Source organism: Phytopseudomonas dryadis, from assembly GCF_004327355.1.
Taxonomy (GTDB): domain Bacteria; phylum Pseudomonadota; class Gammaproteobacteria; order Pseudomonadales; family Pseudomonadaceae; genus Aquipseudomonas; species Aquipseudomonas dryadis.
In genome coordinates this window covers 1-55800 of record NZ_QJUM01000009.1, presented here as the reverse complement: position 1 = coordinate 55800, position 55800 = coordinate 1, and the positions used below count along the sequence as shown (strand labels likewise).

54 protein-coding genes (1 of these 54 only partly in view) are annotated in these 55800 nt (G+C 65.7%); 28 read left to right on the top strand and 26 right to left on the bottom strand.

Going from position 1 to position 55800, the window contains the following annotated elements; translation table 11 throughout:
• Nucleotides 1-1032: the 3' portion of a M48 family metallopeptidase gene (locus tag DNK34_RS09455; protein ID WP_131173829.1), read on the top strand. It extends 870 nt beyond the left edge of the window; 1032 of the gene's 1902 nt are visible here — the last part of the coding sequence; its start codon lies off the left edge, out of view; its stop codon occupies nt 1030-1032.
• Nucleotides 1033-1105: 73 nt separating this feature from the next.
• Here DNK34_RS09455 and DNK34_RS09450 read toward each other — a convergent pair whose 3' ends face one another.
• Entirely contained in the window at nt 1106-1825 is a 720-nt protein-coding gene (locus DNK34_RS09450; protein ID WP_131173830.1) for a UTRA domain-containing protein, read from the bottom strand.
• 314 nt (nt 1826-2139) lie between these two features.
• Between DNK34_RS09450 and DNK34_RS09445 the strand changes: the two genes are divergently transcribed.
• The 10 genes from DNK34_RS09445 (at nt 2140) to DNK34_RS09400 (ending at nt 9522) form a co-directional block, all read left to right on the top strand.
• Entirely contained in the window at nt 2140-3198 is a 1059-nt protein-coding gene (locus DNK34_RS09445) for an ABC transporter substrate-binding protein (RefSeq protein ID WP_131173831.1), read from the top strand.
• 149 nt (nt 3199-3347) lie between these two features.
• The gene (locus DNK34_RS09440) at nt 3348-4154 is read left to right on the top strand and encodes an alkaline phosphatase family protein (RefSeq protein WP_131173832.1); all 807 of its coding nucleotides are present in this window, start codon (nt 3348-3350) and stop codon (nt 4152-4154) included.
• Nucleotides 4151-4999, top strand: a complete 849-nt coding sequence (locus DNK34_RS09435) for an ABC transporter permease (RefSeq protein ID WP_131173833.1) — start codon at nt 4151-4153, stop codon at nt 4997-4999. Before DNK34_RS09440 ends, DNK34_RS09435 begins: the two co-directional genes overlap by 4 nt.
• On the top strand, nt 4986-5783 hold the full coding sequence (locus tag DNK34_RS09430; protein WP_131173834.1) for an ABC transporter permease: 798 nt from the start codon (nt 4986-4988) through the stop codon (nt 5781-5783). The genes DNK34_RS09435 and DNK34_RS09430 overlap by 14 nt, the downstream gene beginning before the upstream one ends.
• The gene (locus tag DNK34_RS09425; RefSeq protein WP_131173835.1) at nt 5780-6766 is read left to right on the top strand and encodes an ABC transporter ATP-binding protein; all 987 of its coding nucleotides are present in this window, start codon (nt 5780-5782) and stop codon (nt 6764-6766) included. The genes DNK34_RS09430 and DNK34_RS09425 overlap by 4 nt, the downstream gene beginning before the upstream one ends.
• Nucleotides 6766-7419, top strand: a complete 654-nt coding sequence (locus DNK34_RS09420; RefSeq protein WP_131173836.1) for an HAD family hydrolase — start codon at nt 6766-6768, stop codon at nt 7417-7419. Before DNK34_RS09425 ends, DNK34_RS09420 begins: the two co-directional genes overlap by 1 nt.
• A 239-nt stretch (nt 7420-7658) precedes the next feature.
• Nucleotides 7659-7937, top strand: a complete 279-nt coding sequence (locus DNK34_RS09415) for a DUF2845 domain-containing protein (protein ID WP_131173837.1) — start codon at nt 7659-7661, stop codon at nt 7935-7937.
• 300 nt (nt 7938-8237) lie between these two features.
• Nucleotides 8238-8687 carry a DUF2846 domain-containing protein gene (locus DNK34_RS09410; protein WP_207390775.1) on the top strand — a complete coding sequence of 150 codons (450 nt, stop codon included), beginning with the start codon at nt 8238-8240 and terminating at the stop codon, nt 8685-8687.
• A gap of 27 nt (nt 8688-8714) precedes the next feature.
• Entirely contained in the window at nt 8715-9209 is a 495-nt protein-coding gene (locus DNK34_RS09405; RefSeq protein ID WP_131173838.1) for a hypothetical protein, read from the top strand.
• Between the two features lie 52 nt (nt 9210-9261).
• A complete protein-coding gene (locus tag DNK34_RS09400; protein ID WP_131173839.1) occupies nt 9262-9522 on the top strand; it encodes a hypothetical protein in 261 nt (86 codons plus the stop codon).
• Between the two features lie 55 nt (nt 9523-9577).
• On the opposite strand, the gene DNK34_RS09395 is transcribed toward DNK34_RS09400, so the two are convergent.
• Nucleotides 9578-9979, bottom strand: a complete 402-nt coding sequence (locus tag DNK34_RS09395) for a hypothetical protein (protein WP_131173840.1) — start codon at nt 9977-9979, stop codon at nt 9578-9580.
• Between the two features lie 29 nt (nt 9980-10008).
• Nucleotides 10009-10884: a pyridoxal kinase PdxY gene (gene pdxY, locus DNK34_RS09390; protein WP_131173841.1), complete on the bottom strand. Its 876-nt coding sequence runs from the start codon at nt 10882-10884 to the stop codon at nt 10009-10011.
• A gap of 325 nt (nt 10885-11209) precedes the next feature.
• On the opposite strand from pdxY, the gene DNK34_RS09385 reads away from it, so the two are divergent.
• Complete coding sequence (locus tag DNK34_RS09385; RefSeq protein ID WP_131173842.1) at nt 11210-12043, top strand: oxidoreductase; 834 nt, start codon at nt 11210-11212, stop codon at nt 12041-12043.
• A gap of 20 nt (nt 12044-12063) precedes the next feature.
• The gene (locus tag DNK34_RS09380; RefSeq protein ID WP_131173843.1) at nt 12064-13002 is read left to right on the top strand and encodes an AraC family transcriptional regulator; all 939 of its coding nucleotides are present in this window, start codon (nt 12064-12066) and stop codon (nt 13000-13002) included.
• A 154-nt stretch (nt 13003-13156) separates the two neighbouring features.
• Here the strand turns inward: DNK34_RS09380 and DNK34_RS09375 are convergent, their stop codons facing one another.
• A complete protein-coding gene (locus tag DNK34_RS09375; RefSeq protein WP_131173844.1) occupies nt 13157-13555 on the bottom strand; it encodes a nuclear transport factor 2 family protein in 399 nt (132 codons plus the stop codon).
• Nucleotides 13556-13742: 187 nt separating this feature from the next.
• Here DNK34_RS09375 and DNK34_RS09370 point away from each other — a divergent pair, with 187 nt between their 5' ends.
• The 4 genes from DNK34_RS09370 to DNK34_RS09355 are packed head-to-tail and all read left to right on the top strand — an operon-like array spanning nt 13743 to nt 19571.
• A complete protein-coding gene (locus DNK34_RS09370; RefSeq protein WP_131173845.1) occupies nt 13743-14927 on the top strand; it encodes an ABC transporter substrate-binding protein in 1185 nt (394 codons plus the stop codon).
• Between the two features lie 47 nt (nt 14928-14974).
• Nucleotides 14975-15844: a branched-chain amino acid ABC transporter permease gene (locus DNK34_RS09365; RefSeq protein WP_131173846.1), complete on the top strand. Its 870-nt coding sequence runs from the start codon at nt 14975-14977 to the stop codon at nt 15842-15844.
• Nucleotides 15841-18336: a branched-chain amino acid ABC transporter ATP-binding protein/permease gene (locus DNK34_RS09360; protein ID WP_131173847.1), complete on the top strand. Its 2496-nt coding sequence runs from the start codon at nt 15841-15843 to the stop codon at nt 18334-18336. The genes DNK34_RS09365 and DNK34_RS09360 overlap by 4 nt, the downstream gene beginning before the upstream one ends.
• The gene (locus DNK34_RS09355) at nt 18333-19571 is read left to right on the top strand and encodes an amidohydrolase family protein (protein WP_131173848.1); all 1239 of its coding nucleotides are present in this window, start codon (nt 18333-18335) and stop codon (nt 19569-19571) included. The genes DNK34_RS09360 and DNK34_RS09355 overlap by 4 nt, the downstream gene beginning before the upstream one ends.
• On the opposite strand, the gene DNK34_RS09350 is transcribed toward DNK34_RS09355, so the two are convergent.
• The gene (locus DNK34_RS09350) at nt 19549-19860 is read right to left on the bottom strand and encodes a putative quinol monooxygenase (RefSeq protein ID WP_131173849.1); all 312 of its coding nucleotides are present in this window, start codon (nt 19858-19860) and stop codon (nt 19549-19551) included. The two genes, DNK34_RS09355 and DNK34_RS09350, sit on opposite strands and share 23 nt — an antisense overlap.
• A gap of 175 nt (nt 19861-20035) precedes the next feature.
• Here DNK34_RS09350 and mdaB point away from each other — a divergent pair, with 175 nt between their 5' ends.
• Nucleotides 20036-20626 carry an NADPH:quinone oxidoreductase MdaB gene (gene mdaB / locus DNK34_RS09345; protein ID WP_131173850.1) on the top strand — a complete coding sequence of 197 codons (591 nt, stop codon included), beginning with the start codon at nt 20036-20038 and terminating at the stop codon, nt 20624-20626.
• Between the two features lie 236 nt (nt 20627-20862).
• Here mdaB and DNK34_RS09340 read toward each other — a convergent pair whose 3' ends face one another.
• On the bottom strand, nt 20863-21558 hold the full coding sequence (locus DNK34_RS09340) for a GntR family transcriptional regulator (RefSeq protein WP_131173851.1): 696 nt from the start codon (nt 21556-21558) through the stop codon (nt 20863-20865).
• Between the two features lie 90 nt (nt 21559-21648).
• Nucleotides 21649-23220 carry a gamma-glutamyltransferase family protein gene (locus DNK34_RS09335; RefSeq protein WP_131173852.1) on the bottom strand — a complete coding sequence of 524 codons (1572 nt, stop codon included), beginning with the start codon at nt 23218-23220 and terminating at the stop codon, nt 21649-21651.
• 559 nt (nt 23221-23779) lie between these two features.
• Between DNK34_RS09335 and DNK34_RS09330 the strand changes: the two genes are divergently transcribed.
• On the top strand, nt 23780-24298 hold the full coding sequence (locus DNK34_RS09330) for an O-acetyl-ADP-ribose deacetylase (protein WP_131173853.1): 519 nt from the start codon (nt 23780-23782) through the stop codon (nt 24296-24298).
• A gap of 2 nt (nt 24299-24300) precedes the next feature.
• Here the strand turns inward: DNK34_RS09330 and DNK34_RS09325 are convergent, their stop codons facing one another.
• Entirely contained in the window at nt 24301-25272 is a 972-nt protein-coding gene (locus DNK34_RS09325) for an aldo/keto reductase (RefSeq protein WP_131173854.1), read from the bottom strand.
• 239 nt (nt 25273-25511) lie between these two features.
• Between DNK34_RS09325 and DNK34_RS09320 the strand changes: the two genes are divergently transcribed.
• A complete protein-coding gene (locus tag DNK34_RS09320) occupies nt 25512-26306 on the top strand; it encodes a hypothetical protein (RefSeq protein WP_131173855.1) in 795 nt (264 codons plus the stop codon).
• A gap of 116 nt (nt 26307-26422) precedes the next feature.
• On the opposite strand, the gene DNK34_RS09315 is transcribed toward DNK34_RS09320, so the two are convergent.
• Nucleotides 26423-26854, bottom strand: coding sequence for an acetyltransferase (locus tag DNK34_RS09315; RefSeq protein ID WP_131173856.1), 432 nt, complete (start codon nt 26852-26854; stop codon nt 26423-26425).
• A 162-nt stretch (nt 26855-27016) separates the two neighbouring features.
• Between DNK34_RS09315 and DNK34_RS09310 the strand changes: the two genes are divergently transcribed.
• Nucleotides 27017-27568, top strand: a complete 552-nt coding sequence (locus DNK34_RS09310) for a flavin reductase family protein (protein ID WP_131173857.1) — start codon at nt 27017-27019, stop codon at nt 27566-27568.
• On the opposite strand, the gene DNK34_RS09305 is transcribed toward DNK34_RS09310, so the two are convergent.
• On the bottom strand, nt 27549-28070 hold the full coding sequence (locus DNK34_RS09305) for a GNAT family N-acetyltransferase (protein ID WP_131173858.1): 522 nt from the start codon (nt 28068-28070) through the stop codon (nt 27549-27551). The two genes, DNK34_RS09310 and DNK34_RS09305, sit on opposite strands and share 20 nt — an antisense overlap.
• A 133-nt stretch (nt 28071-28203) precedes the next feature.
• Between DNK34_RS09305 and DNK34_RS09300 the strand changes: the two genes are divergently transcribed.
• The 3 genes from DNK34_RS09300 to zapE are packed head-to-tail and all read left to right on the top strand — an operon-like array spanning nt 28204 to nt 29899.
• Entirely contained in the window at nt 28204-28578 is a 375-nt protein-coding gene (locus DNK34_RS09300) for a hypothetical protein (protein WP_131173859.1), read from the top strand.
• Entirely contained in the window at nt 28575-28769 is a 195-nt protein-coding gene (locus DNK34_RS09295) for a helix-turn-helix transcriptional regulator (protein WP_131173860.1), read from the top strand. Before DNK34_RS09300 ends, DNK34_RS09295 begins: the two co-directional genes overlap by 4 nt.
• Nucleotides 28770-28771: 2 nt before the next feature.
• Nucleotides 28772-29899, top strand: coding sequence for a cell division protein ZapE (zapE, locus tag DNK34_RS09290; protein ID WP_131173861.1), 1128 nt, complete (start codon nt 28772-28774; stop codon nt 29897-29899).
• Between the two features lie 27 nt (nt 29900-29926).
• Here the strand turns inward: zapE and DNK34_RS09285 are convergent, their stop codons facing one another.
• The 7 genes from DNK34_RS09285 to DNK34_RS09255 all read right to left on the bottom strand — a co-directional run bounded on the left by DNK34_RS09285 (nt 29927) and on the right by DNK34_RS09255 (nt 37030).
• Nucleotides 29927-30487 carry a flavin reductase family protein gene (locus tag DNK34_RS09285; protein ID WP_131173862.1) on the bottom strand — a complete coding sequence of 187 codons (561 nt, stop codon included), beginning with the start codon at nt 30485-30487 and terminating at the stop codon, nt 29927-29929.
• A gap of 380 nt (nt 30488-30867) precedes the next feature.
• Nucleotides 30868-31638, bottom strand: a complete 771-nt coding sequence (locus DNK34_RS09280) for an ABC transporter ATP-binding protein (protein ID WP_131173863.1) — start codon at nt 31636-31638, stop codon at nt 30868-30870.
• 88 nt (nt 31639-31726) lie between these two features.
• Nucleotides 31727-33052 (bottom strand): ABC transporter substrate-binding protein, encoded by a 1326-nt coding sequence (locus DNK34_RS09275; RefSeq protein WP_131173864.1) that lies wholly within the window; start codon nt 33050-33052, stop codon nt 31727-31729.
• A 29-nt stretch (nt 33053-33081) separates the two neighbouring features.
• Nucleotides 33082-34149, bottom strand: a complete 1068-nt coding sequence (locus DNK34_RS09270) for a branched-chain amino acid ABC transporter permease (RefSeq protein WP_131173865.1) — start codon at nt 34147-34149, stop codon at nt 33082-33084.
• A 12-nt stretch (nt 34150-34161) separates the two neighbouring features.
• Nucleotides 34162-35043: a branched-chain amino acid ABC transporter permease gene (locus DNK34_RS09265; protein WP_131173866.1), complete on the bottom strand. Its 882-nt coding sequence runs from the start codon at nt 35041-35043 to the stop codon at nt 34162-34164.
• A gap of 69 nt (nt 35044-35112) precedes the next feature.
• Nucleotides 35113-35892 (bottom strand): ABC transporter ATP-binding protein, encoded by a 780-nt coding sequence (locus DNK34_RS09260; protein ID WP_131173867.1) that lies wholly within the window; start codon nt 35890-35892, stop codon nt 35113-35115.
• A gap of 10 nt (nt 35893-35902) precedes the next feature.
• The gene (locus tag DNK34_RS09255; RefSeq protein WP_131173868.1) at nt 35903-37030 is read right to left on the bottom strand and encodes an AMP-binding protein; all 1128 of its coding nucleotides are present in this window, start codon (nt 37028-37030) and stop codon (nt 35903-35905) included.
• A gap of 466 nt (nt 37031-37496) precedes the next feature.
• On the opposite strand from DNK34_RS09255, the gene DNK34_RS09250 reads away from it, so the two are divergent.
• Both DNK34_RS09250 and DNK34_RS09245 read left to right on the top strand, forming a co-directional pair.
• Nucleotides 37497-38924 (top strand): LLM class flavin-dependent oxidoreductase, encoded by a 1428-nt coding sequence (locus DNK34_RS09250; protein ID WP_131173869.1) that lies wholly within the window; start codon nt 37497-37499, stop codon nt 38922-38924.
• Nucleotides 38925-38943: 19 nt separating this feature from the next.
• Complete coding sequence (locus tag DNK34_RS09245; protein ID WP_131173870.1) at nt 38944-40182, top strand: acyl-CoA dehydrogenase family protein; 1239 nt, start codon at nt 38944-38946, stop codon at nt 40180-40182.
• Nucleotides 40183-40997: 815 nt separating this feature from the next.
• Here DNK34_RS09245 and treS read toward each other — a convergent pair.
• The 4 genes from treS to DNK34_RS09225 form a co-directional block, all read right to left on the bottom strand.
• Nucleotides 40998-43064: a maltose alpha-D-glucosyltransferase gene (treS, locus tag DNK34_RS09240; RefSeq protein ID WP_131173871.1), complete on the bottom strand. Its 2067-nt coding sequence runs from the start codon at nt 43062-43064 to the stop codon at nt 40998-41000.
• A 133-nt stretch (nt 43065-43197) separates the two neighbouring features.
• A complete protein-coding gene (locus DNK34_RS09235) occupies nt 43198-43629 on the bottom strand; it encodes a c-type cytochrome (RefSeq protein ID WP_131173872.1) in 432 nt (143 codons plus the stop codon).
• Between the two features lie 285 nt (nt 43630-43914).
• The gene (locus tag DNK34_RS09230; RefSeq protein WP_131173873.1) at nt 43915-44316 is read right to left on the bottom strand and encodes a hypothetical protein; all 402 of its coding nucleotides are present in this window, start codon (nt 44314-44316) and stop codon (nt 43915-43917) included.
• A gap of 96 nt (nt 44317-44412) precedes the next feature.
• The gene (locus DNK34_RS09225; protein WP_131173874.1) at nt 44413-46044 is read right to left on the bottom strand and encodes a methyl-accepting chemotaxis protein; all 1632 of its coding nucleotides are present in this window, start codon (nt 46042-46044) and stop codon (nt 44413-44415) included.
• A gap of 743 nt (nt 46045-46787) precedes the next feature.
• Between DNK34_RS09225 and pgm the strand changes: the two genes are divergently transcribed.
• Nucleotides 46788-48452 carry a phosphoglucomutase (alpha-D-glucose-1,6-bisphosphate-dependent) gene (gene pgm, locus DNK34_RS09220; RefSeq protein ID WP_131173875.1) on the top strand — a complete coding sequence of 555 codons (1665 nt, stop codon included), beginning with the start codon at nt 46788-46790 and terminating at the stop codon, nt 48450-48452.
• 305 nt (nt 48453-48757) lie between these two features.
• Here pgm and DNK34_RS09215 read toward each other — a convergent pair whose 3' ends face one another.
• On the bottom strand, nt 48758-49114 hold the full coding sequence (locus DNK34_RS09215) for a DUF1937 family protein (protein ID WP_131173876.1): 357 nt from the start codon (nt 49112-49114) through the stop codon (nt 48758-48760).
• A 57-nt stretch (nt 49115-49171) separates the two neighbouring features.
• Complete coding sequence (gene eutH, locus DNK34_RS09210; protein ID WP_131173877.1) at nt 49172-50407, bottom strand: ethanolamine utilization protein EutH; 1236 nt, start codon at nt 50405-50407, stop codon at nt 49172-49174.
• 593 nt (nt 50408-51000) lie between these two features.
• Here eutH and DNK34_RS09205 point away from each other — a divergent pair.
• Nucleotides 51001-51774 carry a DeoR/GlpR family DNA-binding transcription regulator gene (locus DNK34_RS09205; RefSeq protein WP_131173878.1) on the top strand — a complete coding sequence of 258 codons (774 nt, stop codon included), beginning with the start codon at nt 51001-51003 and terminating at the stop codon, nt 51772-51774.
• Nucleotides 51775-51780: 6 nt separating this feature from the next.
• On the opposite strand, the gene DNK34_RS09200 is transcribed toward DNK34_RS09205, so the two are convergent.
• The 3 genes from DNK34_RS09200 to DNK34_RS09190 form a co-directional block, all read right to left on the bottom strand.
• On the bottom strand, nt 51781-53196 hold the full coding sequence (locus DNK34_RS09200) for a glycerol kinase (protein ID WP_131173879.1): 1416 nt from the start codon (nt 53194-53196) through the stop codon (nt 51781-51783).
• A 29-nt stretch (nt 53197-53225) separates the two neighbouring features.
• Nucleotides 53226-54464 carry an NAD(P)/FAD-dependent oxidoreductase gene (locus tag DNK34_RS09195; protein WP_131173880.1) on the bottom strand — a complete coding sequence of 413 codons (1239 nt, stop codon included), beginning with the start codon at nt 54462-54464 and terminating at the stop codon, nt 53226-53228.
• The coding region (locus tag DNK34_RS09190) for an NAD(P)/FAD-dependent oxidoreductase (protein ID WP_242675301.1) at nt 54451-55800 on the bottom strand (1350 nt) is incomplete at its 5' end. The genes DNK34_RS09195 and DNK34_RS09190, both read right to left, overlap by 14 nt.

Here is a 55800-nt window from a genome sequence, read left to right as displayed (position 1 = left end):
CATATCGAAGCCAGCCACGCCGCCGAGTACAGCCACATGTACTTCGGCCAGGGCATGGCCCTGAGCCGCATGATGGCCACTCACCCGCCGCTGGAGGAACGCATTCGCCGCATCGACCCCAGCTGGGATGGCGTGGTCATGGGCGGCGAGGTCTTCGAGCGGCCGACGCCGGACCATGCGCCCGCCAGCGCCGCACAGGAGGCGGTTTCCGGCTTCAGCGCCGGTGCGGCCAGCGCCGCCATCGCCAGCATCGGCGACCCGCAGCCGCAGCACCTGAGCGAAGCCCGCGAAAGCCTGGCGCAGATCGACGACAGCCTGCGCCAGGCCGCCCACGAGCCCCATGGCGCCCTGGCCATCCTCTACGGCCTGCTGCTCGGTCGCGACCCGGCCACCCGCCAGCAACGCATGGCCTGGATGCAGGCGAACCTGGCGCCACTGCTGTCCGACAAGCTGCTGGAACTGGCTGCGGCGCTGGAACGCCTGCCCGCAGGTCGCCGCCTGCCGCTGCTGGAAATAGCCATTCCGGCACTCAAGCAACTGCCGCCCCAGGACTTCGTCACCCTCAAGCAGAACATCGGCACCCTGCTGGTCGGCACGGGCCAGCTCGACCTGATCGAATGGGCCCTGCTGCGTATCGTCGAGCGCAACCTCGGCATGCAGCGCATGCCGCAGGGCCGCCTGCCGCTGGCCGCCCTGGGCACGGAAAGCACGCTGCTGCTGGTGGCCCTGGCACGCGCCGGCAACACCTCCGAGGAAGCCGCCGCCCAGGCCTTCGAGGCGGCCTGGAGCACCCTGCCCTTCACCCCGCGGGTTTTCGCCGAGCAGGCCCGGCCCGGTGTGACCCAGCTGAACCAGGCGCTGAACCGTCTCAACCAGATGCGCCCGCTGCAGAAGCCACAGTTGCTCAAGGCCATGGCCCGCTGCATCGAACACGACGGCCGCATCAGCGCCGAAGAGGCCGAGCTGATGCGCGCCGTGGCCGACACCCTGGACTGCCCGATGCCGCCGCTGCTCGGCGAAAGCCGCGAGTGATGCCGCCTATCCAGGCACAACCAGCACTCGCGCTTGCAGCTTGTGGCTTGTGGCTTGTGGCTTGCCACTGCCCCTAATCGTCCGGCACCTCGACGCTGACGTGGATGGCATCGTGGCGCCAGAGCTCCAGGTCGCAGTCGATCAGGCGGCCGCGCTGGTCGCGGTTGACCCGGGTGATGCGCAACGCCGGGCTGCCAGTGGCCACCTTCAGGGCCGCGGCCGCCTCGCTGTGCAGCGCGGTGGGCAGCATGTCGAAGCGCACCCGGCCGTAATGCACGCCATATTCGCTGGCATACAGCTCGGTCAGCGAACGCGTCAGGTCGAAATCCAGGATGCCGGGAAAGTACTCGGGATTCAGGTAATGCTCGACATACAGCACCAGGCGCCCGTCGATGCGCCGCGCGCGGCGGATCTGGTACACGCTGGACAATCCCGACAGGCCCAGCAGCTGGCAGATGTGCGCATGGGCCGGCATCAGCCTGGCGCTGAGCACTTCGGTGGCCGGCACCCGCCCCTGCTCGGCGACCATGGCATGAAAGTGGGTCCGCACCAGCGGGTTGTACGCCACCCGCGCCGGCGACACGAACCAGCCGCGGCGTTCCTCGCGGTACACCAGGCCCTGGGCCTCCAACTGCCCCAGGGCCTCGCGCAGGGTGATGCGCGTGGTATCGAACAGCTCGCTGAGGCGGCGCTCGGCGGGCAGCTTGCCGCCGGCCGGCAGCAGGCCGTGTTCGATCTGCTCCTGCAGCGCACGACAAATGGTGGTAACGGCTCGCGGCGCTTCATTGCGCATCACGCTGACTCCTCTTGGACTAGACCAGCCCCATCTCGGGGCATGAGGCAGTCATCGGCTGACCGGAATCCTCACGGGCAAGCCTAGGCGAGCTGGATGACCGGCAGATGACAAGCTCGCTTCAAGCACGCCTCATGCCAGCAGTAATGCCGCCAATTCAGAGGCTTATCCTGGTCTACGCTTGATTGGCGGCCTGCCGGTGACAAGCCTGGATGTCCATCGCCACGCCCTCGACATAAAACTGTCATTCGCAGCGCCTACATTGGCTTGGGTCTTGCTGATCTAGACCAACCCTCAACGCAAAGGAGTTTCCGATGAAACAACTGCTACTGGCATCGCTGATGGGCAGCGCCATCGCCCTGGCCTCCCAGGCCATGGCCGCCGAGACGGATATAACTGCACTGGAACAGGCCGCGCGCAAAGAAGGCGCCGTCAACAGCGTCGGCATGCCGGACAGTTGGGCCAACTGGAAGGACACCTGGAAAGACCTGAGCGACAAGTACGGCCTCAAGCACATGGACACCGACATGAGCTCGGCCCAGGAAATCGCCAAGTTCGCCGCCGAGAAGGACAACGCCAGCGCCGATATCGGCGATGTCGGTGCCGCCTTCGGCCCCATCGCCGTGCAGCAGGGCGTGACCCAGCCGTACAAGCCGAGCACCTGGGATCAGATTCCCGAGTGGGCCAAGGATGCCGACGGCCACTGGATGCTCGCCTACACCGGCTCCATCGCCTTCATCGTCAACAAGCAGCTGGTCAAGGACGCGCCGACAAGCTGGGCCGACCTGAAGACCGGCAAATACCGCGTGGCCATCGGTGACGTCAGCGCCGCCGCCCAGGCGGTCAACGGTGTACTGGCTGCGGCCATCGCCAACGGTGGCGACGAGAAGAACATCCAGCCGGGCCTGGACTACTTCGCCGAAATCGCCGAACAAGGGCGCCTGTCGCTGGCCAACCCGACCATCCAGACCCTGGAGAAAGGCGAAGTGGAAGTGGGCATCGTCTGGGACTTCAACGGCCTCAGCTACCGCGACCAGATCGACCCGAATCGCTTCGACGTGCTGATCCCTTCCGACGGTTCGGTGATCTCCGGCTACACCACCATCATCAACAAGTACGCCAAGCACCCCAACGCCGCCAAGCTCGCGCGCGAGTACATCCTCAGCGACGCCGGGCAGATCAACCTGGCCAAGGGCAACGCCCGGCCGATCCGCGCCGAGCACCTGACCCTGCCGGCCGAGGTGCAGGCCAAGCTGCTGCCCAACGAGCAGTACGCCAAGGTCAAGCCGATCGAGGATGCCGCCGCCTGGGAAGCGACCTCGAAAACCCTGCCGCAGCTGTGGCAGGAAAACGTGATCATCAACATGGAGTGATTCACGAGGCTGCCTCCGTAGGGTGGATGACGCTCTTTTCATCCACCATTGCGATCGCAAAGTGGTGGACGGATCGGGCCGCGTAGGCAAGCGTCAGCTACGCGCTCCGATCCACCCTACCCCAATACCCTCTCAACCCAGGATCACCCATGCCGTCCAAGGTCATCCTCGTCGTTCTCGACGGCCTCAATTACGAGGTCGCCCGGCATGCACTCGGCCATCTGCAGGCCTGGTGCGCCGCAGGGCGCGCCGCCCTGTACAAGCTCGAATGCGAGCTGCCTTCGCTGTCCAGGCCGCTCTACGAATGCATCCTCACCGGCGTGACGCCGATCGACAGCGGCATCGTGCACAACAACGTGGTGCGCCTGAGCCATCAGCGCAGCGTGTTCCACTATGCCCGCGCCGCCGGGCTGAGCACCGCGGCCGCCGCCTATCACTGGATGAGCGAGCTGTACAACCGCGCGCCCTTCGTCGCCGCACGCGACCGGCATACGCACGATGCCGACCTGCCGATCCAGCATGGGCACTTCTACTATGCCGACCACTACCCGGACTCGCACCTGTTCGCCGATGCCGAGAGCCTGCGCCTCAGGCACGCGCCGGATTTCCTGCTGGTGCATCCGATGAACATCGACGACGCCGGCCACAAGCACGGCCTGAACAGCAGCCAGTACCGCAATGCGGCGCGGGCTGCCGACATCCTCCTCGCCGACTACCTGCAGGGCTGGCTGGATGCCGGCTACCAGGTGCTGGTAACCGCCGATCATGGCATGAACGACGACCGCTCGCACAACGGCCTGCTGGCCGAGGAGCGCGAGGTGCCGCTGTTCGTGCTGGGCGATGCCTTCAGCCTCGATGAGACAGCGACACCGAAGCAGCTGGAGCTGTGCGGCACGATCTGCGAGCTGCTCGGCGTGGCCCATGACAAACCTTCGTGCCGGGAGTTGTTGCAATGAGTACCACCCGCAAACCGCGGGGCAAATGGCTGGCGCTGCTGTGCCTGCTGCCCTTCGCGGTGTTCTTCATCGCCTTCCAGATAGCCCCGCTGGTATGGGTGGCGCTCAACAGCCTGAACACGCCGCAAGGCTGGGGCCTGGGCAATTTCGAACGGGCCTTTTCCTCGAAATTCTATATGCAGGCGGTCAAGCACAGCCTGCAGATCGCCTTCTGGTCGAGCCTGTTCGGCATGCTCATCGCCATTCTCGGCAGCTACTCGCTGCGCCAGGTGGACTCGAAGCTGCGCGACTTCGTCATCGCCTTTTCCAACATGACCAGCAACTTCGCCGGCGTGCCGCTGGCCTTCGCCTTCATCATCCTGCTCGGCTTCAACGGCGCACTGACCCTGTTGCTGATCCAGGCCGGACTGATCGAGAGCTTCAACCTGTACTCGAAGAATGGCCTGATCGTGCTCTACACCTACTTCCAGATTCCCCTCGGCGTACTCCTGCTGTACCCGGCCTTCGACGCCCTGCGTCAGGACTGGCGCGAGTCGGCGGCGCTGCTGGGGGCCAACACCTGGGACTTCTGGCGGCATATCGGCCTGCCGGTGCTGACCCCGGCGCTGCTCGGCACCTTCGTCATCCTGCTGGCCAATGCCCTGGGCGCCTACGCCACCGTCTACTACCTGACCACCGGCAACTTCAACGTGCTGCCGATCCGTATCGCGGCGATGATCTCCGGGGATATCTCCCTCGACCCGAACATGGCCAGCGCCCTGGCGATGATCCTGGTCGGTCTGATGGCGGCGATCACCCTCGTCCATCAGTTGCTGCTGAGGAGGAGCTACCATGTCTCGCGCTGACGCCCCAGCCGCCAGCCTCTACCACCGCGCGGTGGTCTGGCTGCTGTTCCTGATCCTGCTGCTGCCGCTGGCCGGCACCCTGCTCTACTCCCTGGCCACCAGTTGGTCGGCGACCATCCTGCCGGACGGCCTGACCTTCAAGTGGTACCTGGCGCTGTGGAGCGAGCCGCGCTTTCTCGCCGCCTTCGGCCAGTCGCTGCTGGTCTGCTTCGGCGCCCTGGCGCTGTCGGTGCTGCTGATCCTGCCGCTGCTGTTCGTCGTGCATTACCACTTCCCCCGGCTCGACGCGGTGATGAACGTGCTGATCCTGCTGCCGTTCGCCGTGCCGCCGGTGGTCTCCGCCGTGGGCCTGTTGCAGTTGTACGGCTCCGGCCCCCTGGCCATGGTCGGCACGCCATGGATCCTGATCGGCTGCTACTTCACCATCGCCCTGCCGTTCATGTACCGGGCCATCACCAACAACCTGCAGGCGATCAACCTGCGCGACCTGATGGATGCCGCCCACCTGCTCGGCGCCAGCACCTGGAAAGCCGCCTTCCTGGTGATCCTGCCCAACCTGCGCAAGGGCCTGATGGTGTCGCTGTTCCTCTCCTTCAGCTTTCTGTTCGGCGAGTTCGTCTTCGCCAACCTGCTGGTCGGCACCCGCTATGAAACCCTGCAGGTCTACCTCAACAACATGAAGAACAGCAGCGGCCACTTCAACAGCGCCCTGGTGATCTCCTACTTCTTCTTCGTCCTGGTGTTCACCTGGGCGGCCAATCGACTGAACAGGGACAAGGCATGAGCTTCCTGAGCATCCAGAACCTGCACAAACGCTACGGCACCACCGCGATCTTCAGCGACATCGACGCCGAGATCGAACAGGGCGAATTCATCACCCTGCTCGGCCCTTCCGGCTGCGGCAAGTCCACCCTGCTGCGCTGCATCGCCGGCCTCACCGAGGTCAACGGCGGCAGGATACTGCTCGGCGGTGAAGACCTGGTGCCGCTGCCGCCGCAGAAGCGCGGCATCGGCATGGTGTTCCAGAGCTACGCCCTGTTCCCCAACATGACCGCGGCGCAGAACGTCGCCTTCGGCCTGCGCATGCAGAAGATCGACAAGGACGAAGCGGCCCAGCGTGTGCAGGACGCCCTGGCCATGGTCGAACTCGGCGACTACGCCAGCCGCTACCCGCACCAGCTCTCCGGCGGCCAGTGCCAGCGCGTGGCCCTGGCCCGCTCGCTGGTCACCCGCCCGCGCCTGCTGCTGCTCGACGAGCCGCTGTCGGCCCTGGATGCGCGCATCCGCCGGCACCTGCGCGAACAGATCCGCGGCATCCAGCAGGAACTCGGCCTGACCACCCTGTTCGTCACCCACGATCAGGAAGAAGCGCTGGTCATGAGCGACCGCATCTTCCTGATGAATGCCGGCCAGATCGTCCAGAGCGGCGACGCGGAAACCCTCTACACCGCGCCGGTCGACGCCTTCGCCGCCGGCTTCATCGGCAACTACAACCTGCTCGACGCCGACACCGCCAGCCGCCTGCTCGGCTACCCGGTCGGCGGCCAGGTGGCCATCCGCCCGGAAGCCATCGTGCTCGGCCAGGGCAACATCACGGCGCGGATTCGCAGTCACAGCCTGCTCGGTAATATCATCCGCTACCGGGTCGAAGCCGAAGGCGTGGAACTGCTGGTCGACGTGCTCAACCGCAGCGCCGACGACCTGCACGTCGACGGCCACCCGATCTCATTGGATATCGCGGCGAGCGCCGTGCGGGAGGTGGCCTGATGGCCCTGGCGATCTTCGACCTCGACGAAACCCTGATCGACGGCGACTGCTCCAGCCTGTGGAGCGCGGAAATGGCCAAGCTCGGCTGGGTCGACGGCGACGCCTTCCTGCGCCGGGACAGCGAACTGATGGCGCTCTACGCCGAAGGCAAGCTGGCCATGGAGGACTACATGACCTTCAGCCTCTCGCCCCTGGTGGGACGCACCGCCGAGGAAGTGGCCTTCGTCGTCGAGCCCTATGTGGAGGACGTCATCGAACCGGTGCTGTTCAGCGATGCCACCCGCTGCCTGGCCACCCACCGGGCCGCCGGCGATCGCATCCTGATCATCTCCGCCTCGGCCCACTTCCTGGTCAGCGCCATCGCCGCGCGGCTCAAGGTCGAGGATGTGCTGGCCATCGACCTGCACGAAGAACACGGCCATTACAGCGGCAGGACCCGGGGCGTGCTCACCTACCGTGAAGGCAAGGTCGCGCGCCTGCACAGCTGGCTCGAAGAGCACGGCGAGAGCCTGGAGGGCGCCTACTTCTACTCCGATTCGCGCAACGACCTGCCGCTGCTGCAACGGGTCGACAACCCCCGCGCGGTCAACCCCGATCCGGTGCTGCGCGAACATGCCGAACGGGAGGGCTGGCCGATTCTGAGCTGGCGCTGAGCCGTAAGCGCGTGCCGATGCCTGCGCGAGGGACCGGGCGGCGATCCGCTTCAGGCGCGAGGCCTCTTTGGACCTCGATCGCCGCTGAGGCGCCTCCCACGAAGAGCGAATCCGTCGTCGGCCAGCACGCGGCCGGCCTGCCTGCTGCGCGAACGCTGCCGGTGGGCAGGTGTCCAAGCCATGGGCACGAACCTATGGCGAGGCCGGCAATGACAGTCACCAGAAATGCTCTATGGCCAATGCTTCTGCTGCTTCTGATCAGCACCCCGAGCCTGGCGTCGATGCGCTGCGGCACCGCGCTGGTCACCCTCGACGATACGCTGGAACAGGTTCAGGAAAAATGTGGCGATCCCGAACAGCGCCGGATCAATCCACCGGCGTTACGCCCGAATGGCGTTCCCCGTTTCAATGCCGCCGAAGTGCAGCACTGGGTCTACGGCCCCCATAACGGCGCCTACCGGCACCTGCGCTTCATAGACGGCAAGCTCGTCGATATCCGCACCGAGCGAGCGCGCTAACCCGGCGAATCGGCGGCGCACCTGGCACGATGCGGCCACTGGCCAGAACCCTGGCTGCTGGCCTCAACCGAAACGCCGACCAGACGATACTGCGCAGGCGCCCATGATCGCGGTTTCTGCGGGGCGATGTCCCATCTGCGAACCCCTTCTCGGCAGGCTCCGCGATTTTTCACGATCATTGCGCTCCGTGTATTGGCACACAGCCACTACGCGAAACCTGTCGTCTCCGCCAGGGATGCGAACCACGCGTATCCCCGGGAGCGGCACTTCTTGCTACTTGACAGAACAAGGACAGTCACCGTGTTTAAACAACTCATGCTTGGCGCCGCACTTATCTCGTCGCTGGTTTTGGGCGGATGCGCCTCTGTACCCATGGGCTCGGCCGAGCAGGACGCCGAACTGAAACAGTTCTCGGCCCCCGCAGCGGACAAGGCCGGCCTCTATATCTATCGCAACAGCTTTGCCGGCAAGGCGCTGAAGAAAACCGTATCGCTGAATGGCAAGGTCGTTGGCGAAACCGCCAACAAGGTGTACTTCTACCAGGAAGTCGCACCAGGCCAGCACGTCATTTCGACCGAATCCGAGTTCGGCGACAATAGCGTGACCTTCCAGGCCGTGGGCGGGAAGAACTACTTCGCCCGGCAATACATCAAGATGGGCGTACTCGTAGGCGGTGCCGGCATCGAAATGGTGGATGAAGCGACAGGCATGAAAGAGGTTCGCCAATCCAGCCTGGCACAAGCGCAGTAAACCTGCGAGCCTCTCCCCGAGGCGGCGATGGGCATGCAAGTATCGCCGCCTTTTTCCTGCGAAGCGGTCGCCTGCTGGATCATATGCAGGCCTGGCAACCTCGCCCATGAACCGAGCCGATACGCACCGTTGCACATGAGAACGATCTCGGTACGCTCGCCAGCCATGCTGCTGGCTATCAACGCAGTATTCGTCAGCGTGGTGCAATTGCGTCTGCATGAAGCCGCGATCGCCATGTCACAGGCGCTATCGGATGGCCTGCAGACCGACCTGCTCCTGAAGATAATCACCACGGTCGCCCTGCACGTAGCGCTGCTTTCCCTGATCCCGATGACACTGAGCTTTTTCGGGTGGCGCAAAACCAGCTACATGAGCCTGCTCATCCTGCTGGCCATGTATGTGGAATTCGCGTCCGGCATCGAGCTGACAGGTTTCGCCATCACACTGGTGCTCCTCGCCATCCTGGCCTGGTTCGCGGTGTCGAAGGCACGCGATCTTTACCATTATCTACGCCGGCAATAGCCATCGGCCAACGCATTTCGCGACTGTCTACCAACCCTCAAGGACGAACACGATGAAACGCTATCTACTCCTGCTGCCCCTTCTCGCCGCCGGCCTGGCGGGCTGCATGACCCTCTCCGGTACCTATGCCCTTTCGCTGCACAGTGCCGATGGCAAGCCGCTGACCCAGAACATGCGGATGGTCGCCCAGGGCAGCGGGATATACGGCATGCGCAACGCCATGTGCGCGGCTCACCCGAGCGCCGTCGTCACCATCACGGACCTCGAGAGTGGTGAAGAGCTGAAAAGCGAAAGCCCCTACCAGTGCCACTGAGCGAAGGCATGCCCGAGCGCGGCATAGTGCTCGGATGCACAGGGTGGCTAGCGCCTCACCTGACCGTGATGCGGTAAGCCACCGCACGTCGCTCCCGGCCATCCGGAAACGAGGCGAAGATCACGTCCTCCTCTCCCGGCGTGGCGCCGGCCTGGTAGACGTAACGGTCGATGCGCGCCCTCTCGCCGTCGACCTGGTACTCGCGGCTGAAATGGCCGTAGCGGTCGGCGCTGAGCATACCGAGCTTCTCCACCGGCAACCATAAGGTGCGCCGTACCTGCCAGCCCTGCTCGCTGGCCTGGTCGAGGATCACGCAACGTTCGCCCGGCGCGACACGCACCGGGATCACGTAATTGCCATGGGTGGCGTCGCGAAAGGCCGCCGCGGTGTCGACCTCGCAGGCGACGGCTCGCGAGGCGGCCAGCAGCAGGCCGAGCAACCATCCGTTGATGCGCATGAATCTTCTCCCCCTCGGTCGGTCGCGGCCTATAGCGCCAGCGCGCTCGCCGTATAACGTTTCTGCGGTGCGACGATCTGTTCCTGCGCCGCCACCAGCGGCAGGTCGCGAGAGCCCTCGGCTGTCGCCGCGACCAGCGCATAGAGCGTGGCGGTGGCCAGTTCCAGGGCCTGGGGCAGCGCCAGGCCGCCGAGCAGGCGCGCGAGCAACGTGGCCGAGAACACGTCGCCCATGCCATTGGGCAAGGGATGCAGCGTCAGGCGCGGCGTGCTCACCAGCCAGGCGCCCTGGCCATCGACCGCCAGGGTGCCGAGCTGGTCGCCGGGAATGTCCGGGGTGGCCAGGCTGGTGATGACCACCACGTCCGGGCCACGGCCACGCAGTTGCCGCGCCGTGCGCACGGCCTCGTCGACACTGTCGAGCTTGGCGCCGGTGAGCAGCTCGAATTCGAACTGGTTGGGCGTGATGATGTTGGCGCAGGGAATCGCCAGGTTGCGCAGGAAGTCGGGAATGGCCGGATTGACGAAAACGCCACGGCCGACGTCGCCCATCACCGGGTCGCAGAGGTAGCGCACGGCTGGATTGTCGCGGCGGATCTCATCGACCGCTTCGAGGATCACGCCACCGGTGCCGGCATCGCCCAGATACCCCGAGAGCACCGCCGTCACGCGCGACAGTGCGGCGCGCTCGCGCAGGCCGGTGAGCACATCGCGGATATGCTCGGCACCGAACACCAGGCCGCGAAACTGGCCATAGCCGGTATGGTTGGAGAACTGCACCGTGTGCACCGGCAGCACCTCGAAACCCAGGCGCTGCAGCGGGAACACGGCGGCGTCGTTGCCTACATGGCCAAGGGCGACGTGAGACTGGATGGAGAGAACGAGGGGCACAATGGAGGCGCTCATGGGGACGATGGATTCCTGTCGTGGGCGGCGCGAAGCCAGTGACGGCATTATTCGCCAATTCTCCCCCTGGATACCATGTCGCACACACACGACCGAGCGATCCTCGACAAACATGGCAAGCGCAGCCTCCCGTACAAGGTGCCTGGCAAGACCGAGCATCCGTACCGCTGATCAAGCCTAAGCCTCTGCCCAACACGCCTTGCCAGGGTCCGCAACCCCAATTGGCTGTGATAGGAATAGGCAATGCTCGAAGACGAACCGGCATGGGTACCCGGGTTTTCGATAGCTACCATGGCGACTCATCTCCACTTACCTGGGGGCCACCATGAACAGCAGAAAAACCCTATTCATCACGGGGGTGAGCAGCGGCTTCGGCAATGCCCTGGTGCAGGAAGCGCTCGCTGCGGGCCATCGCGTCATAGGTACCGTGCGTAACGAAGCGGCCTTGCAGGCCTTTCAGGCACTCTCGGTGGAGCATGCCCATGGGGTGATCCTGGATGTCACTGACTTCGCCCGTATCGACGGTGTGGTTGCTGCCATCGAGGCAACCCACGACCCCGTCGATGTGCTGGTCAACAACGCCGGCTATGGCCATGAGGGCATCCTCGAGGAGTCGCCACTGGAGGATATGCGTCGCCAGTTCGACGTCAATGTGTTCGGCGCGGTGGCGGTGATCAAGGCTTTTCTGCCTTATTTCCGCAAGCGTCGTGCCGGGCACATCCTCAATATCACCTCCATGGGCGGCACCATCACGATGCCGGGTATCGCCTACTACTGTGGCAGCAAGTTTGCTCTCGAAGGTATCTCCGATACGCTGAGCAAAGAGCTGCAACCTTTCAACATCTTCGTGACGGCAGTGGCGCCCGGTTCGTTTCGCACCGACTGGGCCGGTCGTTCGATGCAGCGCACGCCACGCAGTATTGCCGACTATGACGCCAGCTTCGATCCGGTGCGCAAAGCGCGTGAAGAAAAGAGCGGCAAACAGCTCGGCAACCCGCAAAAGGCAGCGCAAGCGATGTTGCAGGTCATTGCCAGCCCTACGCCGCCTGCACACTTGCTCCTGGGCAGCGATGCACTGAGCCTGGTGCGTGACAAACTGAGTCGTGCAGCCAGTGAGATCGATCAATGGGAAGCACTGAGCCGTTCGACCGATGGTTGAGCGGCAAGCAGGGGACGTCAATGACTCAGGCCGCTTCACACACCTCGCGCATGGTGCGCCTGATGGAAAAGCTCGCGCCAGCCGAGGGCTACAATCCCAGCGCCCTGGAGGACATCCGTTTTTTGCGCTCGAACCGGCCACTGACCCGTACGCCGGTTTTGTATGATCCCGGTATCGTGATCCTGTGCCAGGGGCGCAAGCGCGGCTATCTCGGGGATGACGTCTACGTTTATGACGCCCAGCACTACCTGGTGGTGTCCGTCCCCGTTCCTTTCACCATGGAGACCGATGCCAGCGAGGCTGAGCCCATGCTGGCGGTCTACATGCGCCTGGACTTGCAGCTGGCCAGCGAGTTGATGCTGCAAGTGGATGAAGCTTTCGGGCCAAGTGATGCCCGGCCCAAGGGCATGTATGCCTCGCCAATGGACGATTTGCTGGGCGCCTCGACGCTGCGTTTTCTTGAGGCGATGAGCAATCCGGTCGACGCGCACATACTCGGGCCGTCGCTGGTTCGGGAAATCTACTACCGCATCCTGACCGGCGAACAGGGTGGCTCGATGCGCGCCGCGCTCGCTCACCAGGGTCACTTCGGCAAGATCACCCGCGCGATCCGCAAGATCCACGGTTGCTACCAGGAGCGCCTGGACGTCGAGTCCCTGGCACAGGAAGCCAGCATGAGCGTGCCCAGCTTTCACCTGCACTTTCGCAGCGTGACGAACTCCTCGCCGATGCAATACCTGAAGTCGACGCGCTTGCATCAGGCGCGATTACTGATGCTGCGCAATGCCATGAGCGCTTCGACGGCGGCGTTCAATGTAGGCTACGAAAGCGCCTCGCAATTCAGCCGCGAGTTCAAACGCTTATTTGGCCGAACGCCCCATGCGGAGATCGAATGGATGAAGGCGACGTACGCATTGCCTGCGCCGTCCACGCCATCGATGTACGTCTCCTCGCATTAGCGAGAAGACGCCACCCAGGCCAGGCAAACCTTTGCACCCGCTCAAGTCGACCGTCCCTGGGCAGCCGCTCAGGCACAGCTTCAAGGGCGGCGATCATGCTCCTCGCACGTATCCTTCCACGTCGTACCGGCAATCGTGTGCGGCGTCCCTCTTCTCAGGCCTTGGCGATGTCCGGACTCAGCAGCCATTCGGCACTGTCGTTCCAGACGTCCATGCGGGTGATCTTGCCGCCGCGCACTTCGAAGCGATCCAGATAGCGGTTACCGGAAAAACTGCGGCCGTCCGGCCATTCGCCATACAGCGTGCCATTGGAATAGACGACGGTGTGGTCGTCGCGCTCGGTCCAGTCGAACTGACCGAGGGCCTTTTTCACCCAGGCGTAGCGCGCGCCGTTGAATGCGGTGATGTCCTGTGGCGTGGGCATGTGGCGGCCACCGGTGAAGGTGATGCGCACCTCGTCACTCATGTACGTGGCGGCCTTGACGGGATCAGGCGCCATTGACGCTGCCAGAAAATCGCTAACAATCCGGACCGCCTTGTTCATCTCGTTCATACCCTGTTCTCCCATTCGTTGATCGTCTGAAGGCACTCACCGTGCCTGCATGTGGTGCGGCATGCACGCTATTCGTGCACGTTTCATGCAACCGGCCCGGAAAAACCGCGCAAACCGCAGTCTGCACGTTATGGCACCAGGCTTGCTAGCAAATTACTTACAAATGCTAGCAATCAGGAGACCAACCATGCGCACCCTGTTATCCCCACTACGCTGCCTGCTGCCAGGCGCGGCGGTCGTCGCCTGCCTCGGCATGGCACTGAGCGCGGCGGCGCACGCCGAAGAGCCGATCAAGGTCGGCCTGGTCGCCGCCCTGTCCGGGCAGTCGGCGAAGTCCGGCGAGGCCCTGACCCGCGGGCTCACCGTGGCCATCGACGAGATCAATACCAAGGGCGGCATCCTCGGTCGTCCGGTGCAGCTGATCCGTCGTGACGATGAAAGCAACCCGGCCAAAGGCATGCTGGCCGCCCGCGAACTGGCGCAGCGGGAAAAAGTCAGCGTGCTGTTCGGTGGCCTCGATACACCGGTTTCCCTGGCCATCGTGCCATTGGCCAATCAGTTGAAGGTGCCGTTCATGGGCATCTGGGCCGCTGGCACCAAGATCACCGAGAACGGCGCCAAGGACAATTACGTATTCCGCGTGTCGGCGGTGGACGAGCTGGTCGACGAAGCGCTGGTCGAGCACGGCATCAAGAAGGGCATGAAGAAGCCCGGGATGATCCTGATCAACAATCCCTGGGGCGAATCCAATGAAATCGGCTTCAAGGATGCCCTGGCCAAACGTGGCATGGACTACGCCGGCATCGAGCGCATCGAAGACAGTGACCTCGACGTGGTGCCGCAGCTCACCCGCCTGAAGAATGCCGGCACCGACACCCTGCTGATGGTCGGCAACGTCGGCCCCTCGGCCCAGGTGGTCAAGTCCCTCGATCGCATGGGCTGGGAGGTGCCGGTGGTTTCCCACTGGGGCCCGGCAGGTGGCCGCTTCAGCGAACTGGCCGGCCCCAACGCCAGCCGCGTGCACTTCATCCAGACCTACGTGTTCACCGAGCACAACAGCGCCAAGGGCGACAGCGTGCTGGCTGCCCTCAAGCAGCGCTTCCCGGAGATCAAGGGCCTGGCCGACGTGACCCCGGCAGTGGGAATCGCCAACGCCTACGACGCCATGCACCTGGCCGCCGCCGCCATCGAGAAGGCCGGCGACACCCAGGGCAGCAAGGTGCGCGATGGCTTCTATGCGATCGACCGCTACCAGGGGCTGATCAAGGACTACACCCAGCCCTTCACCCCGACCAAGCACGACGCCCTGGGCCCGGACGACTACGTCTTCACCCATTTCGTCGACGGCCGCATCGTTCCGCTCGCCCCTTGAAGCCGTGAACGGACGGGCCCTGGCGGCCCGCCCGGAGGATTATCGTCATGATCACCGCCGCCATCATCACCGGGCTCGGACTGGGCAGCATGTATGCACTGCTGGCCTTGGGTTTCCATATCACCTACGTGGTTTCGCGTACGGTCAATTTCGCCCAGGGCAGCGCCATGATGGTTGGCGCCGTACTTGGCTACAGCTTCTACATCACCTGGGGCTGGCCATTGTGGCTGGCGCTTCCGGCGACCCTGACGCTGTGCGCCGTCTATGGGCTGATCATCGAGCGCTTTCTGGTGCGCCCCTTCCATTCGCGCGGCTCCGAAGCCTGGCTGATGGCGACGGTGGCAGCGGGCATCCTGGTCGACAACCTGGCGCTGTTCACCTTCGGCAAGGAGCCACGGCAGTTCACTTCGGCACTGGCCAACCAGCACCTGGAACTGTTCGGCAACAACGTCGGCGTGCTGCAACTGCTGATTCCGTTGGTGGGTGGCGGCATCGCCCTGGCGCTGTTTCTGGTGCGCCGCTACACGCGTCTGGGCAAGGTGCTGGAGGCCTGCGTGCAGAATCCCAAGGCGGCGATGCTGATGGGTATCCGGGTCAACCGTGTGGTGGCGGTGGCCTTTGCCGTGTCGACCGTGTTCGCCGCCATAGCCGGTCTGTTGATCGCGCCGCTGTTCAGCGTGAATGCCGAGATGGGCATGCTGTTCGGCCTCAAGGCCTTCGCCGTGGCGATTCTTGGCGGTATCGCCAGCGCGGGCGGGGTATTCGCCGCCGGCCTGCTGTTCGGTCTGGTCGAGGCGCTGGTGACCCTCTATTTCGGTTCGGCCTTCACCCAGTTGTTCACCTTCGCCCTGGTCATTCTGGCCCTGGCGCTGCGCCCCAATGGCCTGTTCGGCAGCAAGACCCTGGTGAAAGTATGACCCTGAAGCATTCGCTGTTCGCCCCCGTTTCCCTCGCCCTGCTGACGCTGGCCTGCATCGCCGCCACGCTGCTGCTCGACAGCTACTCGCTGCTGGTCTTCACCTTCTGCGCGTTGGCCGTGGTAGTCGGCGTGGGCCTGAACATCCTGATCGGCCTGAGCGGGCAGATCTCCTTCGGCCATATCGCCTTCTACGCCATCGGCGCCTATGTCTCGGCGCTGCTGACCCTGGCCGGCCTGCCCCTGGGCCTGGCGATGATCGCCGCCGGCCTGGCCTGTGGCGCCATTGGCGCGCTGCTGGCGATCCCGGCTCTGCGCGTCAGCGGCCCGTACCTGGCGATGATCACCATTGCCTTTGCCCTGGTGGTGCACCACGGTCTGATCGAATGGCGCTCGCTGACCGGTGGGGCCAACGGCCTGATGGGCATTCCCATGCCGGAAATCGGCAGCCTCGATCCGAGCGTGAGCATGGCGCTGATCGCCACCGGCCTGATGATCGCCGCCCTGGCCCTGTTCCAGCGTCTGCGCCACAGCGGCTGGGGCCTGGCCATGCGCGCGGTGAAATCCACCGAGATCGCTGCCCGCTCGCTCGGTTTCAACCCGGTGCAGACCAAGACCCTGGCCTTCGCCCTGTCCGCCCTGCTCACCGGCCTGGCCGGTTCGCTGGTGGCGCCACTGATGATGTTCATCAACCCGGCCTCCTTCCCCTTCTCGCAGTCGATCCTGTTCGTGCTGGCGGTGATCGTCGGCGGCAGCGGCACCCTGTTCGGCCCACTGCTCGGCGCCCTGTTGATCGTGCTGCTGCCGGAAATGCTCTCGGATTTCGCCGAGTACCGCCTGCTGATCTTCTCGGTGCTGCTGCTCTGCGTGCTCTGGGCAGCGCCACGGGGCCTGCTCGGCACCCTGGCCGGCCTGTGGCTGCGGCCAGCCCACCAGGGCGCCCCGGCGGCCTACGACCCGGCGCAATTGAGCGCGTTCTTCCAGCAGGACGCCGCCGCCCGCGACGGCCTGCGGGTCAAGGACATCGGCATTCGCTTCGGCGGCGTCCAGGCGGCACAGCACGTCAGCCTGCAGGCGCCACCGGGCAGCATCACCAGCATCATCGGCCCCAACGGCGCGGGCAAGACCACGGTGCTGAACATGATCAGCGGCTTCTATGCGCCGGACAGCGGCAGCATCGACCTGGGTCGCCCACTGGCGGGCCTGCCCGCCTGGAAAATCGCCCGAGCCGGCATCGCCCGTACCTACCAGACCACCCAGCTGTTCGGCGAGCTGTCGGTGCTGGAAAACCTGCTGGTGGCCATGCAACAGGGGCGCCTCGGCCTACCCTTCAGTTGTGCCAGCGATACCCGACGCCAGCTGGCGCTGCAGTTGCTGACCCTGGTTGGCTACCAGGGCTCGGTGAACACCCCGGCCGATGACCTGGCCCACGTCGACCGGCGCCTGGTGGAAATCGCCCGCGCCCTGGCCACCCGGCCCAGCGTACTGCTGCTCGACGAGCCGGCGGCCGGGCTCAGCCGCAGCGACACCGACCGCCTGGCCAGCCTGTTCAGAACCCTCGCCGGGTTCGGCATCGCGGTCATCCTGGTCGAGCACGACATGGGCCTGGTGATGGCCGTGTCCGAGCGCCTGCTGGTACTCGACGCCGGCAAGCCCATCGCCTGGGGCCTACCGGACGACGTGCGCAAGGACGAACGGGTCATCGCCGCCTATCTGGGCGGCACCCGCTACCAGGCCACGTCACGGGCCGAAGCCTGGGACGGTTCGCGCGATGCACGTCTGTACATCAAGGATCTGGTCATCGACTACGGTGCCGCACCGGTGGTCGACAGGGTCAATATCGTGGTCAACCCTGGCGAGCTGGTCGCCATTCTGGGCGCCAACGGCGCCGGCAAGTCGAGCATCCTGCAATGCCTGGCCGGGCTGCACACAGCCAGTGGCGGCAGCATCCTGCTCGACAACGAGAGCATCGAGCACGCCGATGCCAGCACCATCGCCGCCCGGGGCCTGGCCCTGGTGCCGGAGGGCCGTCAGGTGTTCGGCCAGCTCAGCGTGCGTGACAACCTGCTGCTCGGCGGTTACTCACGCAAGGAGGCCTTCGACGCCGACGCGGAAATCGAAGCCATCCTGCGCCGCTTCCCGCGCCTGCGCGAGCGCATCGACAGCCCGGCCGGCCTGCTCTCCGGCGGCGAGCAGCAGATGGTCGCGGTCGGCCGTGGGCTGATGGCCAAACCGAAGATCCTCTTGCTCGACGAGCCGTCCCTGGGCCTGTCGCCGGCGATGATCGGCGAGCTGTACGACGCCCTCGCCGCCTTGCGCGACGAAGGCGTGACCCTGCTGCTGGTCGACCAGATGGCCAACCTCGCCCTGCAGGTGGCCGACCGTGCCTACGTGCTGGAAACCGGGCGCATCGTCAAATCCGGCAGTGCCGAAGCGTTGCGTGGCGACCCGGAACTGGAAGCGGCCTACCTGGGCGAAGGAGCGGCCGCATGAATGCCCTGAAAATCATCAACGCACGCCTGGGCGACGACCGCCAAGCGTTGCAGACACTCTACGTAGAGAATGGCCGCTTCGTCGGCGCCCTGAGCACCACTGTCGCGGCCGGTGAAACGCTCGACCTGGGCGGCAAGCTGCTACTGCCCGGCCTGGTGGAAACCCATATCCACCTGGACAAGGCCTGCATCATGCAGCGCTGCCAGCTGGAAGAAGGCACCCTGGCCGAGGCCATCGCCCAGACCCGCGCGGCCAAGGCCGACTTCAGCGAGGCGGACGTCTACCAGCGCGGCGCCCAGGTGCTGGAAAAAGCCATCGCCCAGGGCACCACGCACATGCGCACCCATGTGGAAATCGACCCACAGATCGGCCTCACCGGCTTCAACGCGGTGCGCCGCCTGCAGGCGGACTATGCCTGGGCCATCAGCCTGGAAATCTGCGTATTCCCTCAGGAAGGCCTGCTCAACAACCCTGGCACCGAAGCCTTGCTGTGCGAGGCACTAGCCCTGGGCGCCGAAGTGCTCGGCGGCTGTCCTTACACCGATACCAATCCGGGTGCACAGATTCGCCGGCTGTTCGAACTGGCGGTGGCGTTCGACCGTGATCTGGACTTCCACCTGGATTTCGACCTGAACCCGGAAGGCATGACCATCGGCGAAGTGATCCGCTGCACCCACCAGCACGGCTGGGGCGGCCGGGTGGCCATCGGTCATGTCACCAAGCTGTCGGCGCTGCCCCGGGACACCCTGCTGGCGGTCGCCGAGTCGCTGGCCGAAGCCGGCGTGCAGGTCACCTGCCTGCCGAGTACCGACCTGTTTCTGACCGGGCGCGAGCATTTCCACAACAAGCCCCGTGGCCTGGCGCCCTTGCAGCACCTGCACGCCTGCGGGGTGACCTGCTCGCTGTCGACCAACAACATCGGCAACCCCTTCACCCCCTACGGAGACGCGTCGCTGGTGCGTCAGGCCAACCTGTTCGCCAACGTCGCCCAACTGGCTACCGAGGCCGAATTGCTGCGTTGCCTGAGCTGGGTGTCGAGTGAGTCGGCACGCCTGTTGCGCCTGCCCGACTATGGCCTGGCACCCGGCTGCCGCGCTGACTTCATCGTCTTCGATGCGCCCTCGCCGGCCGCCGTGGTGGCCGAGATCAGCCCACCGCTGATGGGCTACAAGGCCGGGCGCAAGACCTTCGAACGGCCCCAGGCCCGCCTGTTCAGGCCTGGCCGGCGGGGCTGAGCATGTCGATCATGCGCACCTCGAAATCCCGCGCCAGGTACTCCATGCGCCGCTCATGGAACTGGCGCATATGCGGCAAGGCGGCATGCAGGTCGAAGTCGGCCTTGCTGCGCCAGACCTCGAAGAAGATGAACAGCGTCGGGTCTTCCCGGTCGCGCAGCATGTGGTACTCGACACAGCCGGCCTCGGCCCGGCTCGGCGCCACATAGGCTTCGAACAGCGCGGCGAACTCCGCGGACTTTTCCGCCCTGGTGTGAGCGTGAAGGATGAAGCCGTAGGGAACAGTCATGGCAAACGCCTCTGGGCAATCAAGAGACTCGACACACTACCGCAGCAGTCGGCGCAAAACTCATGACTTTTCGGCACATATCATTTGCCTGAAAGATGGGTTTTTTCGCACGGCATAAATCGTTAGGCTGCTTCTCATCGATCCCTGTTCGGAGGCCTTCAGCATGACCCAGGCAATGAAAAAGATATTCCTGCTCAACGGCGGCAAGCAGTTCGCCCATTCCGGCGGCCGCTACAACGCCACCCTGCACGATGCCGCCCAGGGCTTCCTCGAGCACGCCGGCTTCGAGGTCAAAACCACGCAGATCGACGCCGGCTATGACCTCGCCGAAGAAGTCGGCAAATTCCTCTGGGCCGATGTGATCATCTACCAGATGCCCGGCTGGTGGATGGGCGCGCCCTGGACCGTGAAGAAGTACATCGACGAAGTGTTCACCGAAGGGCATGGCAGCCTGTACGCCAACGACGGCCGCACCCGCGCCGACGCCTCGCAGAAGTACGGCAGCGGCGGCCTGTTGCACGGCAAGCACTACATGATCTCGGCGACCTGGAACGCCCCGCAGCAGGCCTTCGACGACCCCAGCGATTTCTTCGCCGGCAAGGGCGTGGACGCCGTCTACCTGCCCTTCCACAAGGCCAACGAATTCCTCGGCCTGCGCGGCCTGCCGACCTTCCTCTGCGTCGATGTGATGAAGCGCCCGGCCATCGAGGCCGACGTCCTGCGCTACCAGCGGCACCTGGCCGAGGTGCTTGGCGTCAACGCCTGACAGCGCCAGCGGGCCGTTGAAGAAGAAAGCACTTACCCCGCGATGCGGTTAACGTGAAAACACCTGTCTCGGCGCAACGGCCGCCATCGCTTCGCCCCGAGGTCGGGGCTCCTACCCGAACGCGGGTTTGCTGCAATCTTGCAGGAACCGCGCCCCCGCGGCGATTGGCGGCCACAAGGCGGTTTGGCGACGCTCATCATTCGGGGCGGCCGACGGCCATGACCGTCAACGGCTTGCTACAGGTCGGCCAGGGCCTGGCGCAGGTTGATCTCCGGCTCGGCCCGGTCGTCCAGGTCGAGCTGGCCTTCCAGTTCGTCCAGGTGCTCGATCATCACGGCCGCGGCGCGCGCCCGGTCGCCCTTTTCCAGCGCGCTGACGATCTCCTGGTGCTCGTCCGAGGCACAGGACGGCACGTCGTTGCGCTGGTACAAGGCGACGATCAGCGAACTGCGCACCATCAGGTTGGCGAGGATTTCGCTGAGTACCGAGTTGCCGCTGATCTCGCCGAGCATCAGGTGGAACTCGCTCAGTTCGCGGACGATGGCGCGGCGGTCGGTGGCATTGGTAGCCTTGCGCTCATTGCCCATGTGCGTGGCCACCCGTTGGCGCTGCTTGCGCATGATCGCCGGGGTGATGCTTTCGACGATCGCCCGTTCGATGGCGCGGCGAGCAGCGAAGATCTCGCGCGCCTCCTTGGCACTGGGCTGGGCGACCATGGCGCCACGGTTCGGCTCGATGCTGACCACGCGCTGCAAGGCCAGGCGCTGCAGGGCCGCCTGCACATGGTTGCGGTTGGCCTGCAGGGTCTCGACGATCTGCGCTTCGATCAGGCGCGTCCCGGGCGGCAAGCGATGCTGGGCGATGGCCTTGAACAGCACATCGACGATGCGCTGAACCTCGACTTGCTTGCTGGTGACGGTCTTCGCAGCCATCTTTTCCTCTGATCCCAACCCCGCCGCAAAACACTGGCGGCGGGGCATTATCCGCCAGCCCCGCGGGCCGGGTAAACAGGTCGCGACGGCTTAATCGCTCTGGCCCAGGCTGCTGCCCTGGCCACGGGGGTCGTGCATGGCGAAGCGCCGGCCATCCGTTTCGATGGCGATCGCCCCGGCCTGGCCGGTAAAGGGACTCAGGCTGGGGATCAGCTCCACGTCGTGGCCCATGGCGGCCAGGCGTTCGCCCACCGCGCCAGCGATATCGGCCTCCAGCTTGAGGTTGTCGGTGCTGTCGAAAAAACTGCGGCCGAGCAGGAAACGCGGCATGCGCAAGGCGCGGTCGATGGGCTCGGCGAAGTCGATCAGTTGCGTGGCCAGGACCATCTGCGTCTGCGGCTGGCCATCGCCGCCCTGGGTGCCGAAGAACAGGCGACGGCCATCGTCGGCCAGGTAGCAGGACGGGTTGAGCGTGTGCGCCGGGCGCTTGCCCGGCGCCCAGGCGTTGGGGTGCGTCGCCTCGGCGCTGAAACCGGCGGCGCGGTTCTGCCAGAGCACGCCGGTATCGCCGAGGATGCAGCCGGAGCCGAAGTCATGGAACAGGCTCTGGATCAGGCAGGCCGTGCGGCCCTGGGCGTCGCTGGCCGCCATCCAGACGGTATCGGCCGGGCGCCCCGGTTCCGCCCAGGGCGCGGCCCGCTCGGCGTCGATGGCCGCGGCATGGGCGGCGCTGCGGGTCGCGGACAGGCTGGCGGCGTAATCCCAGGCCACCGCCTGCGGGTCGCACAGCTCGGCGTTGCGGCGCAGCAAGCCCTGTTTGATCGCCTCGACCAGATAGTGGTAGTAGGCGGCGCTGCCGTTGCCGCTGGCGGCAATCGGCTTGTGCGCCAGCGCCGCCATGGCCTGCAGGGTGTAGAGGCCCTGGCATGGCGGCGCGACGTTGAACAGGCGCCCCTGGCGATAACGGATCGACAACGGCGCGACCTCCACCGCCCGGGTGGCCGCCAGGTCGCTCAGCACCAGGCCGCACTCCAGCCGCTCGAACGATTCGGCAAAGGCATGGGCCAGCTCGCCCTGGTAGAAATCCGCCATGCCATGCCTGGCCAGATGGCGCAGGGTGTCGGCCAGACGCGGCTGGCGCAGGCTGTCGCCCTCCCGCAGCCAGCGCCCCTCGATCCTGCACAGGGCCTGCAGATCCGGCAGGGTCTCTAGCAACGCCCGCCGCTGGCGCTGCCAGAACAGCTGCGAGGCGGATACCTCGACACCCCGCTGGGCGACCTCGGCGGCATCCCCCAGCAGATCGGCCCAGGTCATGCGCGACCCCCACTGCTCGCGGCTGATGGCCTGGGCGGTCTGCCAACTGGCCAGCGCCCCGGCCGTGGTCGCCACCGCGCCCGGCCCACGCAAGGTGATGGCCCCGCCCTGGGGAAGGCGCTGCCCGGCCTGACCGATCCCCACGATGGTGCGCACCTGGCGGTCATGGAGCAGCCACAGGGCATCGCCCCCCAGGCCGGTCATGTGCGGATAGACCGCCGCCAGCATGGCGCTGGCGGCCAGCATGGCGTCGATGGCGCTGCCACCGGCATCGAGCATGCGCATGCCCGCGGCCGTTGCATCGGGATGAGGGGTACAGATGACACCCTGGCGGGATTCGGCCATCATCGTTGGGGCTTCCTTTTTGCTAGCTATAAATAACAACTTTGCTAACAAAACAAGCAATATCCATTCCCGACCAACCATCGGCCCTGTGCAAACGCTGGCGGAACATCACCTTGCCCGGCCTGTCGGATCGGATTGCCAGCCTCTGCCGGATGCCCTGGTCGAGCCGCCGATCACCCCAGTGTCGCGCAACGGTCATGTGTCGGTCAGGGTGGTCGATGTGCCCGAGGCGGCGGACGGGGCAAGCGTATGGAGGATGGCAGCCATAAGGCGATAGTGGCCGTTCGTAGGGTGGACGACGCTTCATCCGTCCACCGCTCCGCAATCGCAATGGTGGATGAAAAAAGCGTCATCCACCCTACGCGCTGAACGACAGACAGACCGCACAGGCTCTTTCGTCCAGCTTTCCAGCCCGTAGGATGGGTCGGGCCGCGTAGGTGAAACCCATCAATTGCCGATGGGTTACACCCATCCTACTACCGTCCGCTATCACCCTTGAGCAATCCTGCCTGCTCGCTCGGATACGATATTTGATCCGTGATACGGCACTAGGAGACCCGTCATGTCCGCCAGCCTCATAGCCCTGCGGGGCGATATCACCAGCCTGGACGTGGATGCCATCGTCAATGCGGCCAATTCCTCGTTGCTCGGCGGTGGCGGCGTCGATGGCGCGATCCATCGCGCCGCTGGCAGCGAGCTGTTGCACGAATGCCGCCTGCTCGGCGGCTGCAAGACCGGCGAGGCGAAAATGACCAAAGGTTACCGCTTGCCCGCCCGTTTCATCATCCACACGGTCGGGCCGGTGTGGCGCTCCGGCAGCCAGGACGAGCCGCGCCTGCTCGCCTCCTGCTACCGCAACGCCCTGCGCCTGGCCGCGCAACAGGGGCTGCGCAGCATCGCCTTTCCCAGCATCAGCACCGGCATCTACGGCTATCCGATCGATCAGGCAGCATGGATCGCGATCACCACGGTACAGGCCGAACTGGCCAATCATCCGGGTATCGTCGAGGTAGTGTTCTGCTGCTTTTCGGCCAATGACCTGGCGGTGTACCAACGGGCATTGGCCGAACCGAACGCCTGAAATCAGGCCGGTAGCGGAGCATCCTGCGGAACGATGCCTTCCTCGCGCAAGGCATGCCAGAAGGCGGCGGGAATCTCTGCCTCGAGCAATTGCACGTACTGCCCGGGCCGCTGCGGGTTGGCGCTGCCGGGAATCACCGATTGCACCACCGGGTTGGCCAGGCAGAACTGCAACGCAGCGGCGCGGGTGTCGATACCGAATTGCTCGCTCAAGGCGCGCAGGCGTTCGGTCTTGCGGCGGATATCATCGGGAATCCGGTCGTACTCGTAGTGCTCGCCACCGGCCAGAACGCCGGAATTGAATGGCCCGCCAACGACGATGCCGACGCCGCGCTCGGCGCATTGCGGAAACAGGGTATCGAGCGCCACGCGATGATCGAGCAAGGTGTAGCGACCGGCCAGCAGGAACACATCGGGATCGGACTGTTCCAGCGCCAGGCGACAGGGCTCGACCAGATTGACGCCCAGCCCCCAGCCACGAATCAGCCCTTCCTCGCGCATCTTCGTCAGCGCAACCGCTGCGCCCTGCATCGCTTCGGCGAAGTACTCGCGCCATTTCGGGCCGTGCTGATCCTCGGACACGTCATGAATGAACACCACATCGAGACGGTCCACGCCCAGGCGCTGCAGACTGCTCTCTATGGAGCGCCGCGCCCCGTCCGCCGAGTAGTCGATGACGCGCCGGTTGGGCAGCTCATGGGTGAACGGCTTGGCGTTCTCCGGCTTGTCGGCGGGTTGCAACAGGCGCCCGACCTTGCTGCTGAGCACGAACTCATCACGTGGCTTGCCCTGCAGCAGGCGCCCGAAGCGCGCCTCCGAGAGGCCCGCGCCGTAATGGGGCGAGGTGTCGTAGTAACGGATACCGGCCTCCCAGGCGGCGGCCAGGGTCGCCTGGGCGCGGTCTTCGTCGATCGGGTGGAACATGTTGCCGAGCGGTGCACCGCCGAAGCCGAGGGTGGGAAGAGTGATACGCATGCTGCCTCCATATGGGCGAGTGGTCAGGAGCTGTTGCCGTTCCCATGGGGACAGACAACGACGGCCATTCGTTCGGCTTGTCGGATCGGGTGTCGGCGAGCGAGACTCGACGCCCTCGGCTGAAACCGTGCTCGCGAGCCCGGTCGGCCAGCAGCGCCAAACCGGCTGCGACCCACGGCAACGCGCCAACGCCTATGCCCTGCCGGGGCTGACGCCCGACCTCGCCACGGAGACATCCCATGCACACCGCCCTGCTGCAGTTGCTGGCCCTGGTCTGCCAGGGCAACGCCGCCCTCGCCGGCCGCCGCGTCGAGCCATCGCAGCCCGTCTTCACCTCCTGCCAGGCGATCCGCTTCAGCGAGCAGCGGGCCAGCACCCGCGTCGTCCTGGCCAACGACCCGGTAACCTGGTTCGCGCAACTGGCCGGCGACGGGGTACGGCAATTGCGCGCCTGCTACCTGTCATCCGCGCAGCAGTTGCGGGACGAGCGACTGAGCATTCCCTATATCGGCGGCGGTGGGCGCTGGCTGATCGAATGCCACAAAGCCGCCACCGCGGACCACTGGCTCGGCCACTGGGAACAACCTGCCAGCGCCCCCCGTGACAGGCCCTGGCAGGTTGACTACCAGCGCGTCGCCCGGGATGTCACACCGCTGGGCGGCGCGCAGGTGCAGCTCCCGGCGCTGCTCGACGAGCTCGCCGAACAGCTCGTGGAGATCGCCACCTTCGCCGATCAACAGGGTTACCCCAACTTCGCCCAGTGCTTCGCCCGCGCAGCAGCGACGCTGCGCGGCTCGTCCCCTGCGTCCGACAACGGCATCGCGCCGCCGGGCCTGCTCGACCCACGCGCCGAGCGCATCATCCGGGCCTGCCGCCAGGCCTGGGTATTCGGCGGCATGGGTTCCTGGAACGACGTGGCGCTGCGTGACCCGGACGCCATGCTGCGCTACGAAACGCTCACCGACCGCCTGTACGCGTCGCTGCAGCGCGCCCTCAGCATCGCCGTCGATCCATGCGCCTTCACCAGCGGGTAAGGCAGGGAACGCGGAGGCGCTTAGATGGCGATTGGACCTTCAGCCTACCAACAGCGTCGCGGCTGAAGCCCCTCCCACAGGACTGAGCAGCCCGCGGCCTTCGGCTCGTGCGGCGCTCACAGCGCCATATGGATCAGCGGAAACGGCCGCCCTTCCCCATCCGTGGCGCTGCGGCCGGTATCGCGAAAGCCGTAACGGCGGTAGAAACCATGGGCGGCGGGGTTCTGCTCGTTGACATCCACCGTCAGTCGGCCCAGGCGCGCCCGGGCATCGTCGAGCAGGCGCGAGCCGATGCCCTGGCCATGCTGCTCGGGGTCGACGAAAAGCATTTCCACATGGCGCTCGCTCATACCAATGAAACCGGCCACACGGCCGTCCGCGAGGGTGTAGACGTCGACCTCCACGGCCTGCAGATAGACATCGCGCACCTGCTGGTACAGCGCCTCGACGTCGGCGGCGCTCAGGAAGGCATGGGTGGCCAGCACCGCCCGGTGCCAGATGTCCAACAGGCGCGGGTTGTCGGCGGCTTGTCGCGGGCGAATGGGCATGGCGGAGCACCTGTGCGCAGGGAAGATTCGGCGCGCAGGCTAAATGCAGTCGCGGCGACCTCGCAAGCGCAACGACGCGCCGTGCCGATTTATCCGAACAGCGGCCCCTGGGTGCTTGTCCACTTCATCACATGCCGCTATCGCCACACAGGAGCAGGCTCGATGAAACGCTATCGCAAGACCGACCAGCCGCTGGACGACGTGCGTCGCTACCTGGAACCCGGCCCCATCGTACTGGTGAGTTCCAGCTGGCAAGGCCGTCACAACATCATGACCATGGGCTGGCACATGATGATCGGTTTCCGCTCCTTCGCCTGCTACATCTGGGACGCCAACCACAGCTTCGACCTGATCAGGAACAGCGAGACCTGCGTGATCAACCTGCCGACCCTGGACATCGTCGACACCGTGGTCGATATCGGCAACTGCAGCGGCGCCGAGGTCGACAAGTTCGAGCGTTTCGGCCTCACCGCGGCGCCGGCCGAGCAGGTCGAGGCGCCACTGATCGCCGAGTGCTACGCCAATTTCGAATGCCGCCTGGCCGATGCCAGCCAGATCGAGCGCCATGGGCTGTTCATCTGGGACGTGGTCAAGGCCCACGTGGCCGTCTCGCCCAAGCGGCCCAAGACCGTGCACTACCGCGGCGACGGCGAGTTCATGGTGGCCGGCGACTGGATCAGCCGGCGCGGGCGCTTCAAGCCCGAGATGCTGTAGCGTCCCGCGGCAGGTCGAGGCGCATGCGCTGCGCCTGGTCGGCCCGGCCATCCGGCAGACGGCACGGCGGCAGGTCCTCGCGCCAGACGAAACCGTGCTTGAGGTACAGGGCGATGGCCGCCTGGTTGGACTTGAGTACGGACAGCTCGATACCGCCGAAGCCCTGCTCGCGACAGTGCTCGATGACCACCGCGAGCAGGCGCTGGCCCAGCCCCTGGCGGCGCCACGCCGCCAGCACCTGCATGCCGAGAATGCCCGTCAGCGGATCGCCTTCGGGGCGGCAGTAACTGTCCGGATAGGCTTCGGCGGTGGCGATGAGGCGCCCTTCCCGCTCGATCACATAGACCGCCCAGCCAGTCCGTTCGGCCCGCTGCAGAGCGCTGGCGATCAGCGCCTTGGGCGGCGCGCCGGGACGCGTGGAGAAGCGCCCCTCGGCAGCGACCTCGCAGAACAGCGCATGAAAGGCGTCGAGATCGCTCGAACGGATCTTGCGCAGGTGCATGTCGTCACTCCACTGGCCGGGTGCTGAATCTTAGCAGGCCGGACGGGTGGACGCGGCAGAATGTAAAGCATGCTTGACCAGGGCAGCCATGCACCTTAATGTAAAGTATGCTTTCCATCATGGAGTTCGGCTCATGAGCCACAAACGCTTTCTCGTTCACTTCAGCCTGGCCATCTCCGCCTATATCGTCATGGTCGTGCTGAGTACGCTGCTGCTCGCCAATCAGGCAGAAGGTCCGCTCAGGATCGCCGCCGCATTGCTGCCGGTTCTGCCCATGCTCGCCGTGGCCGTGGTACTGATCCGGCAACTGCGCCAACTCGACGAACTGGCCCGGCAGATCCAGCTGGAGGCGCTGGGCATCGCCTTCGTCGGCACCGCGCTGATCACCTTCAGCTATGGCTTTCTGGAAACGGCCGGCTTCCCGCGCCTGTCGATGTTCTTCGTCTGGAGCCTGATGGCACCGCTGTGGGCTCTGGGCAGTTTCATCGGCTGGAGACGTTACCGGTGATCAACCAGGTGCGGGAGCGGCGCAGCGAGCGCGGCTGGTCACAGGCCGAACTGGCGCAGCGCCTGGGCGTATCGCGGCAGACGGTGAACGCCATCGAAACCGGGCGCTACGACCCCAGCCTGCCGCTGGCCTTCAAGATCGCCCGCCTGTTCGAGGCGCGCATCGAAGCGATCTTCCAGGCCGAGGACTGAGCATGCCCACGCATACCGACGCACCGCTGGATGCCTATCGCCAGGCCATCGAGCAGCAAGGCTTCGTCGCTGACGCGGCCCAGTTGCACGCCGCACGCCTGCTGCAGGCCTGTCACGATGCGCTGCATGTATCGAAGCCTTCGGCGCAGCCCATACAAGGCGTGTACCTGTGGGGCCCGGTCGGGCGCGGCAAGACCTGGCTGATGGATGGCTTTCACCGCTCATTGCGGGTACCGGCACGGCGTCAGCACTTCCATCACTTCATGCAATGGGTGCATCGGCGCCTGTTCGCCCTGACCGGCACCCCGGAGCCGTTGACGGTGCTGGCCCGGGAACTGAGCGCCGAGATCCGCGTGCTGTGCTTCGACGAACTGTTCGTCAGCGACATCGGCGATGCGATCATTCTCGGCCGCCTGTTCCGCAGCCTCTTCGAGCAGGGCGTGGTGCTGGTGGCCACCTCCAACCAGCCACCGCAGCAGCTGTATGCCGACGGCCACAACCGCGAGCGCTTCCTGCCGGCGATCGCCGCCCTGCAGCAGCACATGCGGGTGGTCGCGGTGGATGGCGGCCAGGACCACCGCCTGCACCCCGGCCAGCGCCAGCAGCGTTACTGGCTGAGGCAGGCGGACCAGCCCAGCGCCCTGGTGCCGCTGTTCGACTCGCTGAGCGCCGGCGAAAGCGTCAGTTGCGAGGCGCTGGACATCAATCACCGGTGCATCGGCGTGCAACGGCACAGCGCCAGCGTGTTGCACTGCAGCTTCGAGCAGCTCTGCGTACAACCGCTCTCTGCCCAGGACTTCATCCTGCTGTGCGATCGCTTCAAGGCCATCCTGCTCGCCGACGTGCCCGCCCTGAGCGCCCGGCAACGACCGGCGAAGATCGCCCGCGGCACCGAGGATGCCGCCGAACGGGTGGTCGCCGGCGACCGCCAGTTGCCGGAACTGTCGATCCACGACAACAGCGTGCGCCGCTTCATCGCCCTGGTCGACGAATGCTACGACCGCCGCGTGCCGCTCTACCTGGAGGCCGCCGTGGCGTTGGACGAGCTGTACACCGAGGGCTATCTGGCCTTCGCCTTCCGCCGCACCCTGAGCCGCCTGCAGGAGATGCAGCTGCAGCGTTTCGGCTGATATCGCCGCTGTCAGCGGCACGCGCGCCTACAGCTTGTCCGGCGTGAACAGCGCGCGGCGGCTGATGGTTTTCCCCGCGACCACGAACACCCCGTCGCCGGTGTAGTGCAGGGTCTGCGGGTGCCTGGGCGAGCGCCTGACGCGGGCCTCGACCACCTCGAAGATGAAGAAGTTGTAACGCTCGACCAGCGCATCGTCGAACAGCCGGCATTCGAAATGGGCATGGCACTCGCCAACCAGCGGAGCCGCCACCCGCCGCGCCGGCTCCGCGGTCAGGCCGAAGGTGGCGAACTTGTCGATCGCGGCGCCACAGGTATTGCCGATGCCCACCACCTGATCGGTCAGCGCCGTGGTCGGCAGGTTGATCACGCATTCGCCGCTGTCGCGAATCAGCTGGAAGCTGTGATTGCCGCTGGAAATCATGCAGCCCACCAGCGACGGGCTGAACTCCATGATGGTGTGCCAGCCGAGGGTCATGATGTTGCGCTCCTCGCCCCGGCGCGACGACAGCAGGACGATCGGCCCCGGCTCCAGGTAGCGGCGAGCCAGGTGAACCGGCAGGTCGATCTTTTCCCCTCGTGCGGCCATGTTCCGTACCTCCCGATCGAATCTGTCCTTTCACCCTAGCATCCCTGGCGCCCGGCCAGGGACGTGGGAGGGGCCGGACGGCGATCGGTGGCCATACCAGAGGATGCTGAAGCCCGCCAAGGCATCGCGGCTAAAGCCCCTCTCATCAAAAATCATATAACCCTTTGATTTATATTATTTTAAAAATCAAGAAAGAGTCTGGCCGCGTAGGATGGGTGCCAACCCATCGGCAATTGATGGGTTTCACCTACGCGGCCCGCCCCATCCTACGGCCTGTTTGCTGCGCGACAGTGCTGCTGTCGAAGATGCAGAGACGACTCCCACACGCTCCGTAAGCCAAGGGACGGCCTCGTCGTTTCTCGTAAATGGTGACCGACACGTTAGCCGACGGCGTCCTCCAGGCGCTGCGAGCTGCCCAGGTACAGCTCGTGGAGATCGCCCCGCGCCGCCAGTTCGGCGGCGCTGCCCTGGCCGACCACCGTGCCGCTCTCCAGCACGTAGCCACGCTGGGCGTAATGCAGGGTCAGGTTGATGTTCTGCTCGGCAAGCAGAAAGCTGACCCCCTCGCTGCGATTGAGGCGGGCGATGATCTCGAAGATTTCCTCGACGATCTGCGGCGCCAGCCCCATCGACGGTTCGTCGAGCAGTACCAGGCTGGGCTGGGCCATCAGGGCCCTACCGATGGCCACCATCTGCTGCTCTCCGCCCGAGGTATAGCCGGCCAGGCTCTTGCGGCGCTCCTTGAGCCGTGGGAAATACTGGTAGATGCGCTCCAGTGCCTGGTGCAATTGTTGCCGCGACGGCTTGCCGATAAAGGCGCCGATCCGCAGGTTGTCCTCCACCGTCAGATGGGCGAAGCAGTGCCGCCCCTCCAGTACCTGCACCAGCCCGGCGTTGACCAGATCGCCCGGATCGCTGCGGGTGACGTCGTTGCCACGGTAGAAAATCCGCCCCTTGACCACCTCGCCGCGCTCGGCGCGCAGCAGGTTGGAAATCGCTTTCAGCGAGGTGCTCTTGCCCGCGCCATTGGCGCCCAGCAAGGCGACGATTTCCCCCTGCCGCACCTGCAGGGAAACGTCGCGCACGGCAAGGATCGCCTGCTCGTAGAGCACCTGCACCTGATCCATCTGCACGATCACGGAATTCGACATGCGTGTCTCCAGGCTGCGATAACGGATGCCGGGCTCCCCTGGCAGGCCGTTCTGCACGGGCCCGCCAAGGGTTCCGGCTGCGGGCGACTCAGCTTTCCTGGCTGCAATCGCGCGGCGTGATGCCTTTCTCCTCGGCATATTTCTTCGCCGATGCCTCGATCAGCGGGCGCAGGTAGGCGCGGTCGGCCTGTACCCAGTCGCTGATCAGTTGCCACTGGCTGCCATCCCACTGCTGGAAGCGCACGGCACCACCGCCCTCATGATCGGAGCAGGACAGTTGCAGCGGCTGCACCAGGCCGAGGGCGCCCAGTTCCTTGAGACGGGCCTCGTCCAGGCGGATGTTCTCGAAGCCCCAGCGCACTTCCTCGCCGGTCAGCGGACGCTTGCCGTATTTCTTCTGCGCCACCGCGACCGCTTCGACGTTGAGGATGCCGTTGACCACGCCAAGGTTGTAGTTGACCGTGCCGAACTGCTTGGCGTCGGCCAGGTCACTCTGGCCCTTGTCCACCACGTCGCGCTTGATGCCTTGCAGGGCCGGGAAGTCGAGGCCGGAAGGGTGGGTGGTGATGGAGATGAAGCCTTTCGCCGCGGCCCCGGCGGGGATCGCATCCTCTTCGGAATTACTCCAGATATTGCCGACGATGCGCTCGGCCGGATAGCCGACCTTCTGCGCGGTCTTCAGCGCCACCGGGTTCATCACCCCGAAGCCGCGCAGGATCACCCAGTCCGGCTTGATCCGGCGCACGTTGAGCCACTGCGACTGCTGCTCGTTGCCCGGATGCGGCACTTCGATCAGGGTCAGGGCGAAGCCGTACTTGTCGGCCAGGGACTGCAGCACGCCGCTGGTTTCCTTGCCGTAGGGCGAGCCATGGTAGAGGGTGACGATCTTCTTGCCCTTGAGCTTGTCCAGGCCGCCCTCCTGCTCGCCGATCCAGTTGAGGATCGCCGAGACTTCCGAGAAGGGGTTGAGTTGCAGCGGGAACACGTAGGGGAACACGCTGCCGTCGGTGGAGTCGGTGCGGCCATGGTTGATGGTGATCAGCGGCAGCTTGTCGGCGGTGGAACGTTCCAGGGTGGCATAGGCGATGCCCACCGACAGGGGGTTGGTGGCCGCCGCCGGAGCACCGTTGAGGCCCTTTTTCAGGCGCTCGTAGCACTCGACGCCCTTCTCCACCACATACTCGGTTTCGCATTCGCTCCAGGTCAGTTGCACACCGTTGACGCCGCCATTGGCGTTGACGTACTTGAGGTAGTCGATGAAGCCGCCGTAGAAGCCGGTACCCGATGCGGCATAGGGGCCGACCCGGTAGCTTTGCAGCGGGAAGTACTGTTCGTTGGCCGCCTGGACGCTGCTCGCGCCGCACAGCATGGCCAGTGTGAGCGCCAGGGGGCTCAGGGTTTTGCGCAGGGACATGGAGGGATTCCTTGTGTGTGTTGGCAGGTTCAATAACGCAGTGGCCATAGCCGCGCCCGCTCGCGCAGGCGTTGCCAGAGGCGTGCGAGTCCCTCCGGCTCCTTGATCAGGAAAGCGATGATCAGGGCGCCGAAGATGATTTTCTGCAGGTGCTCCAGTTGCCCGGAGGCGATCAGGCCGGCCGGCAGCAGCCCGACCAGGTTGGACAGCAGGATGGGGAACAGCACGATGAAGGCGGCGCCGAGGACGTTGCCGAGAATGCTGCCCAGACCGCCGATAATGATGATGAAGAGGATCTGGAACGAGCGGTTCAGGTCGAAGCCATGCGGCTCCACGGTGCCCAGGTAGGTGAAGGCCCACAGCGAGCCGGCGACGCCGAGGAAGAAGCCGCTGATGGCGAAGGCCAGCAACTTGGTCTTGAGCAACGGGATGCCGATCACCGCGGCGGCAGTGTCCATGTCGCGCACCGCCATCCAGTTGCGCCCCAGCTCGCTGCGCACCAGGTTCCTGCCCAGCCAGAACAGCGCGACCACTACCGTCAGGGTCAGCAGGTAGCGTCCCTGCGGCGTGCTGAAATCCAGCCCGAGGATACGCAGCGGTGGCGCGCTGATCACGCCGGAGGAATTGTACTGGGTGAACCAGCCGAACTTGACCAGCGCCCAGGGCACGAAGAACTGCGCCGCCAGGGTCGAGACCAGCAGGTAGAAACCCTTGATGCGCAGGCTGGGCAGGCCGAACAGCACCGCCACCAGCGCGGCCATCACGCCGCCGAGGGCAAAGCTGAGCAACAGCGGCAGCCCGGGAATGCGCACATGGAAGTTGTAGGCGGCAAAGGCGCCCACGGCCATGAACGCCGCCGAGCCGAGGGACAGCTGGCCGGCATAGCCGGTCAGCAGATTCAGGCCCAGCCCGGCCAGCGACAACACCAGCAACGGGATCAGGATGGCGCTGAACCAGTAATCCGAGGCCAGCAGCGGCACTCCGACGAAGGCCAGCGCCAGGGCCAGCCACAGGGCCTGACGATCCTGGCGCAGGCGAAACACCCGGCGGTCGTCGGCATAGCGCTGGCTGAACTGCCCCGCTTCATTGAACAACATGGCGACTCTCCTTCACACGCGCTCGATGGTTCGTTCGCCGAACAGGCCCGCTGGGCGCACCAGCAGGAACAGCAAGGCGAGGACATAGGGAAACCAGTTTTCGATGCCGCCACCGACGAAGGGGCCAAGGTAGATTTCCGCCAGCTTCTCCGAGGCGCCGACGATCAGCCCGCCGACGATGGCGCCACCAATCGAGGAAAAGCCGCCGATGATCAGCACCGGCAGCGCCTTGAGCACCACCAGCGACAAGGAGAACTGCACCCCCAGGCGGGCGCCCCAGAGCAGCCCGGCGACCAAGCCGACGAAACCGGCCACCGCCCACACCACCGCCCAGATCCGGTTCAGGCGGATGCCCACCGCCAGCGCGGCCTGGGCATCGTCGGCCACCGCCCGCAGCGACAGGCCCAGGCGCGTCCTGTTGAACAGCAGCGACAGCACCAGCACCAGGCTGGCGGCGGTGCCGGCGGCGAACAGGTCGAAGGTCGACAACAGCAGCCCATGGAATTCGATGGGCTCGTCGCTGATGCCCAGCTCCAGACCATGTACCTGGGTGCCCCAGGCGAACTGGGCGGCGCCTTCGATGACATAGGCCAGACCCAGGGTGGCCATGAACAAAGTGATCGGCGAGCGGTTGACCAGCGGGCGCAGAACCACCCGCTCCACCGCCAGAGCCAGCGCCAGCATCACCGCCAGGGTCAGCAGGAACGCCAGCCAGAACGGTACGCCGCGCTCCAGCAAGCTGACGAAGGTCAGCGCGGCGAACAGCACCATGGCGCCCTGGGCGAAATTGAACACCCCGCTGGCCTTGTAGATCAGCACGAAACCGATGGCCACCAGGGAGTACATCACCCCGGACAGCAGGCCACCGATCAGAACCTCCAGAAAAAACTCCATGACGATTACCTTGTTCTTGCGCAGGCGCTGCCCTCCCCCGATGCATTCGGGAACGGCGTCACCCTCGCGTCAGTGTCGGGTTCCCAGGTAGGCGGCCAGCACCCGGGGGTCGTTGCGTACCTGCTCGGGGGTGCCATCGCCGATCTTGCGGCCGTAGTCGAGCACCACCACATGGTCGGACAGGCCCATGACCACGCCGATATCGTGCTCGATCAGCACCACGGTGGTTCCGAACTCTCGGTTGACCTCGAGGATGAAGCGGCTCATCTCGCGCTTTTCCTCGGCGTTCATCCCCGCCATCGGTTCATCCAGCAGCAACAGGCGTGGCTCGGCGGCCAGGGCGCGGCCCAGTTCGACCCGTTTCTGCAAGCCGTAGGGCAAGGTGCCGACCGGGGTCTGGCGCCACGCCTGGATACGCAGGAACTCGATCACCCGTTCGGCATGCAGACGCTGACGATCATCCTCGCGCCGCGCCCGGCCCAGCCGTAGCGCCTGTTCCATCCAGGTGCTGCGCCGTTTCAGGTTGCGTCCGCTGAGGATGTTGTCGAGCACGCTCATGCCCTTGAACAGCGCGATGTTCTGGAACGTCCGGGCGATGCCGCGCACGGCGGCGTCGTGGGGGCTCATGCGCCGGCGCTGCTCGCCGGCGAAGCGGATCACCCCCTGCTGGGGGCGGTACACGCCGTTGATGATGTTGAGCAGTGAACTCTTGCCGGCGCCATTGGGGCCGATCAGCGCACAGATCTCCCCCTCGCGCACGGCGAAGCTGATGTCGGTGATCGCCTTGACGCCCTTGAACGACAGGGAAATGTTCTCCAGGTCGAGCAGGCTAGTGCCTGACGTGCTCATGCCATGCTCCTCACTGCGCGTCGAGCCAACCGCTGACCGGTTGCAGCGACGACTCGAGCGGTGAATGCCAGTGCGCCGGGTCCGGCCAGGTACGCACCTGGATACCCAGCACGGCGAAGAAACCAGCGGCGTCGGCGGGCAAGGCCTCGCCCAGCAACAAAGGCGCGCGTATGCGGCTGAAACCGATCACATCGCGCAACGGCCGGCGTACCAGCCAGAAACCCGGCCAGCGCCACAACCAGCCACGGCCCGGGCGCAAGGCCCAGTCCACCAGAGCGCGGCGCCAACTGCCCGGCTCGGGTAAGCGCTGCAGGATCAAGCGGTGCAGGCGGCCATAGGTTTCCCGCGTGCCGGCCACCAGGGTCGGCCCCAGCTCGCGGCGATCGTTGTCGCGGGTCAGGCCGTTCTCCGGGAAATTCAGGCGGAAACCGGCCAGCAGCCAGGGCGCCAGCAGATAGCGCGCCTGTCCGCCCGCCGCGAAGGCGCGCGAGGCCAGGGCTTCCTCATGGCGTCCGAGGCGCTCGCCATCGACCAGCAACTGGCCTGCCCGGAGCAATTCGGCGTGACTGATCCGCTGCCGTTCGAAGCCACCGGCAGCGCTTTGCCGGTAGAAGGCGAAGGCGACATCACCCGCCTGTGCGAGAACCGGGGTGAACGACTGCTCACCCTGCAACAAGGCCTGATACGGCTGCACCAACGCCTCGTCGAACCCGGCCATGCCACGGCCATCGGCATACAACAGCAAGCCGGGCGGACGCGGCAAATCGAACACCAGGCGCACCTGCTCCAGGGTTTCGGCGAAAACGAACGTCGCGCCGAGTTGCTCCAGCAACGCCCGCAGTTGTGCCCCTGGCTGTTGCGGCTGCAGCAGCGCCGCGCTGCCCCCCAGCCAGGTAGCGGCAAGCGCCAGCAACAGGGCCTGGGGGCGTGGCTCACTGATGATCAACAGCACCTGTCCGCGGGAAAAGCCGCGCTGTTGCAACCCCACAGCCAACTTCTGGGTTTCATCCGCTGCCTGCTGCCAGTTCCAGGTTTGCCAGACGCCGAGAAACTTGTGGCGAATCGCTATATCGCCAGGTTGCATGCGACTGTTCTTGAGTAAAAGGGCAGGCAATGTAACGACCGCTTTATCGTCCATATTCCTTCGCACCACTTGGCAATATGCTTATAACCAGTACCCCGTGAACTAACGCAACCTGGCAAGACAACAATCACCTCAGAGCGTAACCGGGCACTTGCAGCGCATATCGCACCAATCATGCCAAAAAATAAAACCAATTAATTCATATAGTTATAAAACAATAAAGTTTCTTTATCTGTCCCAATCCACTCAAGCTGCTGAGCAACTGTTTATCCTCGTACAGTTTTTCACCCTGCCCCACACCTCATTCCTGTAATCGCCCTGAGCGATTACTGTCTGCTGACGTTCAACTACAGAACAAAGTGTTGCCAGGCATACATCGAATGGTTTTTTCCTGGCCATCCCCCCGCGTATTTCCGCGTGTTCTTACATACGGCACAAACTGTGCAAGCTCCTGAAGTACGCCACTGAAAGTCTTACGTACTCACTACATTCCGTTATCACCGGGGGGAGAAATCCAGTCATGCCATCACGCATCATTCTCAACGCCTTCGATATGACCTGCGTCAGCCACCAGGCGGCCGGCACCTGGCGGCATCCGCAGAGCCAGGCGTGGAAATACAAGGATCTCGACTATTGGGTCGACCTGGCCAAGCTGCTCGAGCGCGGTTATTTCGACTCGCTGTTCATCGCCGACGTGGTGGGGGTCTACGACGTCTACCGGGGCTCGGTGGAAACCTCGCTGATCGATGCCGACCAGGTGCCGGTCAACGACCCGTTCTTCCAGGTACCGGCCATGGCCGCGGCGACCAGGCACCTGGGCTTCGGCGTGACCTCGGCGCTGACCTACGAGTTGCCCTACGCCCTGGCGCGCAAGTTCTCCACCCTCGACCACCTGACCAAGGGCCGGGTGGCCTGGAACGTGGTGACCTCCTACCTCAACAGCGCGGCGGTCAACCTGGGCCTCAAGCAGCAGATCTCCCACGACGAGCGCTACGACATCGCCGACGAATTCCTCGATGTCACCTACAAGCTCTGGGAAGGCTCCTGGGACGAGGACGCGGTACTGCGCGACCGCGAAAAAGGCATCTTCACCGACCCGAGCAAAGTGCATCCCATCGGCCACAAGGGCAAGTACTTCGAGGTGCCGGGCATCCACCTCTCCGAACCCTCACCGCAACGCACCCCGGTGATCTTCCAGGCCGGTGCTTCCAGCCGCGGCCGCGCCTTCGCCGCCAAGCACGCCGAGGGCGTGTTCATCAGCCCGGCCACCGTGGAACAGGCCCGCGAGGTGTCCGACGACATCCGCAATCGCGCCGAACAGGCGGGCCGCGGGCGCGACTCGCTGAAGATCTTCACCCTGCTCACGGTGATCACCGGCGAAAGCGACGCCGCCGCCCAGGCCAAGTACGAGGAATACCTGAGCTACGCCAACGGCGAAGGCATGCTCTCCTTCTATGGCGGCTGGACCGGCGTCGATTTCTCCGAATACGACCCCGACCAGCCGCTGGAAGCCATCGACAACGACAGCATCCGCTCGGTGCTGGAACTGCTCGCCAGCGCCGACCCCAACCGCAAGTGGACGCCCCGCGACATCATCAGGCACCGCAGCATCGGCGGCCTCGGCCCGGTACTGATCGGCGGGCCACAGACAGTCGCCGACGAACTGGAACGCTGGGTCGACGTCGGCGGCATCGACGGCTTCAACCTGGCCTATGCCATCACCCCCGGCACCTTCGAGGACTTCATCGAGTTCGTCGTCCCCGAACTGCAACGCCGGGGCCGCGTGCGCAGCGCCTACCAGGGCGCCACCCTGCGCGAAAACCTGCTCGACAGCGACTCGGCCTACGCCGCCGCCGATCATCCCGCCGCCCGTTACCGCGGCGCCTTCAAGGATGGCGCCAACGCCACCGAGCGCACCAAGCCGTCCACCTTTTCCACGCTGACCTGACCCCGGAGGATTCCACAGCATGTCCAGCCTGCAGCCCGTCAACCCGTTGCCCCAGGAAACCGACTACGAACAGCTCGCACAACGCTTCCGGCCGATCTTCGCGCGCATCGCCGAAGGCGCCGTGGAGCGCGAGCGCAATCGCAGCCTGCCCCACGAGCCGATCCAGTGGCTCAAGGCCGCCGGCTTCGGTGCCGTGCGCGTGCCGCTGGAGCACGGCGGCGGCGGGGCCTCGCTGCCCCAGCTGTTCCAGTTGCTGATCGAACTGGCGGCGGCCGACTCGAACATCCCCCAGGCCCTGCGGGGCCATTTCGCCTTCGTCGAGGATCGTCTCAACGCCCACGCCAGCTCACCCCAGGATGTCTGGCTGCAGCGCTTCGTGGCCGGCGACCTGGTCGGCTGCGCCTGGACCGAAACCGGCGCGGTGAAGATCGGCGACGTGCAGACCCGCGTCTCCCGCCAGGGCGATCGGTGGCGGGTCAACGGCACCAAGTACTACAGCACCGGCAGCATCTTCGCCGACTGGATCGACCTGTTCGCCCGACGCGACGATACCGGCGCGGACGTGATCGCGGCCATCAGCACCCACCAGCCGGGCGTGACCCTGAGCGACGACTGGGACGGTTTCGGCCAGCGCACCACCGGCAGCGGCACCTCGGTATTCGACAATGCCGTGGTCGAGGAAGCCAACCTCATCGACTTCGCCACCCGCTTCAAATACCAGACGGCCTTCTACCAGTTGGTACTCAACGCGGTGCTGGTCGGTTCCGGGCGCGCCGCGGTGAACGAGGTCGCCGAGCAGGTGCGCCGGCGCACGCGCATCTTCAGCCACGGCAATGCGCCCAGCGCCAGCCAGGACGCGCAGATCCAGCAGGTGGTCGGCAAGGCCTCGGCGCAGCTGTACGCCGCCGAAGCCGCCACGCTGCGCGCCGCGCAGGCCGCGCAACGGGCCTATGAGGCGCGCCTCGCCCAGGATGACGCAGAGGAGCGCGCCGCCAACATCGACGCCGAACTGCAATCGGCGCAGGCCCAGGTGGTGGCCGCCGAACTGGTGCTCGACGCCACCGGCAAGCTGTTCAACGCCCTGGGCGCCTCGGCCACCAGCGTCAACCTGCAGCTCGACCGCCACTGGCGCAATGCCCGTACCGCGGCCTCGCACAATCCGCTGATCTACAAGGAGCGGATCATCGGCGACTGGGAAATCAACGGCACCGAGCCGCCCTACGTCTGGCAGATCGGCGGCGGCGCCAAGCAGGGCTGAGCCTGAAGACAAGATGTTTGTAGAAGCGCCGACCTCGGCGTGATGCAATGGTGGGCCTGCTGCAAAAATCGCGGTATGGCCACGATTCGCTGCGAGGTCGCTGCTCCCACGGGATCGCAGTCAACCACCGACCGCGTAGGAGCGTCGCCCTCGGCGCGATACGATCGTGGCCATCCTGCAAAAATCACGGTATGGCCACGATTCGCCGCGGGGTCGCGGCTCCCACGGGATCGCAGTCAACCACCGACCGCGTAGGAGCGTCGCCCTCGGCGCGATACGATCGTGGCCATCCTGCAAAAATCACGGTATGGCCACGATTCGCCGCGGGGTCGCGGCTCCCACAGGGCCAGGGCAGAACGCCGTGTTGCGGGCCAGATGCCTAGTGCCACATGTCGTATCCGAGCGAACGGGCTGAGTGGTCGCTCAAAGGCGGAAGCGGCCGTAGGATGGGTGAAACCCATCAATATGCCGATGGGTTTCACCCATCCTACGGGCTGAACCGCTTCTAGCTTGAAGCTTGCGGCTTGCAGCTCAATGACCGCTCCCGCCGCTACGCCGCGTGAAAGAAGCGCCGTTTCGCCCGCACCAGCCAACCGTCTTCGGTCTTGTCGGCGGTCAGCGCGTAGGGTGGACAACGCTCTTTTTGTCCACCATTGCGATTGCGGAGCGGTGGACGGGTGAAGCGTCGTCCACCCTACGAACGTCCGCTTGCGCCTTATGGCTGCCATCCCATTGCGATGGCCCTGTTCGCCGCCTCGAGCACATCTACTACCCAGGCCGACAAATGACCGGTGTCGCGACCCTAGCCTGGGCTGTCAGACGGCCGGTGCCATGCTCACCACCCGCAGCGCCAGGCCCTGGTAGCCGTCGAGCTCGATGAGCAGCTCGCCCTGGGCCGACAGGTCGCCGACCAGGCACTCGTGGATGATGTCCACCACCGGTCCCGGCTCGACGTCGGCCAGGGTCACCACCTCGCTCAACGGCTCGGCGCCGAAGTTCAGCGCGGTCACCTGCATGCCGCGTCCGGCCGGCAGCTCGTGGACCATGATCAGCAACGCCGGATGCGCGGTGACGGGCACGGCGATCTGCCGGCTGGAGGCCACGCCGTAGGAACGCCGTGCCGCGAACATGCGCCGCGCCTGGCTGGCGAACGACTCGGGGTCCAGCAACTGCTCGCTCAGGCTGCCGTACAGGTTGCGCGCGCGCGGCAGGCCCTCGGCGGACAGCAGCGCCTCGGGGTCGAGGTCGACCAGGTCGTAGCCGCCACGGTTGATCCAGCGCGTATCGCCCTCGGCGATCAGTTCACCGACCTGTTCCGCCGGCAGCGGCAAGGCGCCCACCAGGTCCCAGCCCGACAACGCGACGACGCCCGGCTGCATGGCGTTGAACATCAGCAGCAGCAGGTGCACCTGGCGAATCCTGACCACGTCGGCCGCGCTGATGGCATCCAGGTCGCCGATACCCAGTGCCGCGGTGATGATGCTGACCGTGGTACAGGCCACGCCGTTGGTGACGAACTTGAGGTTGTAGGGTGCGCTGACGCCCGCCAGGCGTTCGTACATCTCGCTGCGGATCTGTTCGCGGAGGATATTGCCGGGCAGGCTCTGGCCCCTGAACACATAGGTGTCGTTGGCGTGCAGGGTCCAGAAATGCACCAGTTCCAGGGTCAGTTCGTCGTGGTTCTGCAAGGCATGGATCAAGGACGCGGGATCGATGCCGAAGTCGTGCATCTGCTGCAGCATCAGGCGCAGGAACTCCACATCGCCGGTAAGCAAGGCATGCTGATAGGCCGGCCGGGTAATGAAGTCGTAGGACAGGTCGGCGCCGCCCTGGGACATCGCCGCGATATCGTCCAGGGTCAGGTTCAGTTCCTGGAAGCTGAAGGCCCCGGCCTTGCGGATCATGCCGCCCAGCAACTGGTTGCCGGTCAGCGACAGCGGGTGGCTCTCCGACCAGGCGTTGCCCTGGCTGCGCCGCTCGACGCCGAGAAACCCGTTGGCATCCAGGCGCAGCACCCGCGAGCCGATCACGTCGATGGCGTGCAGCGCTTCGCCGGTGACCAGTTGCTGGGCGGCGAAGGTCGGATCGAGCCAGTTCAGCGACGGCTGGCCCTCCTTGAAGTAATGCAGGTACACCCAGCGGCGGATCTTGCCGTCCACCCCCACCACCTCGGCGGTGGCGCTCCAGTCGGTTTCCTTGACCCCCGGTTCGAAGAAGATCACCCGCTGCAACTGACCGACGATGTAGTGCTTGTCGCGCAAGGCATCGACCACCGCCGGCGACAGGTTCACCGCATCACGCCCCGCCGGCACCTCGGGCAGCAGCGCCCAGTCGGCCTGCTGGATCTCGACCATGTGGTAGAGGCCGGGATAATCGCCGTAGGCCATCTCCGCCAGGCGGAAATCCGCGCCCTTGCCGGTGTGCGACGGAATGGAATCGTCGATGGTGACGGCATTGTGCGCCGCCGCCACGCGGCTCAGGTGGATCAGTTGCTCCTCGCTGCCGAAACGCGGGTCGATCTCCAGGCTGATGCGGTCGAAGTTGCCATCCACCGTCGGCGTGAAGGTACGCCCGTCGAGCCCGCCGGAGCGGCGCAGGGGCCCGGTATGGATGCCCTGCACGCCCAGCTCCGAAAGCGCCGCCCACAGGCGATCGTCGCCCAGGGCCTGCAGCACCGAACCGCCCGGCTCGGTGATGATCGCCGCCGGGTACACGGCGATCCACACCGAGGCCAGCGCCGTGACGCTGCGCGGCCGGGCCAGGGCGTAGGGGTGCTGCCACAGCCGTGGCTGTCCGGCATACAGGCGGGCACGCTGTTTCGCCGTGTGGAGCATGGACTGCTCGACCAGCCAGTTCACCTGTTCGTCGTCTTGCATAGCCATTGCACATCCGGGTCGGGAAGAAGGTCGCAAGCCGCTGGCCTGCACTTCTGTCTGAGAACCGGAGGGCCAACCTTTGTTCAGATTGAATGCCCCCATGGGCCCGCAGTGGCGCGGCGACCCGGCGTGACGGGGCTCACTGCGCTGGCTGGGCCTGCAGGTAGAGCAGCAGGCCGTCGATCTTCTGCTGATCGCCGATGCCCCAGAACCTCATCTTGTTGCCCGGCACCACCTCGTCGGCGTCCTTGATGAAGGCGCTGAGGGTCTCGCGCGTCCACACCACGCCGGAGGCCTGCATGGCCGCCGAATAGCGGTAGTCGACCGTCGCACCGGCGGTACGCCCGAAAATGCCGTTGAGCTGCGGGCCGAAAGCCGCCCGCGCGCCCGGGCCAACCCTGTGGCAGTTGCCGCAACTGCGCTTGAACAGCGCCTCGCCGGCGGCGACATCCGCCTCGGCGTGAACCAGGCCCGGCGTCAGGATCGCCAGCAGCAACAGGGCCGCGCGGAACCGTGCGGGCAGCGGGAAAACGGAAGAAAAAGACGACGGAGTCGTCGGCAATACGCTCATCGATGACCTGCATGAAAAGGATGGCAGCGCCTGCGGACACGGCAGAACCGAAGCCCGTCGGCAGACCGGCGTCACTCTAACGCGCCAGACCGATCGTTGCATCGATCGGCCTTTCGCACCCAGGGCAATCGCGCTATGAGCTCGAAGAGCCGAAAACAGCGCTGGAAAGCTGGAGGCTGAACGAAAAGCGGCTCGAGCACGACGCGAAACAGCGGTTTCTCGTCCAGCTTTTTTCATCGAGTGCGGACGATGAACCGCGACATATCGCGTTGCCGACCGGACAGCTCACAGGTCGCGGAACAGGTCGTGGGCGTTGAGCAGCGCGTAGGCGATCTCCGGGCGCCGCTCCAGGCCACGGCGGATGGCCGCCGGGATCGACTGGCGGACCTTGCGGCACAGGCCGGGGAACGGCTCGATGTGGATGACGATACCGCGCATGCTGCGCACTTCATTGAAGCCCGGGGCGATCTGCACGCGGACGCCCAGCTGTTGGAACAGGCGCTGCTGCATGTGCTCGAGATCGGCCAGGCTGGACAGGTTTTCCAGGCGCTCGAGCAGGCGCTTCTCCTCCATGCGGGTCAGCAGCAGGATGCGCTGGTCGCTGCCGGCGGACGCCAGCAGCCGCTCGCGTTCGCAGTCGCAGGCGCCGGGCGGACAGGATTGGCGGATGGGTGGCGATGAGCTCATGGCCACCATCATAGCGATGCCCGCTCGCCCTTGACCATGGGGCCTGCCGCACGAAGGCCGACCGCGCCGTCACCCGGCGCGGTCGGAGCCCAGGGTTCAGACCTTGAAGCGCCCCACCAGGCCATTGAGATCCAGGGCCAGGCGCGCCAGCTCGCTGCAGGCGGCCGCCGTCTGGTTCGCCCCGGACGCGCTCTGGATGGACAGATCGCGGATGCTCACCAGGTTGCGGTCGACCTCGCGCGCCACATGGGCCTGCTCCTCGGAGGCGGTGGCGATCTGCAGGTTGCGTTCGTTGATCATGCCGATCGACTCGACGATCTCCTCCAGGGAGCGGCCGGCCTCGTCGGCTATCTGCAGGGTGGTGGTGGCCTCGTTGCTACTGCTGCGCATGGCCTGCACCGCTTTCTCGGTACCGGACTGGATGGCACCGATCATCTGCTCGATCTCCTGGGTCGAGGCCGACGTGCGATGGGCCAGGCCGCGCACTTCATCGGCCACCACGGCGAAGCCACGGCCATGCTCACCGGCGCGGGCCGCTTCGATCGCCGCGTTCAGTGCCAGCAGGTTGGTCTGCTCGGCGACGTTGCGGATCACGTCCAGCACCTTGCTGATGTCGCGCGCCTGGTCGGCCAGGCCCTGCACCTGCTCGGAGGCGCCCAGCACGTTGCCCGACAACTGGCGGATGGCCGCGACGGTACGCGCCACGTGCTGGTTGCCGGATCTGGCCGACACGGTCGAGTCGCGGGCCGCATCGGAGGCGCCATTGGCGTTGCGCGAAACCTCTTCGACGGCGGCGCTCATCTCGGTCACCGCGGTGGCGGCCTGATCGATCTCGGCGTTCTGGTTCTGCAGCACCCGGGTGCTTTCCTCGGTGACCGCCGCCATTTCCTCGGCGGCGGAAGCCAGTTGCGTGGACGAGTCGCTGATCTGGCGGATCGCCTGGTTGAGGTTGTGCTGCATGGTCGCCTGGGCCGCCAGCAGGCGCCCGGCCTCATCCTTGCCGCTCACCTGGATCGAGCGGGTGAGATCGCCGGCGGCGATGCTTTCCGCACTGAGCAACGCCTCGTTGATCGGCATGGAGATCGAGCGTGTCAGCAGCGTGGCCAGCACCAGGGTCAGCAGCACGGCGACAACGATGGTCACCAGCACGCCGGTGCGGCCATGATCGTAGGTATCGTGGGCGTTGACGCCGGCCTGCCGGGCGCCGGCCATATTGAAGGCGATCAAGGCATCCAGCTGTTGCTGCAACTGCGTGCCGGCTTCGCGAACCTGACCGTTGGCCAGGTCCAGCGCCTGCGTCACCTGCTGTTGCTGCAACAGGTTCATGATCTGCTGCTGCGTCCCCAGGTAAGCCTGGGCGCTGGACTGCACGCGCTGGAAGATCTCACGCTCGGGCCCACTCTGGAGCAAGGTGTTCTGGTAGTGATCCAGCACCTTCTGCAAGGACGAGCGATAGGTCTGAACCGCCGTTTCATCGACCCGCGCCTGGCCCTCGTCCTCGCCGCTGGCCAGCACGCGCAGGGTTTCCAGGCGGATGTTCAGCAGATCCTTCTGCATTTCTCCGCTGGCCTGGATGCTGGCCATCCAGTTGGTCTCGATGTCCTGTTCGGCCTGGTAGAGGTCGCCCAGCTTGAACAGCGAGAACACGCCCAGCAGCACCACCAGCAGGGTAATGAGGGCGAAACAGAAAATCGCCCGCGGGGCGATATTGAAATTGCGAAAGGACATGGTTTGCACCGAAGGGAAGAGCGTTATACCAACCCCTCCCTGTCGGCCCAGCAGGACATGCACCCCCCATTTACAGGGGCTCGGCCAGACAATATCAAAATGATGCCAGATAGGGATATGAACAAAATCTATGGCTGTATAGGTTTCGACAGAATACTTCTACAAACGCCCCCATAACCGCCTCCATGCTCCGTGCAGAGCCAGTAAACACGGGCGTCACCGCCAAAAACGCCGCAGGCGCGACAAGCGCGTCGGTCCTCTGCCCGAGCGCCCATCCGACCGCCGGTATACGGGCGAGCGGCGGCGCCTGTATACCGAAGCGCATCTGCACCCGGCTCGCGGCTTATCGGCCGTCGCCTGCGCCCACACTGGAATACGATCTCCAGGCGTCATCCAGGTATGGGAGCCGCGCCCCCGCGGCGATTGCCGGGCGCGCCGCGAATGCCACTGCATGGCGACAATCGCATCGCCCCGGGGCCGGGGCTCCTACACTTGCGGCGCTTCGTCGAGCGTTTGCTGCGCCAGCGCAAGCCGAGCCGCGAAGCGCTTGCCGGGGTTGCGCCAGTGGCCAGAGCGTGGTGCCGGCAGCAGCGTTTATCATCCGCCATCATTGTCGGGAACTCCGGCCCGTGGCTGCGCTGTCGAAGCCCCGAGCCCCGACACCTCGCACAGCCCATGCACGGCCCCCGGCCAGCCGCTGGACACGAGGAACCGTTATCCATCTCCCATCAAAGGAACGCCTGATGAGCATCCACAGCAACGCGGGACGCCTTCCCGACGAGCACAGCCTGGCCAACCTGCCACGCCTGATTTCGCGCTACTACAGCGAGCGTCCCGATGCGCACGATCCGGCCCAGCAGGTTGCCTTCGGCACCTCGGGCCATCGCGGCTCGTCGCTCAAGACCAGCTTCAACGAATGGCACATCCTCGCGGTGACCCAGGCGATCTGCGACTACCGCCAGGCTCAGGGCATCGACGGCCCGCTGTTCATCGGCATGGACACCCATGCCCTGTCGGAGCCGGCATTCGTCTCGGCACTGCAGGTGCTGGCCGCCAACCGCGTCGAGACGCGCATCGACTCGGGCTGCAGCGAAACCGCGGGCGAGCCGGGTTATACGCCGACACCGGCCATCTCCAACGCCATTCTCAACTACAACCGCGGACGCAGCGGCGGCCTGGCCGACGGCATCGTCATCACCCCGTCGCACAATCCGCCGGCCGACGGCGGCTTCAAGTACAACGCCAGCAATGGCGGCCCGGCCGATACCGCGGTCACCAAGTGGATCCAGGAACGCGCCAACCAATTGCTCGCCGCCGGCCTCAAGGGCGTGCAGCGCATCGACCACGCCAGCGCCCTGAAAGCCCCGACCACCCAGCGCTTCGATTTCATCGACGCCTATGTCGGCGGCCTGGAACAGGTGCTCGATGTCGAGGCCATCCGTGGCTGCGGCCTGAAATTCGCCGTCGACCCACTGGGTGGCGCCGGCGTGCATTACTGGCCGCGCATCGCCGAGCGCTTCGGCCTGCCGCTGGAGGTGCTGTCGACCCGCATCGACCCGACCTTCCGTTTCATGCGCGTGGACTGGGACGGCAAGATCCGCATGGACTGCAGCTCGCCCTATGCCATGGCCGGGCTGATCGAGAACAAGGATCGCTTCGACCTGTCCTTCGCCTGCGACACCGACCACGACCGCCACGGCATCGTCGCCCGCTCGACCGGCCTGCTCAACCCCAACCACTACCTGGCGGTGGCCATCGACTACCTGTTCACCCATCGCCCGCAATGGGGCGCCCAGGCCGCCATCGGCAAGACCCTGGTGTCCTCGTCGATGATCGACCGCGTCGCCCAGGGCATCGGCCGTGAAGTGGTGGAAGTGCCGGTGGGCTTCAAGTGGTTCGTCGACGGCCTGATCGACGGGCGCCTGGGCTTCGGCGGCGAAGAATCGGCCGGCGCCTCGTTCCTGCGCAAGGACGGCAGCGCCTGGTCGACCGACAAGGACGGCCTGATCCTCGGCCTGCTGGCCGCCGAGATCAGCGCCGTCACCGGCCGGGACCCGGGCGAGCGCTACCAGGCCCTGACCGAACGTTTCGGCGCCCCGGTGTACCAGCGCATCGACGCCCCGGCGGATCGCGAGCAGAAGGCCCGCCTCGGCAAGCTGTCGGCGTCCCAGGTCAGCGCCAGCGAGCTGGCCGGCCAGCCGATCACCCGCATCCTCACCGAGGCGCCGGGCAACGGCGCGGCCATCGGCGGGCTCAAGGTGGTCACCGACAACGGCTGGTTCGCCGCCCGCCCATCCGGCACCGAGGATGTGTACAAGATCTACGCCGAAAGCTTCGAGGGCGAGGCGCACCTGGCGCGCATCCAGGAAGAAGCCAAGGCCCTGGTCGACAGCGTGCTGGCAGGCTGACGGGCACCGCGGCCCGGCGCGCCTGCGCCGGGCCGCAAGCACGCCCGGCCATGGCCTAATGCCGATCAGATAAGGTGCTTGTAGGAGCAGGGCACCTACCGAAGAGCGGTAAACAGCCGCCCGTGTAGGAGCGTCGACCTCGGCGCGATGCGATGGTCGCCATCGCACAAGGCGTGTGATGGCCAGCAATCGCCGCGGGGTCGCGGCTCCCACAGGGCCAGGACAAACCGTCGTTTTGTGGGCCAAATGCTTAACTGACTGGCATCTGGCCATGGCCGGGCGCAAAAGACCGATAGCGGCCGGCCTCAGACGAACTCGGCGCGCACCTCGGACCAGAGGCTGACCCGGCGGCCCTTGCCCTCGAAGAACTCGATCTCGCGCTTGATACCGGAGCTCAGCTCCCAACCCGGCAGATCGACGACGATCAGTTCCTCCATGACCGCCATGAACACCGCATCGACCGGAGCCCAGAGCTTGCCGATGGCGGCGTTGTCCTTGCCCTTGAAGGCCTGGTTGATCGGGTGCGACATCGATACCTGGCTGAATACCGCGTGGCCGGCCTCGATGAGGCTGGCCGCGACTGCGTTGCAGGCGAGGAAGCGCTCGTTGACGACCGCCGCATCCGCGTGGCTATAGGGGCAGGCCAGAAAGATCTTACGCATGACAACCTCTTTTCGTTGCTTCGGGAACGGGGGCGCAAAGGCCCCCGGGGAATGGGCTCAGGCGGTGCGCAGCGCCGCCTCGGGCGCCTGTTCGGCAGCGCTCTCCAGAGCCTCGTAACGATTGGCCGCGGGCACCGAGATCCTGATGGCGATGAACACGGCCAGCAGGCCACCGAACAGCTTCGCCAGCAGGATCGGCATGATCAGCGTGGGCTGGAAGTTCGCGGTGAAGGCCAGGTGATCGCCGATGGTGGCCTGGGCGCAGACGCCCATGGCCACGCACAGCACCTTGTCGCGGGCATTCATCTGCTTGAACAGGTGATACACGGCGATGATGTTGGCCAGCACCATCACGAAGGCACTGGCGCCGACCGGGGATAGCCCCAGCTGCCTGCCGAGGACTTCCATGGGCCGCCGGCAGTATTTGTTGAACAGGTAGCAGATGGGGAAGGTCCCGGCGAGCATGATGCCGATGTAGCCGGCGATCTCGATGGCGCGGAACAGCTCCTTCTCATCGGCGAACATGGGATCGAACCCCCAGACGCCGATGGTCTTGCTGAAGAAGCCGGTGAAGTGCTCGACGATGGCGAACGCCAGGATGAGTTTGATGAAGGCATCCATCACCTTGCCGAATACCAGGAACCCGGTGACCATCATGGTCGCGCGGTAGCGCAGGCCGGCCGCCAGCAGGAAGCAGAACACGAACAGCGGCGCCAGCAGTTGCAGGGCACCGAAGAAATCCAGGCTCAGGTAATGCAGGGCCGGCGATGTGGTCGACACCATGTCGCGCACCGGCAGGTTGAACAGCGAAATCATCATCAGCGAAGCCAGCACGGCGAAGGGAATGCTGATCAGGCCGGCCATCGCCCCGAGGGCGAGGTACTTGTGATCCTTGCGCTCGAGCATCATCAGGCCCACCGGAATCAGGTAGACGATGGTCGCCCCGGAGGTGTAGCCAACGATCATCGCGGCGATCCACATGTCCCGGTTGGCGGTCAGCGCATCGGCCAGTTGGTAGCCGCCCATGTCCACGGCGATGATCGACAGTGCGGCGATCGACACGTCCGAGCCCATGGCATCGAAGTACGGCCCCAGCACGAACGAGATCATCTTCGACAGATAGGGAATGGAAATCATGATCCCGGCCTGGGCCAGGAACACCGGCCCGATCGAATGGATGCCGTTGACGAACTCCCTGCCCAGCCCGCTTTCCGGCCTCATGACCGAGGCGAAAGCCCCCACCACCGCACCGATCATTATCAAATAGATAACGAAATCTCCGAAACCAGCCATCACGATCACCCTAGTTGTTTCTGGAAGCCAGCATTGGCTTGAAGGCGCTCCTCGGTGAAGAGCATGTTCTTGTGCCGTGCCCATCCGCAAGCCATCGCGCGCCAGCGGCACGGGTGGCTCCAGGCACTGACCCGCCACGGGCTGCCTGGATGCGAATCGGCAGAACCACGCCAGTTCAGTAACCACTATATGTGCCATATTGATGTTTTATTGTTGATATGACCGTTATTCCCACTTAAATCGGTCTTATATTTCCCATAAAACTGCTAGGATGCCTGCCGTGGCTGATATTCCCGGTGAGGCGGCACGTTTCGAAAACCTCAGCGAAAAAAGCGGCAGCCGCGCCGCTCGACGCCGCACTGCGGGGGAATTCGCTTCAAAGGTGTGCCCGGGTAACAATCACGCGCTTTTTTGTGGCATGCCATCCCTGGCAGCCACCCTTCGGGCCGTCGCCGAGCGACGTCAAAAATCGCTCCCGGCGATTTTTTGTGGCATGCCATCCCTGGCGGCCATTCTTCGGACAGCCGCCGGGCGACGTCAAAAAGCGCTCCCGGCGATTTTTTTGTGGCAGGCAGGTAACGGAGAGAGGAACGATGCGACCAGGCGAACGGCGAAAACACATTCTCGAGTTATTGCGTCAGCGTGAGCGGATCTCCGTGGAAGAGCTGGCGCGCAGCCTGGGCACCTCCCAGGAAACCATCCGCCGCGACCTGGCGGAGCTGGCCGGGCATGGCCAGGTGACCAAGTTTCACGGCGGCGCCTCGCTGCCGCCGAGTGGCGAGCACGAGAACGCCTTCCAGACCCGCATGAACGAGTTCGCCAACGAGAAGCGCGCGGTGGCGCGCTACGCCGCGGGCCTGTATGCCCCCGGCGACAGCGTGCTGATCGACACCGGCACCACGACCCTGTTCTTCGCCCGCGAACTGGCGCGGCTCAGCCGCATCACGGTGATCACCAACTCGCTGCAGATCGCCACGAGCATCGGTGCCAGCGGTAACCGCGTGTTCATGATCGGCGGCGAGTATCGCCCGGAGTCGGGGCAGAACACCGGCGCCCTGGCCATGGAACAGATCGCCCGCTTCAACGCCGAACACGCGGTGGTGACCATTGGCGCGCTGAACGCCGATGGCGCATTCGATTTTTCCATAGAGGAAGCCGAGATCACCCGGGCGATGATCGCCAGAACACGCTACCTGACGGTGATCGCCGACTCCTCGAAACTGGGGCGACGGGCGTTGTTCCAGGTCTTTCCCCTGGAGCGCATCGACCGCCTGATCATCGACCGCGCGCCCAGGGGCGAACTGGCCGAAGCCCTGGCCGCGGCCCGGGTCGAGGTGCATGAAGCCCCCGTGCCGAACCGCGCCTGAGCGGCGTCAGCGCCAGTCGCGGCAACGCCTCACCGCATCGGCGAAGGTTTCACGCCATTGCCGGGCCTCCTGCGCGCAGGCCCGGGGGCGGAACTCGGTGCTGGTGTTGCGTGGCGGCTTGAGTTCCAGCCCCAGGCCCTTGGCCGCCAGCGCCGCGCAGCCGAACGAGGTCAGCTCGTCGAAACGCTGGGTGACGATGCAGCGCTGCAGCGCATCGGCCAGGAACTGGGCGAAATAAGGGCTGCGTGCCAGGCCGCCATCGATGGACAGACGGTCGGTGACGTTGAGAAAACCGTCCATGGCGCCGATCACTTCGGCGCTGCGCAGCGCCACGCCCTCGAGCAGCGCCTGGCACAGATCCTCGCGCCTGGTACTGGCGTCCATGCCCAGCCACAGACCGGCGGCACTGCGATCCCAGTGCGGGCATGCCAGCCCCGACAAGGCCGGGACGAAGGCCAGCCGCCGCGAAATGGCCGGCGCGGTATCGAACGCCGCCAATTCGGAGAAATCGCTGAACAGGCCCAGGCGCCCGGCCCACTCGACGGCGGCGCTGGCATCGTAGACGCCGCCATCCATCGCGTACTGCGGTTTGCCGCCGATCTGCCAGGCGATGGTGGCGAGCAGGCCTTTCTCCGGCGCGCGGATGATCTGCTCGCCGGTGAGGGTCAGGGCGAACGCGCCGGTGCCGAAGGTGATCTTGGCGTCGCCCGGGTTGCGGCAGCCATGGCCATACAACGAGGCCTGCTGGTCGACGATGGCGGCAGTGACCGGCGTGGCGCCGATTTCTCCGAAGCCTCCCACGGTGTCGCGGATTTCCGGCAGCGCCTCGATGGGCACGCCGAACAGCTCGCACAACTGCGGGTCCCACTGCCCCGTCGCCAGGTTCATCAGCGATGTGCGCGAGGCGGTGGTCACATCGGTGGCGAAGACGCCGGTAAGACGGTCGAGAAAGTAGGCATCGGTGGTGCCCAGGCGCAGGCGCCCGGCGCGCTGGGCCCGCCTTGCCGCCGGCAGGTTGCGGAGAATCCAGGCCAGCTTCGCCGCCGAGAAATACGGGTCGAGCGGCAGACCGGCGCGCTCCAGGGTCAGGCGTTCGCCGCCCTCGGCGCGCAGGCGCTCGATCTCGGCGGCCGTTCGGTTGTCCTGCCAGACGATCACCGCCGACAGTGGCTCGCCGGTTCGTGCGTCCCAGGCCAGGCAACTCTCGCCCTGGTTGGCCAGGCCGATGGCGTCGACCCGCCCCGTGGCCTCCAGGCAACGCTGCAGGTTGTTGAGCAGCTCCAGCGGATCGTGCTCGACCCAGCCCGGGTGCGGATGGTGCTGCTGGTGACGCAGCGCCAGCTGGATATCGGCATTGCCATTGGGCGTCACGACCAATACGCGGGTACTGGTGGTGCCCTGGTCTAAAGCGGCGATTCGCATGGGGGTTCTCCTGCCGGCCGGACGTTCGCTTAATAGCCGACGAAGTCGACTTCGAGGGATCGGGTGCCCTGCGGGATCCGCAGGCGGGACAGCGCAATCAACAGGCGCCGCTCCGGAAGACAGGCGCGGACGTCGGACCAGATCTCCCGGCCATCGGCCCGTACCACCAGTAGCCCACTGCAGGCCGTATTCACGCGCAGTTGCAGGTGTTCGAGACCCGCCAGCGCCGAGGGCGTCAGGCGTTGGGGTACGCACAGCTTCAGCGGCCCGCGGCAGGCGACCCTGATCGCGGGGCCGGCCTGGGGCAGCTCGCCCAGCAGATCCCGGGCGATCAGGCTGGCGACCTTGCGCCCCTCGCGGTACGACCAGCCGGCTGTCTCCACCGGGCGCAACAGGTTGCCCGCCGCGAAATAGGCCGGGTCCGAGCAGCGCCCGTACTGGTCGATGACCGGGCCGCCACTCATGGGGTCGATGTCCAGGCCGCTCATGCGCATCAGGCTCGACTCGGGCACGAAGCAGCCGGTCAGCAGCACGCCGTCACACTCGAAGTGTCGCAGGCTGCCATCGGCCATGCGCACGCTCGCCGATTCGACGCGCCCGCTGCCATGCACCGCCAGCAATTCTGCGCCCAGATGCAGCGGCACGCCGCACAGGCGGGGGAACAGCGACAACGGCCAGCGCGCGGTGACACGGCTGTTGCGCTCGATCATCGCCACCGGGGCGATGCCCGCACGCCGGCAACTGAGCAACGACGACAGGCTGACCAGTTCGCTGCCGACGATCAGCGGCCGCTCGAAGGGTTTGAGCCGTTGCAGATACAGATAGGCCTGCAGCGCCCCGGTGTTGATCACCCCCACCGGCCTGTCGCCGCCGATCAGCCGCGCCGAACGCGGTGTTTCCCGCACGCCCGTGGCCACCAGCACGCGGCGCGCCTGGATACGCGAAATGCCGTCGGGGCTGACCAGCTCGATGCCGCCCTGCGGCCCGAGCCGGGTCACCGTATGCCCGACCCGGATAACCACCCCGGCTCGTTGCGCCGCCAGCACGTTGCGTTGCGCATAGGCCGGCCCGGTGAGGATGCGCCCATACTCGCGCAGGCCGAATGGCGGGTGCGCGCAGTGCCGGGGAATACCGCCGGCCACCGCCTCGCGCTCGATGACCAGCACGCGGTCGACGCCCTGCTCGCGCAGCTCGACGGCGGCGGCCAGACCGGCGGGGCCGGCGCCGATGATCGCCACATCGACCTTTTCGTAATCAGTGACCGTCATGGCACCCTCCTGTAGCCAGCGCGGTGGCCAGATGGCCGGCGCTCAGCTCGGCCACCCGCGCCCCGCAGTAAAACCCCTGGCAGCGCCCCATGCAGGCGCGCGTGCGCCGTTTGAGCCCGCCCAGATCGCCCGGCGGCAAGGGGCCAGACAGTGCCCTCTCGATCTCGCGCCGGGTCACCAGTTCGCAGTGGCAGACGATCTCCCCATAACCGGGCTGCTGATAATCGCGGGGCAGGTGCTCGGCCAGGTTGGGCACCTGGGGCCAGCTCAAGGCATGCGGTGCCAGCGGCGTATGCGCCCCGCCATACAGCGCGAACACATGCCTGGCGATGCCCAGGGCGGCGGTCAACCCGGTGGAGCGGATGCCGCCAACGGTGATCCAGTTGCGCTCGGCCAGCGCCCTGATGCGGTACTCCTTCTTGTCGCTCGCCGGACGCAGGCCCGCATAAGTGGCGGTCACCGGCATACCTGCCAGGGCCGGGACACGCTGTACGGCGGCGTCGATCAGTTGCTGCAGCGTGTCGCCGTCGAGGCCGGCATGAACGCGGTCGTCCTGCTCCTCGGCCGTGGGGCCGACCAGCAGATTGCCGAAGATGGTCCGGGTCAGCACGATACCCTTGGTGCGCTCGTTCGGCACCGGCAGGATGATGCTGTCGAGCAACCCGGCAGCCGCCTTGTCGAAGACCACGAACTGGCCCTTGCGCGGATGGATGCTGAAGCTCGCCTCACCGAGCAACTGTTGCTCGAGCCGATCGCCATACAGGCCCGCACAGTTGATCACCGTGGTGGCGCGCACCACGCCAGCCGTGGTGGCCAACGTCCAGCCCCGTCCATCGAACTCGCCACCCTGCACCTGGGCGTCGAAGCGCACCCGGGCACCGGCCAGCATGGCCTGCTGCAGGTAGGCCAGCGGCGCCGACCAGGGGTCGATGAGAAACTCGCCGGGCACCTCCACCGCCGCCAGCGCCTGCTCCGACAGACCGGGTTCGCGGCTGCGCAGCCTGGCGCGGTCGATCAGGCCCACATCGGCCACGCCATTGTCATGGGCCTGCGCCACGATGCCTTGCAGGCGGCTCAGATCCTCATCGCTCCAGGCCACCACCAGGGCGCCGGTTTTCAGCAGAGGCAGGTTCATCTTCTGGTGGATGGCCAGGTATTCCCGGTAGCCCTCCTGCATGCACACCAGCTCGACACTGCCGCTTGGCGCATCGAACCCGGTGTGCAGTATGGCGCTGTTGCCCTTGCTGGCGCCGGAGAGGATATCGGCGCTTTGCTCCAGCAGCAGCACCCTGGCGCCCTCCAGCGTGAAGCGGCGCGTCACCGCGCAGCCCACCAC

Bases quoted from the DNA above. Each gene is read 5' to 3' on its own strand.
- DNK34_RS09450 (WP_131173830.1), bottom strand. From the start codon at position 1,825: ATGCGCAATGAAGCGCCGCGAGCCGTTACCACCATTTGTCGTGCGCTG.
- DNK34_RS09445 (WP_131173831.1), top strand. From the start codon at position 2,140: ATGAAACAACTGCTACTGGCATCGCTGATGGGCAGCGCCATCGCCCTG.
- DNK34_RS09440 (WP_131173832.1), top strand. From the start codon at position 3,348: ATGCCGTCCAAGGTCATCCTCGTCGTTCTCGACGGCCTCAATTACGAG.
- DNK34_RS09435 (WP_131173833.1), top strand. From the start codon at position 4,151: ATGAGTACCACCCGCAAACCGCGGGGCAAATGGCTGGCGCTGCTGTGC.
- DNK34_RS09430 (WP_131173834.1), top strand. From the start codon at position 4,986: ATGTCTCGCGCTGACGCCCCAGCCGCCAGCCTCTACCACCGCGCGGTG.
- DNK34_RS09425 (WP_131173835.1), top strand. From the start codon at position 5,780: ATGAGCTTCCTGAGCATCCAGAACCTGCACAAACGCTACGGCACCACC.
- DNK34_RS09420 (WP_131173836.1), top strand. From the start codon at position 6,766: ATGGCCCTGGCGATCTTCGACCTCGACGAAACCCTGATCGACGGCGAC.
- DNK34_RS09415 (WP_131173837.1), top strand. From the start codon at position 7,659: ATGCTTCTGCTGCTTCTGATCAGCACCCCGAGCCTGGCGTCGATGCGC.
- DNK34_RS09405 (WP_131173838.1), top strand. From the start codon at position 8,715: ATGGGCATGCAAGTATCGCCGCCTTTTTCCTGCGAAGCGGTCGCCTGC.
- DNK34_RS09400 (WP_131173839.1), top strand. From the start codon at position 9,262: ATGAAACGCTATCTACTCCTGCTGCCCCTTCTCGCCGCCGGCCTGGCG.
- DNK34_RS09395 (WP_131173840.1), bottom strand. From the start codon at position 9,979: ATGCGCATCAACGGATGGTTGCTCGGCCTGCTGCTGGCCGCCTCGCGA.
- pdxY (WP_131173841.1), bottom strand. From the start codon at position 10,884: ATGAGCGCCTCCATTGTGCCCCTCGTTCTCTCCATCCAGTCTCACGTC.
- DNK34_RS09385 (WP_131173842.1), top strand. From the start codon at position 11,210: ATGAACAGCAGAAAAACCCTATTCATCACGGGGGTGAGCAGCGGCTTC.
- DNK34_RS09380 (WP_131173843.1), top strand. From the start codon at position 12,064: ATGACTCAGGCCGCTTCACACACCTCGCGCATGGTGCGCCTGATGGAA.
- DNK34_RS09375 (WP_131173844.1), bottom strand. From the start codon at position 13,555: ATGAACGAGATGAACAAGGCGGTCCGGATTGTTAGCGATTTTCTGGCA.
- DNK34_RS09370 (WP_131173845.1), top strand. From the start codon at position 13,743: ATGCGCACCCTGTTATCCCCACTACGCTGCCTGCTGCCAGGCGCGGCG.
- DNK34_RS09365 (WP_131173846.1), top strand. From the start codon at position 14,975: ATGATCACCGCCGCCATCATCACCGGGCTCGGACTGGGCAGCATGTAT.
- DNK34_RS09360 (WP_131173847.1), top strand. From the start codon at position 15,841: ATGACCCTGAAGCATTCGCTGTTCGCCCCCGTTTCCCTCGCCCTGCTG.
- DNK34_RS09355 (WP_131173848.1), top strand. From the start codon at position 18,333: ATGAATGCCCTGAAAATCATCAACGCACGCCTGGGCGACGACCGCCAA.
- DNK34_RS09350 (WP_131173849.1), bottom strand. From the start codon at position 19,860: ATGACTGTTCCCTACGGCTTCATCCTTCACGCTCACACCAGGGCGGAA.
- mdaB (WP_131173850.1), top strand. From the start codon at position 20,036: ATGAAAAAGATATTCCTGCTCAACGGCGGCAAGCAGTTCGCCCATTCC.
- DNK34_RS09340 (WP_131173851.1), bottom strand. From the start codon at position 21,558: ATGGCTGCGAAGACCGTCACCAGCAAGCAAGTCGAGGTTCAGCGCATC.
- DNK34_RS09335 (WP_131173852.1), bottom strand. From the start codon at position 23,220: ATGATGGCCGAATCCCGCCAGGGTGTCATCTGTACCCCTCATCCCGAT.
- DNK34_RS09330 (WP_131173853.1), top strand. From the start codon at position 23,780: ATGTCCGCCAGCCTCATAGCCCTGCGGGGCGATATCACCAGCCTGGAC.
- DNK34_RS09325 (WP_131173854.1), bottom strand. From the start codon at position 25,272: ATGCGTATCACTCTTCCCACCCTCGGCTTCGGCGGTGCACCGCTCGGC.
- DNK34_RS09320 (WP_131173855.1), top strand. From the start codon at position 25,512: ATGCACACCGCCCTGCTGCAGTTGCTGGCCCTGGTCTGCCAGGGCAAC.
- DNK34_RS09315 (WP_131173856.1), bottom strand. From the start codon at position 26,854: ATGCCCATTCGCCCGCGACAAGCCGCCGACAACCCGCGCCTGTTGGAC.
- DNK34_RS09310 (WP_131173857.1), top strand. From the start codon at position 27,017: ATGAAACGCTATCGCAAGACCGACCAGCCGCTGGACGACGTGCGTCGC.
- DNK34_RS09305 (WP_131173858.1), bottom strand. From the start codon at position 28,070: ATGCACCTGCGCAAGATCCGTTCGAGCGATCTCGACGCCTTTCATGCG.
- DNK34_RS09300 (WP_131173859.1), top strand. From the start codon at position 28,204: ATGAGCCACAAACGCTTTCTCGTTCACTTCAGCCTGGCCATCTCCGCC.
- zapE (WP_131173861.1), top strand. From the start codon at position 28,772: ATGCCCACGCATACCGACGCACCGCTGGATGCCTATCGCCAGGCCATC.
- DNK34_RS09285 (WP_131173862.1), bottom strand. From the start codon at position 30,487: ATGGCCGCACGAGGGGAAAAGATCGACCTGCCGGTTCACCTGGCTCGC.
- DNK34_RS09280 (WP_131173863.1), bottom strand. From the start codon at position 31,638: ATGTCGAATTCCGTGATCGTGCAGATGGATCAGGTGCAGGTGCTCTAC.
- DNK34_RS09275 (WP_131173864.1), bottom strand. From the start codon at position 33,052: ATGTCCCTGCGCAAAACCCTGAGCCCCCTGGCGCTCACACTGGCCATG.
- DNK34_RS09270 (WP_131173865.1), bottom strand. From the start codon at position 34,149: ATGTTGTTCAATGAAGCGGGGCAGTTCAGCCAGCGCTATGCCGACGAC.
- DNK34_RS09265 (WP_131173866.1), bottom strand. From the start codon at position 35,043: ATGGAGTTTTTTCTGGAGGTTCTGATCGGTGGCCTGCTGTCCGGGGTG.
- DNK34_RS09260 (WP_131173867.1), bottom strand. From the start codon at position 35,892: ATGAGCACGTCAGGCACTAGCCTGCTCGACCTGGAGAACATTTCCCTG.
- DNK34_RS09255 (WP_131173868.1), bottom strand. From the start codon at position 37,030: ATGGACGATAAAGCGGTCGTTACATTGCCTGCCCTTTTACTCAAGAAC.
- DNK34_RS09250 (WP_131173869.1), top strand. From the start codon at position 37,497: ATGCCATCACGCATCATTCTCAACGCCTTCGATATGACCTGCGTCAGC.
- DNK34_RS09245 (WP_131173870.1), top strand. From the start codon at position 38,944: ATGTCCAGCCTGCAGCCCGTCAACCCGTTGCCCCAGGAAACCGACTAC.
- treS (WP_131173871.1), bottom strand. From the start codon at position 43,064: ATGGCTATGCAAGACGACGAACAGGTGAACTGGCTGGTCGAGCAGTCC.
- DNK34_RS09235 (WP_131173872.1), bottom strand. From the start codon at position 43,629: ATGAGCGTATTGCCGACGACTCCGTCGTCTTTTTCTTCCGTTTTCCCG.
- DNK34_RS09230 (WP_131173873.1), bottom strand. From the start codon at position 44,316: ATGAGCTCATCGCCACCCATCCGCCAATCCTGTCCGCCCGGCGCCTGC.
- DNK34_RS09225 (WP_131173874.1), bottom strand. From the start codon at position 46,044: ATGTCCTTTCGCAATTTCAATATCGCCCCGCGGGCGATTTTCTGTTTC.
- pgm (WP_131173875.1), top strand. From the start codon at position 46,788: ATGAGCATCCACAGCAACGCGGGACGCCTTCCCGACGAGCACAGCCTG.
- DNK34_RS09215 (WP_131173876.1), bottom strand. From the start codon at position 49,114: ATGCGTAAGATCTTTCTGGCCTGCCCCTATAGCCACGCGGATGCGGCG.
- eutH (WP_131173877.1), bottom strand. From the start codon at position 50,407: ATGGCTGGTTTCGGAGATTTCGTTATCTATTTGATAATGATCGGTGCG.
- DNK34_RS09205 (WP_131173878.1), top strand. From the start codon at position 51,001: ATGCGACCAGGCGAACGGCGAAAACACATTCTCGAGTTATTGCGTCAG.
- DNK34_RS09200 (WP_131173879.1), bottom strand. From the start codon at position 53,196: ATGCGAATCGCCGCTTTAGACCAGGGCACCACCAGTACCCGCGTATTG.
- DNK34_RS09195 (WP_131173880.1), bottom strand. From the start codon at position 54,464: ATGACGGTCACTGATTACGAAAAGGTCGATGTGGCGATCATCGGCGCC.